The 56,294-nt window shown below is 58.6% G+C and carries 59 protein-coding genes, 1 other RNA gene and 1 pseudogene (2 of these 61 cut by a window edge); 48 read left to right on the top strand and 13 right to left on the bottom strand.

All coding sequences use genetic code 11. The features are described 5' to 3' along the window. From HX801_RS03300 to HX801_RS03265, 8 genes are all read left to right on the top strand, one after another. Positions 1–329: the final stretch of an ATP-binding protein gene (locus HX801_RS03300; protein WP_177021557.1), read on the top strand. Its footprint begins 502 nt before the window's first position; 329 of the gene's 831 nt are visible here — the last part of the coding sequence; the start codon falls outside the window, past its left edge; it ends in the stop codon at positions 327–329. After that, positions 326–1,699, top strand: a complete 1,374-nt coding sequence (locus HX801_RS03295) for a replicative DNA helicase (protein ID WP_177021556.1) — start codon at positions 326–328, stop codon at positions 1,697–1,699. Before HX801_RS03300 ends, HX801_RS03295 begins: the two co-directional genes overlap by 4 nt. Next, positions 1,696–2,094: a hypothetical protein gene (locus tag HX801_RS03290; protein ID WP_177021555.1), complete on the top strand. Its 399-nt coding sequence runs from the start codon at positions 1,696–1,698 to the stop codon at positions 2,092–2,094. The genes HX801_RS03295 and HX801_RS03290 overlap by 4 nt, the downstream gene beginning before the upstream one ends. Next, a complete protein-coding gene (locus HX801_RS03285) occupies positions 2,091–2,390 on the top strand; it encodes a hypothetical protein (protein ID WP_177021554.1) in 300 nt (99 codons plus the stop codon). Before HX801_RS03290 ends, HX801_RS03285 begins: the two co-directional genes overlap by 4 nt. Then, positions 2,387–2,932: a hypothetical protein gene (locus HX801_RS03280; protein ID WP_177021553.1), complete on the top strand. Its 546-nt coding sequence runs from the start codon at positions 2,387–2,389 to the stop codon at positions 2,930–2,932. The genes HX801_RS03285 and HX801_RS03280 overlap by 4 nt, the downstream gene beginning before the upstream one ends. 192 nt (positions 2,933–3,124) lie before the next feature. After that, positions 3,125–3,442 (top strand): FxLYD domain-containing protein, encoded by a 318-nt coding sequence (locus tag HX801_RS03275; protein WP_177021552.1) that lies wholly within the window; start codon positions 3,125–3,127, stop codon positions 3,440–3,442. Between the two features lie 118 nt (positions 3,443–3,560). After that, a complete protein-coding gene (locus HX801_RS03270) occupies positions 3,561–4,115 on the top strand; it encodes a YfbU family protein (RefSeq protein WP_177021551.1) in 555 nt (184 codons plus the stop codon). A 627-nt stretch (positions 4,116–4,742) separates the two neighbouring features. Beyond that, a complete protein-coding gene (locus HX801_RS03265; protein WP_054919610.1) occupies positions 4,743–4,958 on the top strand; it encodes a hypothetical protein in 216 nt (71 codons plus the stop codon). Between the two features lie 96 nt (positions 4,959–5,054). Here HX801_RS03265 and HX801_RS03260 read toward each other — a convergent pair whose 3' ends face one another. Together HX801_RS03260 and HX801_RS03255 are read right to left on the bottom strand one after the other, a co-directional pair. Continuing rightward, the gene (locus tag HX801_RS03260; protein WP_054919609.1) at positions 5,055–5,483 is read right to left on the bottom strand and encodes a type II toxin-antitoxin system HicB family antitoxin; all 429 of its coding nucleotides are present in this window, start codon (positions 5,481–5,483) and stop codon (positions 5,055–5,057) included. A gap of 53 nt (positions 5,484–5,536) precedes the next feature. After that, positions 5,537–5,716 (bottom strand): type II toxin-antitoxin system HicA family toxin, encoded by a 180-nt coding sequence (locus HX801_RS03255; protein ID WP_054919606.1) that lies wholly within the window; start codon positions 5,714–5,716, stop codon positions 5,537–5,539. A gap of 88 nt (positions 5,717–5,804) precedes the next feature. Between HX801_RS03255 and HX801_RS03250 the strand changes: the two genes are divergently transcribed. From HX801_RS03250 to HX801_RS03240, 3 genes are read left to right on the top strand one after another with little or no spacing between them, the layout of a single operon-like run. Continuing rightward, positions 5,805–6,176 carry a hypothetical protein gene (locus HX801_RS03250; protein ID WP_054919604.1) on the top strand — a complete coding sequence of 124 codons (372 nt, stop codon included), beginning with the start codon at positions 5,805–5,807 and terminating at the stop codon, positions 6,174–6,176. Continuing rightward, positions 6,176–6,526, top strand: coding sequence for a hypothetical protein (locus tag HX801_RS03245; RefSeq protein ID WP_106118260.1), 351 nt, complete (start codon positions 6,176–6,178; stop codon positions 6,524–6,526). The genes HX801_RS03250 and HX801_RS03245 overlap by 1 nt, the downstream gene beginning before the upstream one ends. Beyond that, positions 6,523–6,714 carry a hypothetical protein gene (locus tag HX801_RS03240; protein ID WP_054919598.1) on the top strand — a complete coding sequence of 64 codons (192 nt, stop codon included), beginning with the start codon at positions 6,523–6,525 and terminating at the stop codon, positions 6,712–6,714. The genes HX801_RS03245 and HX801_RS03240 overlap by 4 nt, the downstream gene beginning before the upstream one ends. Positions 6,715–6,759: 45 nt before the next feature. On the opposite strand, the gene HX801_RS03235 is transcribed toward HX801_RS03240, so the two are convergent. After that, positions 6,760–7,140: a hypothetical protein gene (locus HX801_RS03235; protein ID WP_106118259.1), complete on the bottom strand. Its 381-nt coding sequence runs from the start codon at positions 7,138–7,140 to the stop codon at positions 6,760–6,762. 79 nt (positions 7,141–7,219) lie between these two features. Between HX801_RS03235 and HX801_RS03230 the strand changes: the two genes are divergently transcribed. From HX801_RS03230 to HX801_RS03110, 25 genes are all read left to right on the top strand, one after another. Beyond that, on the top strand, positions 7,220–7,669 hold the full coding sequence (locus HX801_RS03230) for a proteasome subunit beta (protein ID WP_106118258.1): 450 nt from the start codon (positions 7,220–7,222) through the stop codon (positions 7,667–7,669). A gap of 5 nt (positions 7,670–7,674) precedes the next feature. Further along, the gene (locus HX801_RS03225) at positions 7,675–8,121 is read left to right on the top strand and encodes a structural protein P5 (RefSeq protein WP_177021617.1); all 447 of its coding nucleotides are present in this window, start codon (positions 7,675–7,677) and stop codon (positions 8,119–8,121) included. Continuing rightward, the gene (locus HX801_RS03220) at positions 8,118–8,573 is read left to right on the top strand and encodes a lysis protein (RefSeq protein WP_054919591.1); all 456 of its coding nucleotides are present in this window, start codon (positions 8,118–8,120) and stop codon (positions 8,571–8,573) included. Before HX801_RS03225 ends, HX801_RS03220 begins: the two co-directional genes overlap by 4 nt. A 126-nt stretch (positions 8,574–8,699) precedes the next feature. Next, a complete protein-coding gene (locus HX801_RS03215; RefSeq protein ID WP_177021550.1) occupies positions 8,700–9,176 on the top strand; it encodes a hypothetical protein in 477 nt (158 codons plus the stop codon). Continuing rightward, positions 9,166–10,848 carry a terminase gene (locus tag HX801_RS03210; RefSeq protein WP_177021549.1) on the top strand — a complete coding sequence of 561 codons (1,683 nt, stop codon included), beginning with the start codon at positions 9,166–9,168 and terminating at the stop codon, positions 10,846–10,848. The genes HX801_RS03215 and HX801_RS03210 overlap by 11 nt, the downstream gene beginning before the upstream one ends. After that, entirely contained in the window at positions 10,845–11,198 is a 354-nt protein-coding gene (locus tag HX801_RS03205; protein ID WP_177021548.1) for a hypothetical protein, read from the top strand. The genes HX801_RS03210 and HX801_RS03205 overlap by 4 nt, the downstream gene beginning before the upstream one ends. After that, entirely contained in the window at positions 11,191–13,524 is a 2,334-nt protein-coding gene (locus tag HX801_RS03200; RefSeq protein WP_177021547.1) for a hypothetical protein, read from the top strand. The genes HX801_RS03205 and HX801_RS03200 overlap by 8 nt, the downstream gene beginning before the upstream one ends. Before the next feature lie 189 nt (positions 13,525–13,713). After that, entirely contained in the window at positions 13,714–14,655 is a 942-nt protein-coding gene (locus tag HX801_RS03195; RefSeq protein ID WP_177021546.1) for a hypothetical protein, read from the top strand. Positions 14,656–14,702: 47 nt separating this feature from the next. Next, positions 14,703–15,641: a hypothetical protein gene (locus HX801_RS03190; protein WP_177021545.1), complete on the top strand. Its 939-nt coding sequence runs from the start codon at positions 14,703–14,705 to the stop codon at positions 15,639–15,641. 63 nt (positions 15,642–15,704) lie between these two features. Beyond that, a complete protein-coding gene (locus HX801_RS03185) occupies positions 15,705–16,385 on the top strand; it encodes a hypothetical protein (protein WP_177021544.1) in 681 nt (226 codons plus the stop codon). 3 nt (positions 16,386–16,388) lie between these two features. Further along, positions 16,389–17,087 carry a DUF6682 family protein gene (locus HX801_RS03180; RefSeq protein WP_078826842.1) on the top strand — a complete coding sequence of 233 codons (699 nt, stop codon included), beginning with the start codon at positions 16,389–16,391 and terminating at the stop codon, positions 17,085–17,087. Next, positions 17,084–17,629, top strand: a complete 546-nt coding sequence (locus HX801_RS03175) for a hypothetical protein (protein ID WP_177021543.1) — start codon at positions 17,084–17,086, stop codon at positions 17,627–17,629. The genes HX801_RS03180 and HX801_RS03175 overlap by 4 nt, the downstream gene beginning before the upstream one ends. Continuing rightward, the gene (locus HX801_RS03170; RefSeq protein ID WP_177021542.1) at positions 17,626–19,242 is read left to right on the top strand and encodes a hypothetical protein; all 1,617 of its coding nucleotides are present in this window, start codon (positions 17,626–17,628) and stop codon (positions 19,240–19,242) included. Before HX801_RS03175 ends, HX801_RS03170 begins: the two co-directional genes overlap by 4 nt. Then, on the top strand, positions 19,242–21,005 hold the full coding sequence (locus HX801_RS03165) for a DUF1983 domain-containing protein (RefSeq protein ID WP_177021541.1): 1,764 nt from the start codon (positions 19,242–19,244) through the stop codon (positions 21,003–21,005). Before HX801_RS03170 ends, HX801_RS03165 begins: the two co-directional genes overlap by 1 nt. After that, a complete protein-coding gene (locus tag HX801_RS03160) occupies positions 21,002–21,283 on the top strand; it encodes a hypothetical protein (RefSeq protein WP_177021540.1) in 282 nt (93 codons plus the stop codon). Before HX801_RS03165 ends, HX801_RS03160 begins: the two co-directional genes overlap by 4 nt. Continuing rightward, complete coding sequence (locus HX801_RS03155) at positions 21,280–22,116, top strand: hypothetical protein (RefSeq protein ID WP_177021539.1); 837 nt, start codon at positions 21,280–21,282, stop codon at positions 22,114–22,116. Before HX801_RS03160 ends, HX801_RS03155 begins: the two co-directional genes overlap by 4 nt. 17 nt (positions 22,117–22,133) lie before the next feature. Then, the gene (locus tag HX801_RS03150; protein WP_177021538.1) at positions 22,134–23,951 is read left to right on the top strand and encodes a GDSL-type esterase/lipase family protein; all 1,818 of its coding nucleotides are present in this window, start codon (positions 22,134–22,136) and stop codon (positions 23,949–23,951) included. Between the two features lie 10 nt (positions 23,952–23,961). Then, a complete protein-coding gene (locus HX801_RS03145; protein WP_177021537.1) occupies positions 23,962–24,426 on the top strand; it encodes a hypothetical protein in 465 nt (154 codons plus the stop codon). Next, the gene (locus HX801_RS03140) at positions 24,423–25,115 is read left to right on the top strand and encodes a hypothetical protein (RefSeq protein WP_177021536.1); all 693 of its coding nucleotides are present in this window, start codon (positions 24,423–24,425) and stop codon (positions 25,113–25,115) included. Before HX801_RS03145 ends, HX801_RS03140 begins: the two co-directional genes overlap by 4 nt. After that, the gene (locus tag HX801_RS03135; RefSeq protein ID WP_177021535.1) at positions 25,115–25,531 is read left to right on the top strand and encodes a hypothetical protein; all 417 of its coding nucleotides are present in this window, start codon (positions 25,115–25,117) and stop codon (positions 25,529–25,531) included. The genes HX801_RS03140 and HX801_RS03135 overlap by 1 nt, the downstream gene beginning before the upstream one ends. Before the next feature lie 3 nt (positions 25,532–25,534). Then, positions 25,535–25,783: a bacteriocin gene (locus HX801_RS03130; RefSeq protein ID WP_177021534.1), complete on the top strand. Its 249-nt coding sequence runs from the start codon at positions 25,535–25,537 to the stop codon at positions 25,781–25,783. A gap of 44 nt (positions 25,784–25,827) precedes the next feature. Next, positions 25,828–26,046 carry a hypothetical protein gene (locus HX801_RS03125; protein WP_177021533.1) on the top strand — a complete coding sequence of 73 codons (219 nt, stop codon included), beginning with the start codon at positions 25,828–25,830 and terminating at the stop codon, positions 26,044–26,046. A gap of 81 nt (positions 26,047–26,127) precedes the next feature. After that, complete coding sequence (locus tag HX801_RS03120; protein ID WP_177021532.1) at positions 26,128–27,675, top strand: hypothetical protein; 1,548 nt, start codon at positions 26,128–26,130, stop codon at positions 27,673–27,675. A gap of 10 nt (positions 27,676–27,685) precedes the next feature. Beyond that, entirely contained in the window at positions 27,686–30,880 is a 3,195-nt protein-coding gene (locus HX801_RS31920) for a hypothetical protein (protein ID WP_256344196.1), read from the top strand. Between the two features lie 76 nt (positions 30,881–30,956). Further along, entirely contained in the window at positions 30,957–31,709 is a 753-nt protein-coding gene (locus tag HX801_RS03110; RefSeq protein WP_177021531.1) for a hypothetical protein, read from the top strand. A gap of 90 nt (positions 31,710–31,799) precedes the next feature. On the opposite strand, the gene HX801_RS03105 is transcribed toward HX801_RS03110, so the two are convergent. Then, positions 31,800–32,399: a hypothetical protein gene (locus HX801_RS03105; RefSeq protein WP_177021530.1), complete on the bottom strand. Its 600-nt coding sequence runs from the start codon at positions 32,397–32,399 to the stop codon at positions 31,800–31,802. Positions 32,400–33,108: 709 nt separating this feature from the next. On the opposite strand from HX801_RS03105, the gene HX801_RS03100 reads away from it, so the two are divergent. Further along, positions 33,109–34,896 carry a DUF4209 domain-containing protein gene (locus HX801_RS03100; RefSeq protein ID WP_256344195.1) on the top strand — a complete coding sequence of 596 codons (1,788 nt, stop codon included), beginning with the start codon at positions 33,109–33,111 and terminating at the stop codon, positions 34,894–34,896. Between the two features lie 72 nt (positions 34,897–34,968). Here HX801_RS03100 and HX801_RS31915 read toward each other — a convergent pair. Then, positions 34,969–35,229: pseudogene (locus HX801_RS31915) on the bottom strand (integrase); the annotation flags it as partial. Positions 35,230–35,409: 180 nt separating this feature from the next. On the opposite strand from HX801_RS31915, the gene HX801_RS03095 reads away from it, so the two are divergent. Beyond that, positions 35,410–36,393 carry a DUF4113 domain-containing protein gene (locus HX801_RS03095; RefSeq protein WP_256344194.1) on the top strand — a complete coding sequence of 328 codons (984 nt, stop codon included), beginning with the start codon at positions 35,410–35,412 and terminating at the stop codon, positions 36,391–36,393. A 108-nt stretch (positions 36,394–36,501) separates the two neighbouring features. Here the strand turns inward: HX801_RS03095 and HX801_RS03090 are convergent, their stop codons facing one another. From HX801_RS03090 to HX801_RS03070, 5 genes are all read right to left on the bottom strand, one after another. After that, the gene (locus HX801_RS03090; protein WP_177021529.1) at positions 36,502–37,359 is read right to left on the bottom strand and encodes a hypothetical protein; all 858 of its coding nucleotides are present in this window, start codon (positions 37,357–37,359) and stop codon (positions 36,502–36,504) included. A gap of 122 nt (positions 37,360–37,481) precedes the next feature. After that, positions 37,482–37,875, bottom strand: a transfer-messenger RNA (tmRNA) gene (gene ssrA / locus HX801_RS03085). Between the two features lie 103 nt (positions 37,876–37,978). Further along, on the bottom strand, positions 37,979–38,263 hold the full coding sequence (locus tag HX801_RS03080) for a hypothetical protein (RefSeq protein ID WP_008436825.1): 285 nt from the start codon (positions 38,261–38,263) through the stop codon (positions 37,979–37,981). A 186-nt stretch (positions 38,264–38,449) separates the two neighbouring features. Then, positions 38,450–41,260: an FAD-binding and (Fe-S)-binding domain-containing protein gene (locus HX801_RS03075; protein WP_177021528.1), complete on the bottom strand. Its 2,811-nt coding sequence runs from the start codon at positions 41,258–41,260 to the stop codon at positions 38,450–38,452. A gap of 70 nt (positions 41,261–41,330) precedes the next feature. Next, positions 41,331–43,025, bottom strand: coding sequence for a lactate permease LctP family transporter (locus HX801_RS03070; protein WP_134325713.1), 1,695 nt, complete (start codon positions 43,023–43,025; stop codon positions 41,331–41,333). A gap of 261 nt (positions 43,026–43,286) precedes the next feature. Here HX801_RS03070 and HX801_RS03065 point away from each other — a divergent pair, with 261 nt between their 5' ends. Continuing rightward, the gene (locus HX801_RS03065) at positions 43,287–44,054 is read left to right on the top strand and encodes an FCD domain-containing protein (RefSeq protein ID WP_003212240.1); all 768 of its coding nucleotides are present in this window, start codon (positions 43,287–43,289) and stop codon (positions 44,052–44,054) included. A gap of 55 nt (positions 44,055–44,109) precedes the next feature. On the opposite strand, the gene smpB is transcribed toward HX801_RS03065, so the two are convergent. Next, positions 44,110–44,592 (bottom strand): SsrA-binding protein SmpB, encoded by a 483-nt coding sequence (smpB, locus tag HX801_RS03060; protein WP_003212238.1) that lies wholly within the window; start codon positions 44,590–44,592, stop codon positions 44,110–44,112. A 168-nt stretch (positions 44,593–44,760) separates the two neighbouring features. Here smpB and HX801_RS03055 point away from each other — a divergent pair, with 168 nt between their 5' ends. Together HX801_RS03055 and HX801_RS03050 are read left to right on the top strand one after the other, a co-directional pair. After that, positions 44,761–45,195 (top strand): type II toxin-antitoxin system RatA family toxin, encoded by a 435-nt coding sequence (locus HX801_RS03055; protein WP_003212236.1) that lies wholly within the window; start codon positions 44,761–44,763, stop codon positions 45,193–45,195. Next, positions 45,188–45,502, top strand: coding sequence for an RnfH family protein (locus HX801_RS03050; RefSeq protein ID WP_177009217.1), 315 nt, complete (start codon positions 45,188–45,190; stop codon positions 45,500–45,502). Before HX801_RS03055 ends, HX801_RS03050 begins: the two co-directional genes overlap by 8 nt. 62 nt (positions 45,503–45,564) lie before the next feature. On the opposite strand, the gene HX801_RS03045 is transcribed toward HX801_RS03050, so the two are convergent. Then, positions 45,565–46,092, bottom strand: a complete 528-nt coding sequence (locus HX801_RS03045) for an outer membrane protein assembly factor BamE (protein ID WP_003212232.1) — start codon at positions 46,090–46,092, stop codon at positions 45,565–45,567. Between the two features lie 98 nt (positions 46,093–46,190). On the opposite strand from HX801_RS03045, the gene fur reads away from it, so the two are divergent. Then, entirely contained in the window at positions 46,191–46,595 is a 405-nt protein-coding gene (gene fur / locus HX801_RS03040) for a ferric iron uptake transcriptional regulator (RefSeq protein ID WP_003212228.1), read from the top strand. Between the two features lie 96 nt (positions 46,596–46,691). Here the strand turns inward: fur and recN are convergent, their stop codons facing one another. After that, positions 46,692–48,365, bottom strand: coding sequence for a DNA repair protein RecN (gene recN, locus HX801_RS03035; protein ID WP_177021527.1), 1,674 nt, complete (start codon positions 48,363–48,365; stop codon positions 46,692–46,694). A gap of 253 nt (positions 48,366–48,618) precedes the next feature. Between recN and grpE the strand changes: the two genes are divergently transcribed. The 6 genes from grpE to carB form a co-directional block, all read left to right on the top strand. Then, positions 48,619–49,179 carry a nucleotide exchange factor GrpE gene (grpE, locus tag HX801_RS03030; RefSeq protein ID WP_003212224.1) on the top strand — a complete coding sequence of 187 codons (561 nt, stop codon included), beginning with the start codon at positions 48,619–48,621 and terminating at the stop codon, positions 49,177–49,179. Positions 49,180–49,281: 102 nt separating this feature from the next. Beyond that, entirely contained in the window at positions 49,282–51,198 is a 1,917-nt protein-coding gene (dnaK, locus tag HX801_RS03025; protein ID WP_003212222.1) for a molecular chaperone DnaK, read from the top strand. A gap of 316 nt (positions 51,199–51,514) precedes the next feature. Further along, entirely contained in the window at positions 51,515–52,639 is a 1,125-nt protein-coding gene (gene dnaJ / locus HX801_RS03020) for a molecular chaperone DnaJ (protein ID WP_177021526.1), read from the top strand. A 10-nt stretch (positions 52,640–52,649) separates the two neighbouring features. Beyond that, positions 52,650–53,456: a 4-hydroxy-tetrahydrodipicolinate reductase gene (dapB, locus tag HX801_RS03015; RefSeq protein ID WP_134325716.1), complete on the top strand. Its 807-nt coding sequence runs from the start codon at positions 52,650–52,652 to the stop codon at positions 53,454–53,456. A 259-nt stretch (positions 53,457–53,715) separates the two neighbouring features. Further along, complete coding sequence (gene carA / locus HX801_RS03010; RefSeq protein ID WP_003212214.1) at positions 53,716–54,852, top strand: glutamine-hydrolyzing carbamoyl-phosphate synthase small subunit; 1,137 nt, start codon at positions 53,716–53,718, stop codon at positions 54,850–54,852. 105 nt (positions 54,853–54,957) lie between these two features. Beyond that, a protein-coding gene (gene carB, locus HX801_RS03005) for a carbamoyl-phosphate synthase large subunit (RefSeq protein WP_177021525.1) crosses the window boundary here: on the top strand, positions 54,958–56,294 show its 5' end (the start). It continues 1,885 nt past the right edge of the window; only the first 1,337 of its 3,222 coding nucleotides appear in the window; the start codon lies at positions 54,958–54,960; its stop codon lies off the right edge, out of view.

The following is a 56,294-nucleotide window of genomic DNA, read 5'->3' as shown; positions in this document are numbered from 1 at the left end:
GCTCCATGGCCCGCGACTCAGGCTATACCGAAGGCGATGTGATTGATGAGCTGGCGAGCTTCGACCTGCTGGTCATTGATGAGGTCGGCGCCCAGGCGGGCACCCAATACGAATTGGCGGTGCTACATGAGGTGATCGACAAACGCTACAACCTGATTCGTCCTACCGTGGTGGTCTCCAACCTGCATCCGACTTCTAAGCCGGACGGGGAAGGGCGCTGCGCCCCCAGCCTAGAGCAATACATCGGCGCTCGGGCACTGGATCGGCTGCGCGAAAACGGCGCATTGCTGGCCGGTTTCACCTGGGCTTCGGCACGGGGGCGCACATGAACGACTTTCGCGAGCTGTATAGCGACGAAGCGGAGCACGCGCTGCTGGGCTCCCTGATGCTGAATGGCGACCTGTTTGATTCGATCACGGCCAGCGTGACCACTGCCGACTTCCACGATCCGGAAAACGCAGCACTGTTCCAGGTAATGCTCGACCTGCACGCAACTGGTGCACCGGTTGACCCGGTCACTCTTCACGACTTCAGGCCATATCTTCCCAGTGGTGGGGCGACCATCGCCTACGCCGGCGAACTGGCCAAAAATACGCCCAGCACGGCCAACTGGAAGGCTTACGCGCGGACAGTCACGGAACGAGCAGTACTTCGTCGCCTGGTGCAGGCGGCTGATGCCGTGCGCGAATCGGCCAACGAGAACAGGCCAGTGGCTGAGATCATCGCAGGCGCGCAACAGGCGATGGCAGATCTTCGCGACCTGGACACCGGCGAGCCGGATTACAAACGCATGGACGAAGTGGTGACGCGAAACATTGACATCATCGATGCCAAGTTCAACGGCGCCGTTCAGTCGGGGCTCACCACTGGCCTGGTAGATCTGGACAAGTTAATCCGCGGCCTACGCAAAAAAACCGTGACCATCGTCGCCGGCCTGCCCGGGAGCGGTAAGACCACGCTCGGCCTGCAGATCGCCCAGCACATTGCCTGCTCTGGGCTTGGCGTTGGCATGGTGTTCTCATTGGAGATGCCCGAGGAAGAGCTGGCCAACCGCGCACTGGCTTCCCTGGGCAGCGTAGATCTGCAGGTTCTCGATAACGGCCAACTGCAGGATGACGACTGGCCGCGCCTGACCTCGGCAGTCAACAAGATCATCAATAGGCCTCTGTACGTCAGCGATAAGTCGGGCCTTACCGTCGCGCGGATCAGGAGTATCTGCCGCCAGGTCAAGCGCAAACACGGCCTCGACGTGGTGGTGATCGACTACATCGGCCTGATCGGATCAGATGGCAAGGCGTTCAACCGTACCGCCGAGCTCGGCAAGATATCGACCGGGATCGTCAACATCGCCAAGGAACTGGAGGTTCCGGTGATCCTGTTGGCCCAGCTAAACCGTGACTCGACCAAGCGGCCGGGCAAGAAACCGATCGCTTCCGACCTGCGCGACTCCGGACAGATCGAGGCTGATGCCCACTGCATCATCCTTGTCCATCGGGACATGGACGACGAGCAGGGCCAGAACGGTGTCACCGAGCTGATCATGCCCAAGTGCAGGCACGCGCCTGTTGGATCGTGTGTTGTTCAGCAGCAGGGCAAGTTCGCCCGTTTCGTAAATTTCGCGGGCCGCGAGCCCAGCCAGGAAGAGGTTGAAATCAGTCGCCCCTTCGCCAGCCAGTACAGGGGGAGAAAGAACGCATGAGTACCACCAACGCAAGGCCGAGTCTTAACGGGCCGCGTGAAATGCCGTCCACCCTCGCCGAGTGCGAGATTCTCGACGAGGAATTGAGCCGCGACTCAATCCGACTTGAATGCCAGCTGGGAGTTGTGAAAGGAAAGTCTCAAGCCGATGGCGAATACGCTGATCCGGTTTGGTACCACAGGGCCAATGCCGCGCTGAAGCACATCAGGCGCGATCGCCAGCGGCTACTGGTGCACATGAAGCAACTCAGGACGGAGGTGCGTCGCACCGATCCGTACTGGCAGAGCCGCGACCAGATGCTGATCCGGGCTCTACGAAACGAATTGCCAGAAGGCCGTTTTGACCAAATCGTCGAAGAGGTCGAACAGATTATTGAAGCGGGGATACCTCAATGAGTAACGTCACTGCGGCATCGCCGCGTAAGAGCCTTTTCGAACACGAGCGCAAATTCCTCAAGATCGCCGGCGAGAGCCTGGCAAAGGAGAAACTCGGCGGTGCCGCCGCTATGGCTTGCCTCTTGGATATGGTCGCCAGCTGGCACGCCACCAGGGTCAACATTGAGTTCGGCGATTACTGCAAACGCTGGGTAGCCGAGGGCAATGCCAAGAGCAATACCGCCGACCTCCTGCTGCGCAACCTGCTCGGTCTGGATGACAACCCACCACCTCGCCGCATTCGGAGGGCAGCATGAGCATTTACAAGGACGCAGGACATTGCATCAGTCGAGTGATGTCGATCGAGATTCACGACGGCACCTCCAAGCCGGCATGGCAGAACCGATTCAAGGCATCCGCCGATGATGAATTGCTGACCAGCAGGATTGATGACGGGCTATCGCCGGAGGAGCGCACAACGCAGGATGCGATGACACGGGCAATGCTCAAGCGCACCTTGGCAGACGCACAGTGGCACGCGCTGGCCGGCAAGTACTCGGTGAACGAGGGGGAGGTCCAGGAGGCCGCCCGCTACCTGATCCCCCGAGTGGTCAGCCCGGCGCACCATCTGTTTAAGACCAAGTGCGTTATGGCCTGGATGGTGCCGGAGCGCCGCCGGGGGCTGCCGGCCAGCTTCTACGAGATCCACACTTGGGACGCGGACGGAACGCCAGACCGTACGCTACGTAGATGGAGGGCAACGACCATGCGCTGGCTCGATGACCAGGTGAACGCAGCGCACATCGTCGTTGAGTCATTGCTCGAGGAGAATGGCCTGCTGTTGCAAAGCGCAGCTTGACAGTGACCGAGTGACCGTTTAGATTCTTAACCTGCGGTTCGGTGCGTGCTTAGGTAGGCCCGCGCCGAACATAAAGCCCGGTCCTTGAACCGGGTTTTTTTATGCCTATCGAACGGACTTCATCTGTGCCGAAGTTGACAGCGCTCAAGGGTTGGGCAAAGGTTGAGCTCTATTCAAAATGGAGCAGTACCGATGCGGAAGATCCTCGCCATAGCAGCACTTCTTATGTCCACGGCTGTAATTGCAGATGACCGGGTAACGTTGTCCGATATTCATGCAGGCCAGGCGCCGGAAGGATTCACCGCAGTAATGGGCACGGCTCACAACAATACCAATGCGCCGCTGGGTGCTGTATTTGTGAAGTTCAAACTCTATGACGCGGGCGGAAATGTCATCGGCAACACAGTGGCTCACGCAACGGACATTGGCGCTGGGGAGAACTGGAAATTTTCGGCACCAACCACCGCGCCTTTTGCCCAAGCCAAACTGAGCGGCATCGATATTTACTGATTTGATACCCTAAACCCGGCTACCGCGCCGGGTTTTATTTTTTTCCAAAAGCCCAGTTTCGGCTAGGATGGTCTCTGGCTATGGCATATCGCCAACTAGTCCTAATTGGGTGATGGAAATGGATTTTACAAACGAGCAGAGATTGATCGTTGCGTTGCTTACTGATATCCATGCAGCGTTAAAAATTGAGGATGGACTCGATCCATTGTTCGTACAGGATAAGGTGCTATCCGGGCGAACTTGGGCGCTCAACTGGCGATATCCTGGCTTGTTTGATGACAGTGAAGAGACGCCGAAGGACGTGAAGTTCGTAGCTAACGTTTTAGATTTATGGCAGCGCTTAGAGCACTCATTTGACGCACTTTCAGATGAAAAAAAGTCAGAGTTAGCATCGTTGTCTCCCATATATGGGACCGAAGTGCGTTTTCGAGGTTTCGACGGAAACGGTGGTGATAGGGACGGGATGTCGACAACGCACATCCTCGTCGAAGAAATGGGACGCTGGAGCAGTTTCAAAGGCCGCGATTTCAATGCGCATATGCAGATGTCTGGGGTCTATGAGCGCATGCTTGATGCCAGTGAGTCGCTCGGTAAAGGCCACGACGACTACGCGTTTTCTATAGAAGAAATGGCAGAGATCCTTAACGCGGCTATCCACCCAGATAATCGCTAATTAACTTCTGCGAAAGCCCGGCCAAGCGCCGGGTTTTTTTATGCCAAAAAATCATGCGAAAGACATAGTCAGAGTGCGCAGTTCTGCGCAGTCAGTGCGCACCTGCGCACCTGCGCACCTGCGCAGTTTGCGCAAGAGCAGACACTGCGCGGGCTGTGTGTAGTTTGATGGGGATTGGAATTGCGCATATTGCGCAGCTGATGCCTGATTGTTTTATGCAGGTTATCGTCCAGGCAGCTGGGCTAAGTCGGTAGAGGCGTCGTCTAATCCCGTGCGGACAATGGGCGGCTACGCGATGAGAGGGCAGGGTACGTGACCCGGCGATCTGCCCCACCAGAGCTGGAGAGTTGCGCCAGCCACCTGCACCCATTCAAGAGCCCCGCCATCGTGCGGGGTTTTGCGTTTCTGGAAGGCGGCGCCAAGTGGTAGGCAAGCCGGTTTGAACCCGGTGTTGCTGGAAACGGTAGGGGTTCGACTCCTCCGCATTCCGCCAATCAACGAGTTTTATGTGGGTGAATGCTCAAGGATGAGCAGAGGCCGGATCAGCAGCATGGATCGCGTCCGGTTGCCCGCGCCTATTCGCTTTATTCGGGATAGTCCCCGTCAGCAAACTCAGTAGGTGAAACCATGCCATATGTAGTGATCCCTCAGCCTTTTCCCAACTCGCCGCTGCAGACCCAGTTCGCGACCGAGGATGAGGCGAACGCCCGTGCTGAACAGATGGTCCAGCAGGCGCCCAAGCAGCCCGTGTATGTCGCGGAGCTGAAAACGATGTACCAAGGCTCAGTGACCGTCACCACCGCGGCGGCAGTTGCTCAGCCACTGAATCCCGAACAGGGGTGATTGCACCGCCACGCCGTGAGGCGTTGCAGCGACGTGCCGTATCGTCGAGATGACGACACACAAGCACAAACCGCCAGGGTTCGCCCTGGCACCTATTCAGGCTGCCTCAACAGACACCGACAGGCGTTTACCGAGTGCGGCCAAGGCGTTTTCCAGCTGCTCCATCTTCGATGTGTGCAGGAAGTCGACCAGGCGATCGCCCTGGGCCTGGTGAACGCCCAGCAACCGGCACAAGTCGGCCTTGCGCATATCCCGATCCATCATCGAATTCCACAGGGCGATCTTTGCCACGGTCACCGCTGGTAAGTGGATGACGTGTTCGCCGGCCTGGGGTGCTGATGCCGCTGGAATCGCTCGGCGCTCGTCGACGTAGATGGATAGCGCACTCTCAATCGCGTCCTGCGCTTCACGGATCGCGTGTTCTTTGTCGTCGCCGTAGCTGTTCAGCTCTGGCAGGTCACGGCAGAACACGGCCAGGCCGGGAGCGCTGTCGTCCTGCTCAAAGCGGATTGCGTAGTTGTACATGGTCACTCCTTTGGAGGTGATCGCTCAGCGTGCAGATGTGGTGAAGGGGCTCATCAGAGCCCCAGTTGTTTAATGATCGCCTTGCGGGTCGGTTCGGGCATTTCCTTGCTTCCGTGATCCGCGAAGGTGGTCCTGTTGCCGTTTGGGGCGATTACTTTGAAGTGGCTTCCCTTGCCAGCTTCGAAGGTCACCCCTTGGGCCTTCAACCATCGTCTGAACTCGCTGAACTTCATCACCTCGCCTCGTTGTTGGGGTGAGTTTATTCTACAACACTTTTGTTGTAACACAACACTTATGTTGTATTTTCATTTGGAGAGACGGATGGACCCAAACGACCTCGGCCCAGGGACGCTCGCGTGGCTGAGTGGTACGGGCACCGTAGTGCTTGGTGGCTTGCTCTGGCTGAGGAAGTTCCTCTCCAAAGACGCGACCGACCGGGCAATGGATAACGCCGACATCGGCACCGTGCGCCGGCTGAATGAGCTGCTCGACACCGAGCGCGCCCGGGCCAACGCCGCCGAGGCCAGAGCCGACCAGTTCGCGAAAGAGCGCAACGAGCTCGCCGCAGCAGTAGGGCGCATGGAAGGCAAAATCGAGGCGCTCACCAGCCAAGTCGGCCAACTTACCGAGCGCGTCACGCTGCAGAGCGAAGAGATCCACCGCCTGCGCACGAAGCTGGGAGATGACAACTAATGGACAGATGCGCAATGGAGTTCATCGCCCGTCACTGGTGGCGTCGGGTTGAAGGTTGGCTGATTGCCCTCGTGCTGGTAGCCGGAGGCGCGACCCTGGGCTGGCAAGCCGGCGTGTGGTCATCCACTGCCGAACACACCAAGCAACTCACCGAGGTGCGCGAGGCCTACGTGGCGGCCCTCGGCAAGCGTGACCTCCGGCTGACCAACCTTGCCGAGAAGACCCAAGACGCAGCAGTGAAGGTGCAAGAGGCATCCCACACCGCCGTTCAGGCAGCTGACACGGCCAGCAAAGCAGCCGACAAAGCAGGTGAGGCGCTGACGCGGGCACAGACTGAGGAGCGACCATGATCGAGCTGACTGACCACAACGGGTACAGCCACTACTTTGCCCCCAGCGCCATCGCTCATGTGCAAGAGACCTCAACCAGCACGCAATACCGGGGCATCCACGCAATTGTCCGCACCTTTGACGGTCGCGAGACAGAGGTGCGGGAATCTGCCCAATCCATCGTCAGCAAGATCAGGCAGCCAAGCTGAAATCCGCGCCACGTTTTCGTATGCGCCAAATCGTGGCGCGGATATTTATTCAAATGGCGGTACTGATTCCCAGTGGATGACGATCTCCGAATAACCGTTCTTCAAGAGAGCCGCACGCTTTTCTTCTGTAGTGGTGAGGCCTCTGTCCGACGTTGGAAGTTTGTCTTCCTCGAAGAAGTAGATGACATCTTCGTTCTCGGCAAAGTGAGCAGGAGCCTCGCTCTTGTGCGATGTGCCATTCAGCTTGTAGTTGATGTCCGCCAACAGCGCACGACCATTTTCCAAGTCATCGAGAACAGCTATAGCGGTGGGCTCGTAATCCCACCGTAGATGACGAATGGGGCCGGTTTCATCGTGGATTTGGTAGAGAGGCCCTAAGCCCTTGTACCAGTCGGGGCGCGATTCTTCGATTCTGTATTTCGACACGCTGCGTGCTCCTTGCTTTGAATGATCCTCATGAATACCGGCACCGAGCCAGCATTACAACCCCGGAGCGTTACTGACTATGACGACCATTGCCTACAAAGACGGCGTAATCGCCTATGACGGCCGCCAGGTCCGTAACGATCGAATCGTCTCCGACAGCGCATCGAAGTGCCTGGTTGTGGATGGCGTCAGCTTCTTTCTGTCGGGAGCCGTATGTGACGAGAAGGCTTTGATCGCCGCCTACTTCGGCACCCCGTCGAAGGTGCCCGTGGAGTGCTCAGGTTATGCCGTTGAAAGCGGCAAGTTGATGATGATCGGTCACGACGACACCACCGGGATCTGGAAACAGGATCTCGATCCAGAGAACCCGGACGCCATGGGCAGTGGCGCGCCATACGCCTTGGCTGCCATGGATATGGGGGCAAGCGCGGAGGAGGCGGTGCGTGCCGCGATGAAGCGGGATATCTACACGGGCGGCATGGTCCGCACCGTCACCATTGCTCCAGTGGAGCCGAGGGCTACGCCATGACAACGATCACAACGCCTCGCGGCGTACGCAACAACAACCCCGGTAACATCGACTACAACCCGCGCAATGCTTGGCAAGGGCAGCTTGGTCTGGAAGTCGGCGTGCCATCCCCACGGTTTGCACGCTTTGACACACCAGAGAACGGCATCCGCGCCCTGGGCAGGCTGCTGATCAACTACCGCGGCAAAGACGGTATGCCTGGCGTGGGCGGCCCAGGCATCGACACCGTGCGAGAAACCATCACCAGGTGGGCACCAGGCAATGAGAACAACACCGAGGCCTATATTGCGGCCGTGGCTCGACGTATGGGCGTGAGTGCCAATGACGTGATCGACGTCCGGAAGCCGGCAACGCTGGGCGTAATGGTGTCCAGCATCATCGCCCATGAATGCGCAGGGTTCGCTTATCCAGAGGCCGTTTTAGCGGAAGGGCTCCGCCGAGCGTTGTCATGATCCGCTATCTGATCGCAGCCCTGATCGGCTGCCTGATCATCATTTACGGCGGCTATCAGCGCATCCAGTCTCAGTCTGAGGACTTGGCCACCGCCGAATCCCTGGTCACGACCCTGAACAAAGCAGCCGATTCTCGCCGGAATACTCAGCGACTGCTGGCCCAGCTCGACACCGACCACACAAAGGAGTTGGAGAATGCCCAAGCCGATAATCAGCGTCTTCGCACTGCTGTTGGTACTGGCGCTCGCCGGTTGTCAGTCGAAGCCACCTGTCCCGCAGTGGGAGCCACCACCGCCACCTCCGGCCTGGGTCATGAAAAAGCGCGAGCCGAACTTGACCCAGCGGCTGGAGAAAGAATTGTCGCCATCGCCAACGACGGTGACGAAGGATTGATCGCCCTGCGCGCGGCACAGGACTACATCAACACCTTCTGCCAGGCACCAAGGCAGTAAGCGCAGCACACCCCCGATACTCACGCTAAGGAAGCGCTCATGGCTGCTAAATGTGATTGGGCAGCCGTCGAGAGGGATTATCGGACGGGCTGCTATACGAACCGCGAGCTGGGCCGGCGGCACAATGTGTCGGAAAGCTCAATCCGTAACCGTGCCGACAAGTATGAATGGCAGAAAGATCTGTCTGAGATGATCCGTCAGCGCGTCAGGGAGAAGACCGGGCGCGCCGCCGCTGCTGCTGTGGCAGAGGCAACCAACGACGCCGAGATCGTCGAGCAGGCCGCCGAGGCCGGTGCCCAACTGGTACGCGGCCACCAGGTGGTGATTGCCAGAACCCGCGATATCACTCAGCAGTATGTCGAGCGCATTCATGAGCAGGTCTCCGCCGGCAAGATCACTGTCATGACCCAGAAGGGTGAGCCGGTCGAGATCGACATCCCGCTGGACTACGTCGGCAAGAGCATCGGCCACGCCACGCAGTCCTTGGAGCGGCTGATCAAGCTCGAACGCCAGGCCCACGGCCTGGACACCGACAAAGAACGGGAAAGCACAGGCAAATCCCTTGAGGATCTGCTGGCTGAGGCAGCTGGTGATGGGGAATGAAACTGACCGCCAGCGCCTGGTGCGTGAGGGTAACGAGCTAATCGCCCTACACCTCGCCAAGCAGCTCAAGGGCAAGGCTTTACTGTTGAAGGCCCTGAGCAACAAGTGGTACAGGCTCAACGCGCTGTACAAGATCAAGGATAAGAACGGCAAGGTTCAGCGCTTCAAGCCGAACCAACAGCAGCGCGAGCGGTTCCTCAACGAGCATAACCGCGACATCATCCTCAAGGCCCGGCAGCTGGGCTTTACCACCTTTGAGATGATCGACGCGCTCGACGATTGCCTATTCACCAGGAACTACAGCGCCGGCTGCATCTGCCACACGCTGCCGGATGCCAAGGAGATCTACCGCAACAAGATCAGGTTTGCCTACGAAAAGCTGTCAGGCGACCCGGCCTGGTCGGCGATCTTCAAGCTGATCGGCATGCGCCTGCCAGTACCGCGCAGTGACAAGGACCAAGGCTACATCTTCGATAATGGCTCAAGCATCCAGGTGTCGACCTCGTTCCGGGGCGGCACGCTCCAGCGCCTGCATGTGTCGGAGTTCGGCAAGATCTGCAAGCTGAGCCCGGACAAGGCCCAGGAAATCGTCACCGGTGCGTTTGAGGCCGTGGGCCTGGGCAACCGGGTCACCATTGAAAGCACCGCCGAGGGCCGCGAAGGCTACTTCTTCACCTACTGCGAGTTGGCCAGGGCCATTAAAGACGCCGGCCGCACGCCGACGGTGATGGATTGGCAGTTCCACTTCTTCCCCTGGTTCAAAGACCCCACGTATCGCCTGGAGGCATTCGACCAGGTGGTGGTGCCGCAGTGGTTGCAGGAGTACTTCGCCGAGCTGGCAGCCAAACACGGAATCCGCCTCGACCTCGCCCAGCAAGCCTGGTACGCCAAAAAGGCCGAAGCGCTCCACGACGACATGAAGCGCGAATACCCAGCCACGCCTGACGAAGCTTTCGACCAAGGCATCAAGGGTGCTTACTACCTCACGCAGATGCGTTTCCTGCGGCAACAGGGCCGGATCACCAAGGCGGTGACCCGAAACCCTACGTTGCCGGTTTTCACTGCCTGGGACTTGGGCATGGGGGACGCTATGTCCATCGTGCTGTTCCAGGTGGTGGGCCGCCAGGTGCACATCATCGATTACATCGAGCATTCCGGCGAGGGCATGGAGTACTACGGCGATCTGCTCAAAAAGCTGGGTTATTCCTACGGTGCCCACTACGCCCCGCACGACATCGTTGTGCGCGAGATCGGTACAGGGAAGTCCCGGATCGACGTGGCAAAGCAATACGGGATTACGTTTCAGATCGTCCCACGCGTCTCCCGCAACAGCGAGGGCGTGCAGGCGGTGCGTAACTTCCTGCCGCTGTGCTGGTTCGCCGAGGACGAGCAAGACACCCGCGCGTCGACTGGCGATGCCGATACAGGCAAGCCAAGAACCGCAGGCGTATCAAGGCTGATCGACTGCATCGACAACTACCGGAAAGAGTGGGATCTGAGGTTGGGCGTGTACAAGGATCAGCCACGTCACGACTGGGCGAGCCACGGGGCCAAGGCATTCGAAACCCTGGCACGCTGCGGAGTCTTCGAGGCAACGGCAGGGGCAATCCCCGCAGCGCCAACAACATCAAACACGGATCGAGCCCGACGCAACTGGAGCGCGCACACATGACCACTATGTTTATTGAATGGAAGCAGGTCGCCGACGTCATAGCCCGCCTGGTTGCCCCGCTCACCGTCCAGAGCTTTCAGCTACGTCGAGACATTGGCTTGGTCCAAGTCGACGCGGTAGAGATCAAGGAGCCAGATGGCGGGCACCCTGCAGTTCGGGTGCAGTTCGAGATGGCTCACGATCTGGGCGTGACACTCAACGTCAAGTTGGCCGAGTTTGCGGTCGACCCCGTGAACTACATGCAGGATCTGCTGGCCAACCTGCGGAAACTGGAGCACGGCGCGAAACTGCGCCGCTCCGGCCGGCAGGCTGAAATCATCAACGTTCATGAGGCAATGATCCATGGCTGAATTAGGTTTGCTGCAATTCAGGAGCGCCGCAGACCTGCATGCTGATGACGTCGCCGCTGAGGAGCAGGCGCTGCAGAACCGGCGCGCTCTACAGGTGCAGTCGTCTTTGGCGGCGCACATCCGTCGGTGCTTCGATTCTGCCAAAAATGCCAAGCGTGAAATCGATGATCGGCTGCTGGACTGCGCGCGTCGCCAGAAAGGAAAGCATGAGGAGACGAAACTCCAAGCGATCCGGGAAGCTGGCGGCAGCGAGATTTATCCCAAGCTGACCACCACCAAGTGCCGCGCGGGCGCCTCCTGGATTCGTGACATCCTGATCCCGGTCAATGGACACCCATGGGGGCTAGATCCAACGCCGGTGGCGGATATCCCGCCCGAGTTTCTTGCTGCATTTCAGCAGAAGCTCGCCCAGCAGATGATGCAGGCCCAGCAGGCCCAGCAGGGGGAGCAGGGGCAAGATGCGCCGCCACAGACGATGCCTGACCCAGCCGAGCTGGAAGCGAAGCTGCGTGAGCTCATCCAGGAGAAGGCCAAGGAGGCGAGCGAGGCGCATGAAACGCTTATCGCCGACCAATTGGCCGAGGGAGGCTGGGAAACCGCGCTCGAGGAGTTCATCGACGACTTCACCATCTACCCGGCGGCATTTGTTAAAGGGCCATTGCTTCAACGTGTGCCGCAGATTGCCTGGGGCCAAAATTGGCAAATGATCGAAACGGAGGAGATTCAACCCCTTTTTCACCGGGTTTCGCCCTTCGACATGTATCCGTCGCCAGATTCGACGAACACCGATGACGGTGCATTCATCATCGAGCGCGAACGCTACACACGGTCGCGCCTCAACGCGCTCACTGGTGTTCCCGGCTACAGCGACAACGCGGTTCGTGCCGTGCTTGCCGAGCATGGTCAAGGCGGCCTGCGTGAATGGCTCGCAACTGATTCGCAGCGCGCGCGGCTTGAGGACAAGGCCGGCGACTGGATGATCAATAACGGGGAAACCATCGAGGGGCTGCACTATTGGGGCGGAGCCCAGGGGCTGATGCTACTGCAGTGGGGCATTGATCCATCCCAGGTGCCGGACGTGCTTGATGAGTACCAAGTTGATGCGATCCTGATCGGCAATCACGTTATCCGGTGCGTGTTCAACCGCAACCCTCTGGGCGGCCGGCCATATCACAAGGCGTCGTTCCAGATCGTGCCTGGCTCGTTCTGGGGGATGTCGATTCCTGAGTTGATGAGTGATGTGCAGGACTTCTGCGGCTCAACAGCCCGGGCACAGGCCAACAACATGGCTTTTGCCAGCGGCCCGCAGGTGGAAGTTGATGAAGACCGCTTGCAGCCGGGTGAAAACCCAAACGAGATGTATCCGCTGAAACGCTGGCGGGTGAAAAGCGGCCAGACGGCAGGACTGCAGGGAGGGGCGACGTCACCGGTGATTCGCTTTTACCAGCCGGTCAGCATGGCTGGTGAGCTTCAAGCGGTCTATGACTCATGGGAGAAGCGCGCGGACGACGCGACGAATATCCCTCGATACATCTACGGCGCCGAAAAAGTCGGTGGCGCAGGCAACACAGCCAGCGGTCTGTCGATGCTGATGGAGTCGGCCAACAAGGGTATCAAGGACGCGATCCGCCACATCGACCGTGGCGTGGTTCGCCGTGTCATCGAAGCGCTGTGGTTGTTCAACATGCGGTACTCCGATAACAACGCCATCAAGGGCGACTGCAAAGTCGTGGCCCGGGGCGCAAACGCGATGCTCCAGCGTGAGCAGACGCTGAACGCTCGCACGCAGTTCCTGGGCTTCACCAACAACCCGACCGACATGCAGATCCTCGGCCTCGAAGGTAGGGCCGCGATCTTGCGCAAGGTTGCTGAAAGCTTGGATATGCCAGGGCTGATCCCGACGAAAGCCGAGATGAAGGCCCGGGAGGAGCAGCAGCAGGCGCAGCAGGCCCAACAGCAGCAACAGCAAGCCGCTGCGGTGGGGCAGCAGGTCGAAGCGGAAACTGAGAAAACCGCTGCCCAGACAGCTGAACTGACCGCGAAGGCCGAGAAAACCCGTGCTGAGGCCCAGCGCCTCGGTATGAGCAACGGTGCCGTGGTAGCCCAACTTCAACATGCAGGTGGCGGAGCCAATGAAACCCAGCAACCAACAGTGGCAAGCCCTGGTCAATCTGACCAACAGCCCGGAATGGAAGCACCTCAAGGAGATACTGAGCAGTCATTTGATGGAGGCGCAGCAGAGCCTGGAGGGGGTGAACAACCTGGAGGGTTTATTCAGGGCCCAGGGCAGGGCGAGCCTGGCCAGGGAGCTGATCAAGACGTTTGAAGAATCCCGCGAGATGCTTGAGCGAATCCAGGCAAGCACCTCGCGGCCTATCCAGTAGCTACAGAAAAAGCCGCCCAACTTGAGGCGGTTTTTTTGTGGCCACTCTCCGGTCATTCGGCCAAGTGCCCGGAACCAGTAGCACACCCAGAAGCCCGGACCTGCCGGCTCTACCCAAGGAGAATACGATCAATGAGCACGCTACCCCGCAACGTACAGGCGCAAATCGATGAAGCAACGGCTATTCAGGAAGCGCTGAATAAGCCTGCCGAGAACCCCGCACCAGATGCGGCTCCGGCAGCAGATCCAAATGCGCCGGTGATCTCAGACCAACAAGCACCCGTCAAAACGGACCCGGCCCCCGCCGCCCGTAACGATGGTGCTGATTACTGGGAGCAACGCTTCAAGGTCATGCAAGGGAAATACAACGCTGAAGTACCCGCGTTGCAACAGGAAGTGTCCCGACTGACCGCAGAACTGGCGAAAGCGCAGCAGCCCGCAGGCAATGCGGTGCAGCGCGCAGTGTCGGATCTGACCCCCGAGGAAATTGAAAGCTACGGGCCGGACCTCATAGCACTTATCCAGCGAGTGGCTGGTGGCCAGGCTTCTGGCGCCAATCCCACGGAACTGGAGTCGATCAAAACCGAACTCGAGGGGCTGAAGCATAAAACCCAGCAAAGCGAGCAGGAAAAAGCCGAGCAAGCGCAGGAAGAGTTCTTCCGGCAACTGATTCAGCGCATTCCTGACGCTGTTGAGATCAACGGATTGCCCGCGTTCCATGAGTGGCTCAGCCACATGGACACGTTCACCGGCAAAGAGCGGCAGCAGCTTTTGATCGAGGCCCAGACAGCCAACGACGCATACCGCGTCGCCGCGCTGTTCCAGGCCTTCAAAGACGCGCAGCCCGCACCGGCAGCACCGAACCCAGGTCGCACCATCCCACCGGAAAACGTTCAGCCACGCTCCACTCGCACCGATCCTACGCCGCCGGCGGAGGGCAAGTGGTGGAGCAATGCTGAAATCAACGAGTTCTACAAGGATGTGGCGCTGGGCAAGCGGTACACGAAAGCCGAGGCGACTGCGATTGAACAGGACATTTCAGACGCGGTAGCAAACGGTCGCATTTCGCGATAGCACGCGCTCTGTAACGCCGCGAGGCGTCAGGAAATAGGAGCTACACCATGGCAGGTCCAGCACGCGCCCCAGGGCATCCAAACTACAGCTCGACCAGTGCATCGGGTTTCATCCCGGCGCTCTGGTCCGGCAAGTTGGTGCAGAAGCTGTACGCCGCAACCGTATTCGGTGAGATCGCAAACACCGACTATGAGGGCGAAATCAAGAACCAAGGCGACACCATCAACATCCGCACCGTACCGTCGATTGTCATCAAGGACTACGTGATCGGCGGCGGCGTTACTTACGAAAAGCCGGTAAGTGACAAGGTGCAGCTGCAGATTGACCAGGGCAAGTACTTCGCGTTCGAGGTGAACGACGTCGATGCTTACCAGGCCGATATCAAGCTGATGGACGAGTTCAGCACCGACGGCGGTGAGCAGATGAAGGTGGCTATCGACACCCAACTGCTGAACCGCCACTACGCCGACGCTGCAGCGGCCAACCGCGGCGACAACGCCGGCGCCAAGTCTGGCGGCATCAACCTCGGCAAAGCTGGCGCCCCTGTGCAGATCACCAAGGACAACATCCTGGATGTGTTGGTGGACTGCGGCACCGTTCTCGACGAGCAAAACGTTCCCGAGCAAGGCCGCTGGGTCGTTCTGCCTGCTTGGATGAACGGCATGCTGAAAAAGTCCGATTTGCGCGACGCCAGCATTATGGGCGATTCCACTTCGGTCTTCCGCAACGGCAAGGTCGGCATGCTCGATCGTTTCACCGTGTTCATCAGCAACAACACCACAGCAGTGGATGATGTCGCGGCCACCAAGAAGGCCAGCAACGTGATGTTCGGTCACAAGAAAGGCCTCACCTTTGCCAGCCAGATGACCCAAATGGAAACCCTGCCGAACCCGAACGACTTCGGGAAACTCGTTCGTGGTTTGAACGTGTTCGGTTCCGGCGTCATCGACCCGAAAGCGATCGGCAACCTGTACTGCAGCCGCTGATCACCCTCATCTCCACACCATAAGCGGCCGCCTGGCCGCTTTTTGCTTTTCTCGGAGAAAACCATGATTCGCGAATTGATTGAAAAGGCAAAAACAGCCGACAAAGACGGCTTGCTTGAAATGCTCAAAGGCCTGGGATTGAAGGCTGACCAGCGCAAAAGTGAGGACACACTTCGCTCCGAATTGCTCGCAGGGCTCGAGAAGGCCCTGGCTGATGAAGCTGACGACGAAAGCGCGCCGAACCCTGATCTGGAGCCTGGCAATGCCGGCACTGCTGGGCTCGCTGATCCCAAGACCACCGGCGATCCTGGCGTCGACACTGACTCCGCTGCGCGCGGGGTATCGGGTGAGGGTGCTGATCAAGCGTCGGAGGGCGACCAACCAGCCGGCGACGACGCAGCTGCCCAAAGTGCCGCTGTTGAAACTGTGCAGGTCGCTGCCGACCCTGGCCCTGGGCGTCACATCGGGCCGGTCACCTTGAATGGCGAAGACGGCCAGTTGTACATCCCGCAGGCGCTCGTCGACGAGATGAGCATCCCTGGTATCAACATGAAGTTGGTAGCGGGCGACCCGCCAACAGCCTCTGCTTTGGCCGAGGCCCAGGCGCCTGATCTCGACGACGTCGACGAGGAGGAGCGTTCGGTGCCGGTCACCGGCAATCGTCTGTTGCGCAACACCAGGACCGGCTGCGAGTTCGTATGGACTACCGAGCTGGCGAAACTTTCCTACATGCAAGAGGTGTAAACCGTGGCCGTGACGACTGTAGGCAACATCCTGACCCGCGCCAAAAAGATCCTGCAGGAAGTCACATCCAATGGCACGCGGTGGGCAAACACCGAGCTGCTGGATTGGCTGAACGAAGGGTATGCGGCAATTTGCAACATTAAGCCCAATGCCAGTTCTGTCACGGCCGAAATTACTTGCGCCCCGGGCACTAGGCAATCCATCCCCGAGGGCGGCCTGCGCTTGCTGGAGGTGGTGCGCAACATCACCCCCGCGGGCGGTGGGCTGAGTGTGATTCTCACGACCCGAGGCGCTATCGACTCAACCAGGCGCCGGTGGCACGCCGAGCAGCAGGTTGAGGAGATCGAGCAGTACATCTTCGACGAGGCGGCGCCGCGCCAGTTTTATGTTTACCCGCCGGCGATGGCCACCAGCAAGCTGGAGATCATCTACTCGTCGGTGCCAGACCCACACGCCCAGGCGATGGCCACCGACTCGGCCGCTGAAAAGATCCGCCTGGATGATTCGTTTGCGCCGGTGCTGGTGGATTACATCCTCTCCAGGGCTTACGCGAAAGACGCCGAACACGCAGCGAACCTCAACCGCGCAACGATGCACTTCCAGATGTTCCAGGCCGCCCTGGGCATGAAGGTTCAGACAGATCGCATGCTTGGCCCTCTGCCAGTCGCCGCCACATCCCAGCAACAGGTACCGCAGCAATGAATGTGAGCCAGCTGGTCGACCAGATCCTGCCAAACGTGCCGGGGGTGGTAATCGCCTCTATCCGTGACGGTGTGGCCTGGGCGCTGCGTGAGCTGTGCACAGAGGTGCCGGCCTGGAAAGTCAGAATCCAGCTGTCCGATGGTGAGCAGCAGATCACCGCCGGGCCAGGCCTTGAGCCGATCCGCATCCAGGCGCTGTATCAGGATGGTCGGCCTGCATATTGCCAAGTGTTCCAGCCTTCGCCGGACACTGTCATTGTCACCGGTGGACCTTCGGGGCTGACCGCTGATGTGGTCGTGCGGCCCACGTTTGGCTCCACTGTGGCGGTGCCCCCGGACTGGCTGCTGGACCGTTACTGTGAGGCGCTGACCCTGGGCACCCAGTACTGGCTGCGCAAGATGCCCGAGAAGCCATGGTCCGACATGCAGCGCGCCCTGATGGATCAGGCAGCGTTTTATGCCCTCTGCACCAATGCTCGATCTGAGGCGCTCGCCGGCCACCAGTACGGCAGCACAAGGATGAAAACTCCGAGGTTTCCATGACATCGATTGCGATCACGTCTTTCAAGGGCGAACTGCCAGCGCTGACTCCGCGTCTTTTGCAGCCAACCAACGCCCAGGCGGCCCGCAACGTCAATCTGCGCAAGGGGTCGCTGCGGCCTGAAAACGCGCCGCTGCCCGTGCTTGGGATTGGCGGCGTGATCAATCCGTCATCTATCTACCGGTACCCATTCGGTAACAACGGCGCCGGGTTCTGGTTTGCCTGGGGCGATGGCCAGCAGGTCAATGCAGCAAAAAGCCCGCTGGCGAAGGATGCCTGGTCGCGGGTGTACTGGACCGGAGACTCGTTTCCCAAGATGGCCCCCATCGGTGTCGCCACTCAGGGCGCTGGGCCGTACCCATCCGGGTTTTATCGGCTGGGCGTCCCTGCGCCGGTCAGCGCGCCATTGGTGACGGAGCCAGCCGGCGGTGAAGCGCCGCCCACCACCACCGTGGGCGCGACGTATGTGGTGACGTATGTCTCAGCCTATGGCGAAGAGGGGCCGCCCAGCCCTGCGTCGAACATCATCAACCGCTGGGACGGCGCGGGCGACCAGCTGCCTGGGAAAGTCAACGTTCAACTGCCGCCGTCGCCCAACGGACCGTACAACATCGTCACCAAGCGGCTCTACCGGTCGGAAAGCGGCGGTGAATTCCTGTATTTGGCTGACTTCCCTGTGGCCCAGGGCAGTTGGGTGGACGACGTGAACAGCGATGAGCTGGGTATTGCGTGCCCGTCGCTCACCTGGGATATGCCAGATCCGGCGATGGTCGGCCTGGTCGAGATGCCAAATGGCATATTTGCCGGGTTCTTCGACAACACGCTGTGTTTTTGCGAGCCGTATCACCCGCACGCCTGGCCGGTTGATTACCAAATTTCCTTTCCTGACAAAATAGTCGGGATCGGCGTCACCACCGCCGGGCTGGTGGTTGCCACCACCGGACGTCCGCGACTGGTAACCGGCACAACGCCTGCGGCGATGAGCGCTGCTGACCCGGATGCAGACCGTGTATGCGTTTCCAGGGGGTCGGTGGTCGATATGGGCGAGTACGTAGTCTATGCGTCGACTGAGGGGCTGGTGGCGGTGTCCGGCGGGGAGCCTCAGTTGATCACCGACGGGGTGCTGACGCCGGAGCAGTGGCAAGCGCTGAATCCCGCGTCGATCCATGCCTGCCGATACGAAGGCCGGTATCTGGCGTTCTACGACGGCGGGTGCTTTGCCCTGGCACCAGGCGAGGGGATCGAGTTCATCGACGCCCAGGCGGCCAACTCCTACTACGACATCGCGGCCTCCACGCTGTACCTGATCCAGGGCAACACAATAGCGAAGTGGCGTGGCGGCACACCAATGACATACCGGTGGCGTTCGAAAGTATTTGAGTTTCCACCAGGCTCAGCCAATTTCAGCTGCGGAAAGTTGGTGGCAGCGGCGTTTCCGGTCCGGTTCCGGGTTATCGCCGATGGCACTACCGCGCTCGACGCTGAAATTGGCAGCAACCAAATGTTCAGGCTGCCGCCGGGTTTCGCGGATGCGCGCGAATGGCAGGTGGAAGCGTCCGGCTCGACCGAAGTTTTCTCTATCCAAATTGCGAACACACCCTCTGAGTTGACCTAATGACGACAAAACGCTCAAGCCTTCCTGCACCCAGCAGCAAGGTTTCGGCGGAGTTGCGCCCGTTTTTCAGTGCTCTGACTGAGATCATTGAGACGGGCGAGGGGAATCGCGGGAATGGCCTCGACAAGAAGCTGACCTACCGGGATTTGCTGGAAAGCGGTGCGTTCACGCTCCGGCCAGGCTGGAAGCCAGGTGGTAACGGCGGATTGGTTCCAAGCCCTGGCGTGCCAGACCGGGCAATACCGCCTGCCCCTGTGGGGTTCCAAGGTGCTGGTGTGTTCGGCATGAACACCCTGACCTGGGATAACCCCTACAAGCTCTATCGAAACCACTCGCTGACCAACATTTACCGCAGTGAAACCGATAACTTCGGTCAGGCGACTCAGATCAGTCGCGCCACGGGCATGATGTACAGCGACCCAATTCGAGGCGATGCGGTAGACCCCAACGATCCCAAGAAAGGGAAAGTGTATTTCTACTGGATCACCTGGGTCTCCACCTCGGGCATTGAGGGACCTCCTAACAGTCCGGCCGGCACCGCAATCGAGGCGCAACTCGATATCGAGTATCTGCTCAAGCTGATTACCAGCCAGACCAGTCAGAGCGAGCTTGCGAAAGCGCTGGCGAAAGCCATCGACCTGGAAGGGCTGAATCAGACGATAGCAATGCTGGATGCGGCCGCGCAGTCGGCGAGGCTTCTGACGTCCGCTGAGCGATTCCTGCGCGATGACGACAACGTCCAGATCCGCCGGCAAATCACCGATATACGGGTGCAGACCGGCGAGGATGTGAAGGCGGCTATCACGCAGTTGCAGGAAGTCATTACCTCCGATCAGCAGGCAATCGCCCATCAAATCGATCTGATGCAGGTCAGCGTCGGTAAGGCCCAGGCCGATATCGTCGGCGAGCGCTCGGCGCGTATCACCCTGCAAGACGCTGCAACCCAGGCACTGAACGGCATGTCGTCCCGCCTTGAGACAGCTGAGGCGGTGCTGACCGGTTACAGCGAGACCTTTGCAAGTGCTTTGGAAACCCAGGTTCGCAACATGATGAGCCTGGTCGCGCGGATGGATAACACCGACGCGATATACGTCCAGGATCAGCAGGCCATCGTCAATGAGTTCGAGGCAACAACCCGGGCGATCACCACCTTACAAAGCAACTTGAACGATCAGTCAGCGGCGATCGAGCAGACCCTCAGCACGCATTCCTCGGCGCTTGAGGGGCTGTCGGCTCAATACACGCTCCGGCTCGACGTGAACGGACTTATCAGTGGTTTCGGCGCTTATAACAATGGGCAGGTGGCTGACTTCTCAATCTTGGCCAACCGCTTCTGGATCGCCACACCAGGTGCTCACGGGCCGAACTACGTGAACCCCTTCACCTTGGATAACGAGCGGGTCTACATCAACACGCTGCTGGTGAAAGAGGCATCCATCCAGCAAGCGCAGATCGGCCCCATCAGCATTGGCAAGCTGACAGCCAATGATGGATTCACGCCTATCACCACGATAGGCGGCCAGCTGCGCGCCGAGGCCATTGACGTGGCGAGCATCACTATCGGTTTCGGCCAGATTTACGGGCAGTTGGTGAGCTCGCAGATAGGTGCGGGCGGGCTGCCACGGTTCGTTATCGACCCGCAGGCTGGGATTTTCATGAATGGCCTCGTGGGCGGGACGCGCATGGTCATGACGGACCAGTACCAACACTGGTACGACGCCGCCGGCGGTCTGCGCATTGAAATCGGGGAGATGATGGTATGACGTCGATCATTCGCTGCCGTGATGCGAACCAGCAGGTCACGTTCGATAGCACGGTTCGAACAATTCGAAAAATGGAATCGATCCGAACGCAGAGCAACGTCGGCGGCAGTCTGGACCTGACGCAGTATGCGGGCTTCAAACTGGACATAAGCCTGATGCCTGCGGAAAACGTGGGGTTCTCACCTGTGCCCCTTGTGGTGATCAGTGCGGACGGCAATACGCTGACTTGGTCCTCAGCACCCGTATCCTGTTTTCTGATCCTTGGGATTTCTTCATGAGCATCGGTTTCAGGATCAAAAACGACTGGGGTAACCTCGCCGTCGACGAGAACAATCCAATATTCATCGCGGTCGGTGAGACTGCTGGGCACGTCGATAACGCCGGTTGGACCGATATCCGCCTTTACAAGGACAGGGACGGCATCCCGCCGGTGGCGATCTTCTTGGAATATACCTTCTACGGTGTATCAACCAGCCCGACGCCGCCCCTAGTGTTCGCCAGGCCTCGCAACGTCGCCTCGCAGGTGAACACCGTCATTGGCTACGTCGCCGCCAAGGGCGCTCCAGGCGCATGGACCGGAATGGTGGTGGTGTTCACTATCACGAACCTTCCAGGCAACCCCCAGAACACCGCCCAGCTTTATCCGCTCATGCGGGCTTATATGTGCGAGTTCCTGGTTGTCTTCTCCGGCGGGTATATCAGCGGCGAAACCCACGGCGTGCGTGTTTGGGCGCCGGGGTCATCGACGGTGGTGTTCGACTCCGGAAACAATGCCGTCAGCTACAAGCGATCCAATGGCGTCTGGAACTACAGTCACCGCGACCAGGTGCTCAGCGACCAATACCTCGAGGCCTGGAACGGTTCGGATACGTTCGGCGCTCGGAATGAATGGATGCTGATCAGTTCTATCGGGACTGGCTATTTCATGCGGTACAACGGTGAGGTGGCGGGCAGCAGGATGATTATTCCAGGCCTGGTCGGTGAGACCGTTCAGCGACTCATCCTCACCGGGCGGTCTGGCACGCTGATTCACATGCCATTTCTGTTCATCGAAACCCGCAGGCCAGTGCCTGAAGGTGTCGTACTGCCCACCGGCCCCGGCCCCGCGTAAATTCTTCAGGAAAAATCATGGCTACGACTCATATCTACCGCGCTGGCACGGTCAGCATCGCCGCGGGCGCTGTAATTGCGACCGGCGCGGGCACCGCCTGGCTGTCGAATGCGGCCAGGGGCGACGTGTTGTTGGTTCCAAGCGGGCAATGCTTTGAGCTGGTTACGGTTGAGACCGACAGCCGGCTGACGCTCGATGCGGCCCCGGCGGCGGCGATAAATGGCGCACCCTACGTCCTGCTTCGCTTTGCCACCGCCCAAAATGTGCGCGATCTCCTTGAGAAAGTAGAGGAGTTCTTGAAGGACAGGCAGGTCAGCCTGGCCGAGTTTGCCGACTGGGCTTCGGGTTCAGCCAACGGCGGGCCGAACAAAGACGGCAAATATCCGCTTACTGACCGGTATGGCACGGTCACCATGGCCGCATGCCCGGCCAGGCTCGCAGTTATCGCAGGTTCCGGCGGCGGAGTTGGTGGCGGGGCGGGAACGGTCAAGAGGCTCAATGACGTTGTACCGGATGAGAACGGTAAACTTACAGTTACCCCCGGCGATATCGGGGCGGCGACAGCGGACCAGGGCAATTTGGCGGATGGTGCCGTGCAAAAGACGCTGGCTCGCCTCTACAAGCCCTTGCTCACCGATGTGCTGGTGCTGGGTGACAGCCGCGCGTTTCAGTGCACCAAGGGCAACGTAGGCTTTGCCGACTGGGCTGTTTCTGAAACGGGCGGCCTTGCCGCGTTTCCGCTGGCCCTGAATAAAGGGATCGATGGCAACACCACTTCGCAAATGCTGGCACGGCTGCAAACCGATGTAATCGCCAACAGCAATGCCTTTGACGTGATGGTGCATTTTGGTACCGGAAACGACCGGATCAAAGGCATGACTCTGGAACAGACGATTCGAAATCTGGAGTACTTGTATTCGGCGTTGATCAAGCGGGCCAAGATAGTCATTGCCATTGCTGAAACGCCAGTAATGGGCGCTAACGTTGGGCTCCCTGCGCAGCAGACCGCGAACCATTTTGCAGTCCACAACTGGTATTTGAACGTTGCACCCAGCCTGGGCGTGGTGGTGGTGAACCCTTGGGACGAAATGGTTGACCCAGCATCCGGTTCGAATTTTTGGCCTTTGGGCGGACTGACAGGTGATGGTCTCCATCCCACTGCGGCAGGCGCGCGAATCATCGGCCGCAAGGTCGCTGAGGCATTGAGACGCCTACTCACCTTTCCGGCAGTGCTCCCAACCGCGAACGTTGCTTACGACGCGGCGCTGGTTCCTGGCGGCAGCTTGATTCCTAACTCGCTGCTCACCGGTACCAACGGTGTGCTGGGTGGCGGCAGCAATGCCACCGGCCAGTTGGCTTCATCCTGCACGTTGCTGGGTTCGGATCTCAACGGCCTGGCCGTGGCCGCTTCAAAGGAGGCTGCTGATTTTGGATTCAAACAGGTTCTGCGGATTACCGGTATGCCGAGCGGCACCACGCCGACGCTGACTCTAGAACAGTCGGTGGACGTCTCGAAAGTCGCAGTGGGCCAACGCCTGCGTGCGGTGGCTGGTTGGGAGTTCATCAGCGTGAATACCAGTGTGCTGCAGGTGGCCCTACAAATCGTGGCTGTGGGAGCGAGCGGAACCACCGTTGCCCAGATCGGGCAGAACCAGGAGCTAAATCACGCAATGCCAATCGGGACCATTGCCGGCACGCTTGTCACGCAGACGCTGACCCTCTCGGAAGTGCCCACCAGCCTCAAGCTTCGGCTGTCCATCATTTTCAAATCCGGCACCGGCCAGGACGCAACGATCAAACTGCGTCAGGCGGATCTGACACGACTTTTCGCGTGAGGGCTTATCAATGATCGAAACACAAGAGCAATTGCTCGCCCGGGTATTCAAGGGCAACCCCGATGCAATCTCATTTTGCGAGACGCTGTTCTCTATCTCGCAGACACTGGATGACATCGTGGACGGTGATAAGCCGCTGACCCCCAACGACGTCTACCAGGCGTTCTGGCTCGCGCTGATCGAGTTGCCCATCAATCCGTTCTACCGCCACTTCGAACACTTCGTTCGCCCGCTGATGGCCGGGGCACTCCAAGACTGGCGCGACAGCGTCACCCTGGAGAGAGAAGGGGACCACCACGGTCGTAGTCTGGCCTTTGTCTTGCGGGATCAGCTCACCGGCCTAGTGGTGCAATGCGCCTACCTCATCGGCGGGAGCGCCTGGATGGCCGAAGTTTCCGCCGGCATACGTCGGTTTTTCCACGACGAGACCTTTTCCGCCTACAACCAGGAATTGATCAAGGGAGGTGCACAATGAGTGGCGGTGGTGGAAAAACCGATAATTCGATACAGGACACGCCCGAACAGAAGTATGCCGCTCAAGTGGCTGCGGAAAAATGGAACTACGCCCAGGAAAGGTTGGCGCCGGTTGAAAACGCGTACATGAAGCGCGTGGATGACATGGATTCGGCCGGCAGCATGGCCTACGTCCGCGGCAAGGCGAACGCGGGAACTCAACAAGCACTGGCGTCGGGCCTGAAGCAGGTCGACCAAGGCATGGCCCAGCAGTACGGCCTGAATCCAAACAGCGGCCGCTCCGTCGGTGCCCAGGCCGATCTGGCCGCAAGTGTGGGGGCGGCGGGCGGCGATACCATGGCCCGTGCACAGTTCGAACAGAAAGGGCAGAAAATCGCCGGGCTCAGCAGTGTGGCAGCCATCGGCCAAGGGCAATCGTCCCAAGCACAGGCGGGCCTCAACACCGTCGCCAACCAAGCTGCTCAAGACGCCCAGTCCGCAGCGTTTACGAATTTCAATCGCAAGTCTGCAAACCTGCAACTTGCAGGTGCCGCTATGGGAGCTGTTGCTGGCGGAGCAGCCTACGGACTTAACAACATGGCCCCAGCCAAAACAAATGTGGCCAACTCAACCGTCCTCAATCCTAAAGGGCTGAGCGGGAATATTTACGACAGCGCCAACGGCGCCGCCAATTTTGGGGGGTATGCCTAATGCCTTACTACGTCGATCCGAATGCAGCGTTCGCTGGAAAACAAGGTGCTTCCACGGTGCTGGGCCAACTGAGTCGCTCCCAATGGGACGATTGGAAATCTCGTTTTCAGCCCTACGTCGACAAGCTGGCCAACATCGCCACCAGCGAATCTTTCGCAGGCGAGCAGGCTGCAACCGCCACCGATTCGGTAAATAAAAGCTTTGATAGCGCGGCCCAGGGTTTGCAAATGCAGCAGCAGGGAATGGGCTTGATGCTGTCACCCGCACAGCAGGCCGCCCAGGACCGGAAGATGCAACTTGGCCGAGCATCTGCAACTGTGGATGCGAGCAACAACGCCCGCGTTTCGGCGCGCGACCTGCAAGAGCAAATCATGGCCGGCGGGATGGGCCTCAGCGGATTGAAGCCGGGGAGTTAAATTATGGGATATGGACTGATTGGTCTTAAGCAGGAAATGCAGGGAGAAGCCATGCAAGGCCTCTCGCAGGTGTCTCAACAGCAACAGCAAGCCAAGATTGCCGAGGACCAGATGAATCAGCAGGCCAAGGCCAATACTCAATCCAGCAAGGTAGGCATGGCTACAACAGGCGCCATGGTGGGCTCAGCTTTTGGCCCTGTTGGTACGGCAATCGGAGCGGGGATTGGCTACATCGCTGGGTCGTTTATGTAGATAGCTGCGCTACACTCAAATTTTTATTTCTTTGAGAATCGCTAATGGAACTTGCGCTTTGGTTTATCGCCATCTTGCTTCTGCTCATTTACTTGCTGCTCCGTCAGGCGGTACAGCTGCTGAGGAAAGATATACCTAAGCTGATCAGGGTTGCCTCAGACTTGAATGTAGAGCGATTAGATCAGGTTACGGAGCGGGTTGAGGATGTGCGCGGAAGCATCGATTCAATCGCTTTAAACCGCTTGCATGAACTGGAGCGGTGAACACAAACAACCTTTTTCATTGGACTACAGCAGTCATCCTGCCGAGTGATGTCCGGGAAATACTATTGTCGGGAGACAACAATGGCAGGCGGATTCGATACCCGTGGCGGAATGGATGGCTTCACCCAAGGCTTTGGCCTGGTAAGCAATCTCCTCGCGCAGAAGGACCAGCGAGCACTCCAGCAGGCTCAACTCGCTCAACAGGCAGAGGACCGGCAATACGGTCGCGAGATCCAGCAGCAGGAGATGGGCCTGCGCAAAGACGACTTGGCGTATCGCCGGGAAACTGATCAGCGAAACTACACTGACACTCAGGCCCAGCGTCAATACCTCCACCAGCGCGATTCCGATAACGCTGCGCGCCAGGATCGCCAATTCCAGGCAACCTACGGCCTTCAGGTGGCCGGTCAACGGCAGGCGGCGGCGAGGATGCAGCGCGAGGATCAGCGCTTTGACCTTCAGCAACAGCAGCTGACCCGCCAGATCGGCCGGCAGGACAAAGCGGAGATGCAACAGCAGGATGCGCTCACAGCGAAATCGGCTTATGCCAAAATCGCCGCCGGCGGTGACCTGGATGACAACGATCTCGAAGTCTTCAAGCGCAACCCATGGATGGACCCCCGGCACGTACTTTCTCCCGCGATGCAAGGCGATGTGGCCACCGCCGGCAAAGTATTCACCGGAGAGCTCAACTCCAATGCCCCGGAAGCCTTGGATGCTGTAAATCGGGTGTTCGGTCCTGACATTCAGAAGGGGGGCGGCGGCAAAAAGCGCATTGTTCAGGTGATGCCCGGCCAGACCGAGGGCACGGTGGTGTTTGAGCTGGAAGTCACCGGTGATGACGGGAAGAAATACACCGCGCCCATGACCAAGAATCGTGGCACAGCGAACGATGCTGACGACGAAGTGCTCGAGGTGCCCATTGAGAAGTTGGTTGACCGTGTGTCCGGCTACAAACTGCTGAGCGGAGTTTTCAACACCCCTGAAAACAGGCAGGCCGCGCTGCGGTATGGTCAGCAAATGGGGCTGGCCCCGAAAGATCAACTGAGCAAGCCGCTTGCGGCGCCGGTTCAAAAAGCCGAGGACAAGGATCTGGAGGCGATCGCTGCCGCGTCAACCATGAACGATCAGTTGTCGAAAATCGGTGAGCAGATCACATCCGGGAAGCTAAACCTCGGCCCGGTCAATAACAAACTCGCAGCGGCGCGCAACGCGATGGGCATGAGTACCGAGGAGTCGAGGAACTACGGCTCGCTCAACTCGACACTCGAGCAATTACGTAACGCCAGTCTGCGACTCAATGCTGGTGTGCAGACGGACGGTGACGCACAGCGGGCCTGGAATGAGCTCATCACCAACATCAACGATCCGGCGCTGGTGCAGCAGCGCCTGACTGAAATCCGTGCCCTGAACGAAAAGGCAATGGAGCTCAAGACCAACATGATCCAGCAGCGCCGGCACAACGCCCGCGCGGAGCCTTTGGACATTGGCACGGTCATTCCGCAGGTCGATCAGAAGCGTGGTCTCAGCATGCCTTCGACTGGAGCACAGCCTCGTCAGCCAGCAACATCCTCGAAAACGCCAACCACTGAGCTGCCGCACGGCGCCAAATTCCTCGGCTTCGAATAAGGAGCAAGTCATGCCAATCGCAAAGTTTGAGATGCCGGACGGCCGTATTGCTCGTTTCGAGATGCCCGATGGAGCCACCCCGGAGCAGGCTCAAGAAGTGTTCTCCCAGATGGCCAAGATGAGCGCGCCCGCCGCGGACGCACCAAAGAAGCCAGCAGCACCAGAGGTCGGCGCTTTTCGGGCGGGCTTGCGAGGCCTGAATGACGGCCTGACCTTCGGTTTTGCTGACGAAATTTCCGGCGGCCTTGCGGCAACGCTGGAGCCATTGATCGGTACCGGCAACCCAGGCAAGACCTGGCGGGAGCGATATGACCAGAACGTCGCGGGCGAGCGCAACCTTGATGCGGCCTCACGCGACCAGCATCCGGTTGCAAATATCGGCGGCGGATTAGTCGGTGGTGTTGTTCCAATGCTTGCCAGCGGCGGTACCACTGCTTTGCCAGGCCTGGCGGCTCGCGCTTCGGCAGCGGCAGCTCCCACGACCGCGCAAGTTATTGGTCGGTCGGCAGCCACCGGTTCGGCTTACGGCGGGTTGTATGGCCTGGGATCAGGCCAGGGGGATCTCGCTGACCGCATTCCTAGCGCAGTGGAAGGGGCGGCACTCGGGGGTGTTGTAGGCGGTGCTTTACCTGTGGCAGCAGTAGCCGCCGGCGCCGTCAAGCGTGCGCTGACTTCATCAGAGAACTCGGCAAACCGTCAACTTCAGCGCGCGCTTGAGCGAGACGGCATTAGCCTTGAGGAGTGGCAGCGTCGGGTTCAGGCCATGCGTGAAGAAAACCCGGCCGCTCTGCCCGTCGACGCTGGGGGCGAGAACGTAGCAGGCCTTCTGGAGCGTGTAACGAATACGCCAGGTGCTGGGCGCACCAAGATCATTCCTGCGCTGAATGAACGCCAGGCAGTTCAACCTGATCGCGTAGCTGAGCAACTCTACAGGCTGACCGGCGCAGGTCGTGGCCGTGACAAACCGGTGGCTATGTCCGATTCCAAGGAGATGACTATTTGGCAGCCGCCTGCACCGGGCTCGCGTGAGGGCGATGCGATGTCGAAGGTCGCCGACGATATGGCCGCCGGCGGCACACCAGAACAGCGCCGGAGTGCCTACCGTGCCCTTGAAGATACGATGAAAGAGCGCGCCAAAGCGGCCGCGCCCTTATACGAGCAGGCTTACAAAGAACCGGTGCCCTGGACCAAGGAGCTTGAGGAGTTAATGGCCCGCCCGGCTATGCAGACGGCATTCCGTGATGCTAAGACGCGCGCTGGAAACCAAGGCCGCCCGTTCTACGGGAAGTTTGTAGAATTGGCCGACGATGGAACGTTCACCGTCAAGGATGTGCCCAGCACCGGCGACCTGGACATCATGAAGAAAAACCTCGATGACCAGATTGGCGCGTTCATGAGGTCGGGGGAGAAGGGCCGGGCAGGCGACATCATCAACATCAAAAACAAGCTGCTCGGCATCATGGATGAGCACAGCCCCACCTATTCCAAAGCGCGGAAAGTCTGGTCTGACGACTCCAGCTATATGGGGGCAACGGAGAAAGGGCGCGATCTGATCTTCAATCAAAAAATGAGTCCCGAGGAGTTCGCAGACACGTTCCGTAGAATGTCGCCTGCCGACCGAGAAGGCTTCGCGACCGGCGCGGTTTCGTCTGTGATCGGCAAAATGGGCAGCAAGACCAGCACCTATTCGGATGTTGTTCGAGATCTCAACTCACGGAACATGCGCGAGAAAATCGGCGCAATGTTGCCGAATAAGGCTGCGCGGGACCGCTGGAACACCTTGCTCGATCAGGAAGTGGCGTCGACTGCTCTCCGCCAGCGAGCAACCGGTAATAGCGCTACCGCTCGGCGAATGGCCGAAGTTGATGATGAAAGCGGAGCGGTGGAAAGGGCGGGCGGAGCGCTTGCTGATCTTATGGGCGGGCGGTTCTTGGCGTTGACCGGCAAGACTATCGCGGCTGGCTACAAAGGCACCCGTGATCGATTGCACGCTCGTTCGGATGACGCTGTAGCTGAGCGCCTGCTCAAGCCCGAAGTTGCTGCGAAGGCTCAAGACGTTCAGCCGATGCCCGCGATCGAGGCACCGTCGCAAATAGCTGCACCGGGTGCTGTTATTTCAGCCCTGGGAGGCGATGAGTCGGAACAACAACCAACCCCGCCCGAGGCGTCGCGCGCGTCAGTCGCTGCTGGTATTCAAGGGGCTGATCGCACCTCCCCAGCACCTGTGCCAGGGCAAATCACTGCGGGCAACATTGATTTGAACGCCAGGCCCACGGTCAGGAACGCAGACGGCTCGATCAGCACCGTTCGATCAATGTCGATCGGCATCGATGGCAAGGAAGTGCTCATTCCCACAGTAAGCGATGACGGCAGGATCATGTCGGACGACGAGGCGATCCAGACTTATCAGCGCACCGGCAAGCACCTCGGTATGTTCAAGAACCCCGAGAGCGCTAATGCGTACGCTGAAAAGCTGCACGAGGACCAGGCGGAGCAATATGGCGACAAGGATGGCGCCAAGCCCGGTGACGTTCTGCCGGAGGCTGGTGACGATCAAGCCGCCTTGCCCCCTGCCAAAGCGCTGGACCTCGCTGCTCGAAGTGCCGCTACCTCTCCGGATAACGATCTGCCTGAACCGAGTACTGCCCAGAAGGAAGCGGGCAACTATCGCAAGGGGCATATCAAGCTGCAGGGGCTGAACATCGCCATCGAAAACCCACGCGGTTCTGAGCGGAAAGGCGTCGATGCGAACGGCAAGGAGTGGTCGCATTCCATGTCCGACCATTACGGCTACATCAAGCGCACCACCGGTGCTGATGGCGACCAGGTTGACGTGTACGTCGGTCCTGAGCCTTTCAGTCAGCGTGTGTTCGTCGTGGACCAGAAAGACCAAGGCTCAGGCAAGTTTGATGAGCACAAGGTCATGCTGGGTTACACCAGCCAGACGGCGGCGATCAAAGCCTACAAGTCAAACTTCGACAAGGACTGGAGCGTGGGCGACGTCACCGAGATGAAAATGCCGGAGTTCAAGGCCTGGCTCAAGGCTGGCGACACCGCCAAGCCGCTGGCAGCCGCGGCTTCGAAGCCAACTGTGAAGTCCATCAATGCCAAAATGGCAGCGGTACGCCTCGGAGGAATGAGCGCCGAACGCAAGAAGCAGGAGCTGGCCAAGCTGGCCCAGGACCGGGACCAGCTCGCCAGTTGATCGAAAGCGGCCCGCTGGCAAAGGGGCCGCACCCCACTTAATCCGGCCGTGAGGCCCCACCCAGTAGGTACTCCAGATGCCTGGAAAATCTCCAGATCCGACACTTTTCACTGATTCAGACCGCCTGAAACCAGGTGAGCGAGAGCCAATCCGCGCGCTGAACCCGCTGCCGTTGGACGGCCAGGTGCTCTGTTCATGCGGTTGTGGCTGGTTCGGCCCCGCCGGGCAGCGCCAGGACGGCGAGTGTCCCGCGTGTCGCTCTACTGCGGCAAAAGCGCCCAGCAAGGCGGTGATCCATGTTTACGAGACCCTGGTCAAGTTGCTGAGCGACAGCAGTGAACGACTCAAGGGCGCCCAGATTGACTGCATATCGCTGCGCGCGATGGTGGATCAGTCGGTCCAAAATTGCCGAACGCTGCAGGACGTCCAGACGCCACTCACCGCAAAGGCAGCTGCATTTGACGCCTCAATGAAGCTGATCGGCCTGCCGAAGGATGCTGCTCCTGATGTGTTTCCTGGCGTTGTTCAGTCCATTCTGCACGACCAGCTCCGCTACACCATGCACCGCGACGTGCTACGGCTCGACCAGGCCGCATGGGATGCCGTACAGGACTTCCCACAGCACAAGATGTCTGCGGCTGATTACGACCAGGCGGTTGACCGGCAGATCTCGCGCTGGCGCCAAATTCAACACCAGGCAGAGATGCAACGTCAGGCACAGGAAATAGCCGAGGCCGAGCAGCTTGATGCGGCGGGCGAGCAGCCGGTCGAACCTGAGCAAGTTGAAGGGGAACTGCTGGAAACTGAGCAACCCGAAGCTGCTGGCTAGCGGGCGAACCACCAATCGGTGAAGTTTGATTCTGATCAGTGTTAACGCCCGAGGTACGAATGGGCGTGATCAAACCACCAAAACTGTTAATTATTCAATATCAGCCAATAACTCTAAGTCGTAATCAGGGGCGCTAGCCTTAAGTCCGAATTCCAATCCGGCCAAGCCACTACTTAGGGAGCCACACAAAAAGCGAAATAGCTCTTTCGCGCCGAGTTGATCACGCATGGTCTTGATAGAGGCTTTGCCTGCTTCGTCAGCAGCATTCATCAGTTCATCGAATGTCTCACCCATGGCATCGATGATGCTGTGATTCAGCTGGAAAAGATTCTCAATCTTGCTCTTTACGCTAGGCGTTTGGAATGATAACTCGCTCGCAAGGTGAGCAAATTCGTTGCGCAATTTTCTACATATTGAAAGAGAATCTTCGATGTGACTGTTTATTAGATTCAACTTTGCCGCAATCTTTATCTTTGTTCCAAAATCACCAATGGCTTGGCCTGGTGAAAAAATGCTGTTCTTCTCGGACGGAGAGGTATTGAAATAAACACGTAATATCTTTGTCAGTGAGTCATCTAGCCAAGCAGCAGCCAAAACTATCGTTCCTCTATCTGACTCACCCTTTAAGGATTGGACTATCGCCGTAAATGCGTCTGCCATCGCGATGCTTCTGGGATCTGGGGTGCTCATTGGGCCAACTCTTTAAACGGTGTATCCCTCCAAACTAACACAGCTGAATGGGAGCTCCCTTTGGATTTTCTACGTTACTCGCGGGCCCAGGCGTCGATGAACCCCTGGCGCTGGCGTCGCATATGCAGACGACCCGGGGCAACCTGCCCCGCTTGTCAGATATCTCTTACACGAAATTGATCGCGCGCCCGGCCCGATGTTAACTGTACATTCATACAGCTTTTGTAAAGGGCGCGCGGCATGGGCTTCAATATTTTGGGCCCGATAGGTGCCGGTGGCGTCAAATTGCCCCTGTGCTCGTTCCAGGTGCCAGCGGGCTTTTGAGCGGGTCATGACGGTGATCGAGCGCCTGGTGCCCGCCGTCGAGATCTACAGCATTGATAAGAATAAGTTGCATACTATGGACGCCCAAAGCTAGATAGGGCGCCCATGGACATTGACGCTTGCTCTTACAGAGATATCCCTTGGCTACCGTTGAACATATTCATTTCAGTCCGCATGCCTGCGTCAAATATAATTTCATTGGATCCGCGCGGGTCGAGGAAGCTTTGAGGTGGCAGTCGTGGGTGTACACGACTGGCCCTTCTCCAGGAAGGAAAGGCCCAAGGCTACATGAGATATTTTTACGAGACTACCAGCGCATCAAGCAACTTCAGTTCGGTTAGTTTTGAGCAAATGGCCGAGATATCGTTCTTGCCTAGGAGGAAATATGGATTTGAAGCAACAGGAAGTAACTTCGGAGGAGTTCGAGCGGTTCTTCACAGGATTCGAGGCAGAGAACATCCTCGAATGCCATGATCTGGCTGTCAAGCTGGCTGATTTCGCAGGTGAGCCTGCCGCGTTCGTCTTACAGTGCGCGGCAACGATGATGCTGCACCCTAGTGACAAGAGGGTCCCCTTCAGGCCCCTATGGCGTACCGAGCGAGAGACAAGCGCGCGTATCGGCGACTTCAATAGCAAGGCAATGCAAGCGCTCGCTAATGCCACTCCTCTTATCAAAAACCATGAGTTGCGGGCTCGACTCAGCGATTTGGTATGGCTGGAAGTGCGTGACAAGGAACAGCCAAAGATTGCTGTCAGCGCATACATACAGTCTGCCAAGCGACTGTTTGAGGCCGGACGAAACTTTCCCGCATTTGCCAGGGTTGAGCGCGCGCTAATGCTCGTTGCTTCGCTACGACAATTGACAGACCGTAGCGCTGTATATGATTACATGAATGAGCTTTTAGCTTCGGACGAACTGTTGCGCTCTGACGTCAATCTGCTGAGGCTTTGCTGGGAATACCGTATAAAAGATGATGATTTCCTCTATGCCAAGGCGCTCGAAACACATCGACATTTCTTTGATAGTAAACAGTATCGGATTGCAGTTTCAGTTCTCGAGACATCACTCAAAAGCTGTCATGGGGACAAACCACGCTCCCATCAAATCCTCCAGCTAATTGCCGAGTGCCACGAAGCGGAAGCGCGGGTGCATAAAGGTTCTATCGCCGCGTCCTGCTACATGCAGGCCATCGAAGCCCTAGAGCGCATACCGGGTACGCGGTCTAAGCGAGACGAACTCTACAAGGAATTGAGAGAGGCACAACGTGATATCCAACATGAGATGGGGCTTTTCTCTCATTCATTCGGAAGTCTGCGTGAATATGCCGAGCATGCAGAAAAGGTTACTGAAGGGACAGACGTGTATGACTCGATCTTCCGACTCGCTTTTGCCATATCAAAACCTTCTGATCTTGAAACCTTAAAAGATACTGTCGGATCGAGCTTGGATCCATTGTTGGCTGATTTCGGTGGGATTCATATCGACCATGAGGGGATGACAGTCGCGGTTACGCCAAGTGCTGCCGAAGGCGAGGACGCGCAAGCAGATACCGCCCATGACTGGGCTATGCAGAGCCTACGGAACGATCATACATTAGAGGTCAATGCCAGAATCCTGCCCGCCTTGGACGGTATTGCGAGCAAATATTATTTTCATGAGGAGATCTTGGACTCTTTCTTGGCGAGAAACCCGCTAGTACCGGATGGTCATCAGGAGTTCTTTTCGCGTGGTCTGGTGGCGGGACTAAATGGCGATTACCTTTCGGCAGTCCATTATCTCATCCCCCAGTTAGAGAACTCCCTGCGTTATCGCTTAAAGCAGTTCGAGAAGGAGCCTTCAAAGCGATACCCGGACAACTCTCAGGAGCGAGACGGCCTAAAGGCCCTGCTCGATGAAGAGTTGCTGATTGCTGATCTGGGGGCGCCGCTACTCGGAAATTTACGGGCTATTCTATTGGATAAAGTGTATGGGGACATGCGCAACCACCTGTCCCATGGATACGTGCCTGCCCACGTCTTCAAGGGTGATGCAGCGGTCATGCTGTGGTGGCTGGTGTTGCGAATGGTTCTGACGCCCTACATCAAGTTTTGGGAACAGAAATACGGCGACAATTTTCGAGATGAAATCAGATCAGGACGCTTCGACTTTACCACATCCATTAACGAGAATTAATTTGACAGTACGTGTACTGCCTGCGGGAGTTTCGCAAGACTTTCTATCTCGATCAGGCATCACCATGCGGTCCTTGCCCTGGACCGTTAGGTGCCGGATGCCTCTGCGTTCTACCATGTGATTGACGTGCTGTTGAGCAGCTTCTTCGCGGCGCAGGCCTAGCAACACGGCTAGAATCGCCCCATCACGTAGCCCTCTCACCGACGTATTATCCAGCGCATCAAGCATCGCCTAGGCCTAGTGACCATCTAGGGCCCGGGTCTTGCCTTGGATAGTTTGAATCCTAGCTCGCTTCACGCCATGCACCGAGTTGCCACCGGCCACCGCGCGGCTGGCTCATAGCTGCCTGTCATGAATGATTCCATCAGGCCAGAAGAGTTGCTGTTCGCAGTCGACCGCAGATTTCGGTATGGACAAATTAGACTCTGAAAGCACTCCATAGGTGGATATCTATGGACACGGTTTATTCAGCGAAAAACTAGAGTTAGCGCCGCTTCCACTCATGTCCATGGGTTGACATCTTTTCTTTACATTTATGAGGCCTTCGCCGACCTGACCGGTATTGCCGGCCTGGATGTGCTCGGGCGCCAGATCCGCGCACGGGTCTTTCAGTGCACCGGAATCCCGGTGGGCGTCGGAATGGCCCACACGAAGACCCTGGCCAAGCTGGCCAACCATACAGCGAAGCGCTTGCAGGCCCAGACCGGTGGTGTAGTGAATATCACCGACCCGGTAAAGCGTGACTGGGTATTGCGCAACACCGACGTTTCGGAGGTGTGGGGTGTTGGCAGAAAGATGAAACTTCACCTGGACACGATGGGCATCAAGACAGCGATGGATTTGGCCAAGGCCGACCCCTGGACGCTCCGCAAGAAATTCAGCGTGGTGATCGAGAAGACTGCGCGGGAGCTGGCCGGCACGTCATGCCTCGAGCTGGACGAGCCCGACCCACCGAAGCAAGAGATCTGCTGTAGTCGGATGTTCGGCAAGCGCCTGACTGAACTGGCGCCGATCAAGGAGGCGGTGGCCACCTACATGATGAGGGCATCCGAAAAGCTTCGCGCTCAAAACTCGCTCTGCAAAAAGGTCCGCGTCTGCATCCGCACTGGGATGTTCAATCCGGAGGAGGCGAAGTATGCCAACGGCGTGGTGGTCGATATGCCGTACCCCACCGATGACGTGCGCCTGCTCACGAAAGCCGCTGTCGAAGCGCTCGACAGGATCTTCAGCCCAGGTTTCAAATACAGCAAAGCCGAAGTGATGCTGCTCAACCTTTGCCAGCCAGGAGAATACACCGACGATCTGTTCGCGATATCGCAGCCGGCCGAGGCAACCCGAGTGATGACGGTTCTTGACCAGATAAACGAGCGCTGGGGGCGCGGCACGCTTCGCGCCGCCAGTGTGCCGTCGAACCCGGACTGGGGAATGCGCCGCGAGATGATGAGCCAGAGCTATACAACGCGGCTTGATCAGCTATGGACGATCAGCTGCAAATAGGCACCACCACCGAAACCCATTGCAAAGGATTGCAAATGACAAACCCAATCGTTCCATGGATGGGCGTCAGGCGACCGATTTCGGATTTTGCCTTGACATTAGTCCACTTTACGCTGGTATCAGCTCGCTGAGGCGGATCGCCAACGCTGATCTAAGTAATTCGAGACCGTGGGAGTCATTGCTATACTCGAGGTATCTGATGTGTCGCAGATCAAATGGGATATCTGCGTTGTTGTTTGTGATAATGATCACCTCTTTGCCCCAAGCGTGCGCCAGCCCGAGCTCGTAAAACACGTTAGGATTTTTGCCTGAGCAGTCAAACACCACCACAGCAGACCGATCTATAAGATTTACGACATCATCAATGACTGCGGCGTTCTGCCAGATATTATCCGCACGATCGCACGCTAGACCGGCACTAATGCAGGCCTGTTGAATTACCTTCCAGACTGGCATGAATGACGGGCCGAAAGGCATCATTGCGGACACAAGCTTTGGGTTTACTTGGGGATGAGCTGGCAACCGGAAAACGGAGGGTGCCCTTGCTGGCTGGCGTATTTCGATGTGGAGAATACGAAATAGATCAGCGCTTTTGATTGCCCAATGCGATCTGTTGAACTCTGTCAGCCCCCTCCCGGATGTGGAAATTTGAAAATTCCTCGCCAACCTAATCAGCTCGCCATGCGGTATCGGAGCGATATTTCTTTCAAAAATCACTTCAAACTGAATTTCTCGACCAACAATTTTAGCGCTCGTGATTCTACCTACATGAGCGAATTGGTCGTCTATGCCTCTAGATTCCTCGGCGAATAGGCACGGCATTTCCTGCAAAGCGGACAGATCCAAACCGGCTTTCGGTTTGAACTGAGCTTCAAGATGTGGCTCCGTGAATTCAAAGACGCGATCTAATGAGAAGCTGTTAAAGCCTTCCGTCCATGGTCCATACCGCATGAGTAGGTTGTACATCAGCCTCATCCCCTAAGCCTGAAAGCTGTCATTAAGCTGGCATAACCGAGCCAAAACCAGCCCTATAAGTACAAAAAAGGCACTTGCGAGAAACGCTAAGTGCCTGATTTGTATAGCTTGTTTGGTGGAGCCGGGGGGATTTGAACCCCCGTCCGCCAGTACTCCGCTGTCGGTACTACATGCGTAGCCGTTTCTATTAAGTTAACCCTCAGCGACCCGAAGGGCAGGGTGCTTTGGGCGAGTTGTGTAAGTTTTAGCCGCTTCGTCCACAACGTACTGCACGGCGATTCTGTTCTATATGACAATCACTTTGGGTTTACAGACATCCCCTGATGATTGCTGGACCCGAAGGTACCAGGAGGGAAGGGCTAAGGCTGCTTACGCAGCGAGAGCGTATTCCCCGTAGGTTTCGTCATTGGCAACTATAAGAAGTTGCAACAGTGGATTTACGAGTTCTGTTACCAACTCGGCATGCACCTAAAGTTTCGCAACCGGCGTCGAATCCTAAACGGCCCCGTGCTTGTAACTCGTTGTTTCTTAGTGAGTGACAAGCCTGTGCAGTGTACGTCAATCGGTCACAGAAGGCCAACCCGAAGGTTGGCCTCGGGCAATCAGCGAGTTACTGATTGCCGCCTTTGTCCGAGTCTTGCAGGCTTTGCAGGGCCTTGGAGGTGATCTCGATGCATTTCTTGTCATCGCCTGCCGCATGGGCTGCTTTGGCTTGGGAAACGGCGGTGTCGATTTCGCCAGATTTGCCGCTGGTGTCGGTGGCGAGCAACGCTTTCCCGTTGTTGATTTTGTCCAGGTTGATTTGGCACAGATCGTCTTTTGTTCCGGCCGCAAACGCGGGGGACGCCAGCATCGCAGCGGTAATGAACAAACCAGCAAGAGCGGAACGCTTCATGGGTATCTCCTTGTGCAAATAGGGCTCGATGCTGCCGGTTTTCCGTGCAGCCAGCGAGGTCACTGATGAGCCTCGTTTGTCGAGGCCTATGCAGATGACTACACCGGCGCGCAGGGGTTCTGTTTTGTCGCTGGATTAGTCGAAAAACCCCGAAATCATTAGGTTTTGCACCCAAAGAGGGCGGCCCTAGTGGGCGCGCGCCTGGGTTACTCGATCCACCAGGTACACCAGGCCGTGGTAATCAATTCCACCGTGTTGTGTCAGGCCAATCTCACACGTACGGCTGGTGGAGATGCCTTCGCTGCAATATTGCACGGCGTCTTTGAGGCTGCGCAGTGAGTGCGCATTCAGCTCCGGCGTGGTGAAGCCTTTGTCGCCGGCAAACCCACAGCAGTGAATGCCTTCAGGGATCACCACGTTTTTGCTGCAACGCCTGGCCAGGTCGATCAGCGCCTGGCTCTCTCCCAGGTGTTGGGTGCTGCAGGTGACGTGCACGGCGATCGGAGCTTCCTGGGGGGTGAAGTCGAGGCGGTCCATCAGGTGCGTGCGGATAAAGCGTACCGGGTCGTAGAGGTCGAGGCGGGTTTCAGCCATGTCCTGGACCAGGCGCAGGGTGCACGGGCTGGTGTCGCAGTAGATCGGGTCGAGGCCGCCACGGCTGGCGTGGAGCAGGGCGCCGATCAGTTCCTGGCGTTTGTGTTCGGCTTGTTCGGCGTAGCCCTTGGATGCGAATGGTTGGCCGCAGCAGAGGTTGTCCTGATTGTCGGGGAAGACTACCTGGTAACCGGCTTTTTCCAGCAGGCCGCGGGTTTTGTCGTACAGCGACATCTGTTCGTGGTCGCCGGCTGCCGGGCCCATCGCGCGTGATACGCAGGCGGCGAGGTACACCACGCGGGGTCGCTCATCGCTCACGGCGGGGCTGAAGCGAATGGCCTTTTCCGGTTGCGGCATGGCGTTGGTCCACTGGGGGATTTGCCCCTTGGACAGGCGGGTCACCGTGGCCGAGAGCTTCGCCAGTCGCGGCGCGCCCAGCAGCATGCGCGCGCCGTTGGCCACGTGCAGGGTGAAGCGCGCACCTTGCAGTGCCGTGGCGAAGTGCGTCGACAGCCATTCGGCGGTTTTCGTACGGTCGGCGTCGCGGCTGCGCAGCTTTTTCACCAGGTCGCCGGTATTGATGCCTACCGGGCAGCGTTGGGCGCAAAGCCCGGTGGCCGCGCAAGTGTCGATGCCCTGGTATTGATAGGCCGCCTCCAGTTCGGTGGTATCGATGCCTGCGCGTTTCCGGGCCTGGATATCGCGCCAGATTACGATGCGTTGGCGTGGGCTCAGGGTCAGTCCTTTCGACGGGCACACCGGTTCGCAGAAACCGCACTCGATGCACTTATCCACAAGCTCGTCGGCGGCGGGCAGTGGCTTGAGGTGCTTGAGGTGGATTTTCGGGTCTTCGCTGAGCACCACGTCCGGGTTGAGAATGCCGTTGGGGTCGAGCAGGCGCTTGAGTTGCCACATCAACTGGTAGGCATCGCTGCCCCATTCCAGTTCGACAAAGGGCGCCATGTTGCGACCGGTACCGTGCTCGGCCTTCAGCGAGCCGCCAAACTCCACGGCCACCAACTGGGCGACGTCGTCCATGAATGCCTGGTAGCGTGCGACTTCTTGCGCGCTGTTGAAGCCTTGGGTGAACACAAAGTGCAGATTGCCTTCCAAGGCGTGTCCGAAAAGGATCGCTTCGTCGTAGTGATGTTTGTCGAACAGCTCGATCAGGCGATTGACGCCAATGGCCAGTTGTTCCACCGGGAAGGTCACGTCTTCGATAATCACGGTGGTGCCGGTTTTGCGCACGGCGCCCACGGCGGGGAAGGTGTCTTTGCGGATCGCCCACAGCCGGGCGTTTTCCACCGGGTCTTCGGTGAAGTCGACTTGTTTCTCCACTGGGAAGCTGGCCAGGGAAGCCATGATCAGCGCCAGTTGCTCATGGAGCAGCGAGGGCGAGGCGGCGCGGGATTCGATCAGCAGGGCGCAGGCATTTTCCGATAGCTGCTGTACGAAAGCCGGCATGCCGGGTTTGTCCTGCACCGAACGCATGCTACGGCGGTCCAGTAGTTCAACCGCTGAAACAGGTTGGGTTTTGAGTACGGTCACCGCGTTGCAGCAGGTTTCCACATCGGGGAACACGATCAGGGCCGAGGCTTTGTTCGGGTGGTCGATCACCGTGTCGTAGGTCACTGCGCTGATAAAGCCCAGGGTGCCTTCGGAGCCGACCAGCAAATGGCTGAGGATATCCAGTGGCTCGTCGAAATCCACCAGGGCGTTGAGTGACAACCCGGTGGTGTTTTTCAGGCGGTATTTGTGGCGGATTTTTGCAGCCAATTCGGCGTTGGCCCGGGTTTCTCGACCGAGTGCCGCCAGGCGGTCAAGCAGGTCGCCGTGACGTTGGCGAAAGGCCGCAACACTGGCCGGATCTTCCGTGTCCAGGCGGCTGCCGTCGGCCAGTACCAAGCGAATGCCCGCCAGGGTGTGATAGGTATTCTGCGCCGTGCCGCAGCACATGCCGCTGGCATTGTTGGCGACGATGCCGCCAATCTTGCAGGCATTGATCGACGCCGGGTCCGGGCCGATCTTGCGCCCGAACGGTGCCAGCCAGGCGTTGGCCTGCGCCCCGATCACGCCGGGCTGCAGACGAATTTGTGTGCCCTGGCCGCGAATCTCGCGCCCGTTCCAATTGTCCCCCAGCACGATCAGTACCGAGTCGCTGATGGCCTGTCCCGAAAGGCTGGTGCCCGCCGCACGAAAGGTCACCGGCACGCGGTCGCGCTGGGCCAGTTGCAGCAGGGCCACCACTTCATCTTCCGATTCAACCCGGATTACCAGTTGTGGGATCAGTCGGTAAAAACTGGCGTCGGTGCCGAAGGCGAGGGTGGAAAGTGGATCGTCGAAACGACGATCTTTCGGGATCAGTTGTGCGGCGTCGCTCAGAAAAGCAGCAGGCAGGCTCATCGGTCCTCCAGAAATAGCAGACGCCGGAATCGCTGCCCGGCGTCGGTTCTTACCCTATCGCGTGCAGGTCTTAGTGCACCAGCATACCGGTGAACCAGTAAGCCTGGGCCAAGGTGATCAGCCCGACGATCGTCGCGAAAAACAGGCTGTGCTTGAGGGTAAAGCGGAACAGGTCGGATTCCTTGCCCACCAGGCCAGTGGCGGCGCATGCCACGGCAATCGACTGCGGCGAGATCATCTTGCCGGTCACGCCGCCGCTGGTGTTTGCCGCTACCAGCAAGGTGTCGTTGACGCCGATCTGGTGCGCGGTGGTGGCTTGCAGCGAGCTGAACAGTGCGTTGGATGAAGTATCAGAACCCGTCAGGAATACCCCGAGCCAGCCAAGGAATGGCGAGAAGAACGGGAATGCCGCGCCGGTAGCCGCCAGCACCAGGGCCATGGTTGATGACATGCCCGAATAGTTGGTGACGAAGGCAAAGGCCAGCACCATGCCGATGGAAAGGATCGGCCAGCGCAGCTCATAAAAAGTTTCTTTCAAGGTGGTCAGACCAGTTTTGAAATCAATCTTCAGCACCAGCATCGATACCAGGGCGGAGAAGAAAATCGCCGTGCCGGTGGCGGAAATCGGATCAAGCTTGAATACCGCCGGGATGGCTGTCGGGGTGGCAACGATGGGCGCGACCTTGATCACCAGTTGATCCAGGTGCGGGATCGCAAAGTTGAATACCGAGCTGTACATCGCGCCGCCGGCGGCGAACATCGCCTTGAAGGGCTTGAGGGTCCAGATGGTGACCAGCACGGTCAGGATCAGGAACGGCGACCAGGCCTTGAAAATTTCCCCCAGGCTGTAAGGCGAAGCCAGGGTGTTGCGCGGCAGGCCAAAGCCACCGGCGCTGGCAGTGACGGCAGTGCCGGACGTTGCGCCAACGATTTGCGCGCCGGCACTGCGCTTGGGCTGCCAGACTTTCAGGAACAGGGTCAGGGAAATCAGGCTGGCCAGGGCCGAGGTGATGTCCGGCAGTTCCGGGCCGATGAAGTTCGAGGTGAAGAACTGGGTTACGGCGAAGCTCAGGCCCGCAACCAGCGCGGCAGGCCAGGTTTCCTTGACGCCGCGCAGGCCGTCCATCATGAACACCAGCCAGAACGGCACGAACAACGACAGCAGCGGCAATTGGCGACCGGCCATGGCGCCGATCTTGAACGCGTCGATCCCGGTCACTTGCCCGGCCACGATGATCGGAATCCCCAGTGCGCCGAACGCAACGGGGGCGGTGTTGGCAATCAGGCACAGGCCGGCGGCATACAGCGGGTTGAAACCCAGGCCTACCAGCAGTGCGGCAGTAATCGCCACCGGTGCGCCGAAACCGGCGGCGCCTTCCAGGAACGCGCCGAAGCAGAAGCCGATCAGCAGCACTTGCAGGCGCTGGTCGTCGGTAATCGACAGCACGGAGCTGCGGATGATTTCGAACTGGCCGCTCTTGACCGTCAGTTTGTACAGGAATACGGCGGCGACGATGATCCAGGCGATTGGCCACAGGCCGTAGGCGAAGCCATAACCGGCGGCGGCGAGCGCCATGTCGACCGGCATCTGGAAGGCAAATATCGCCACCAGGATCGACAGTGCCAGGGTGATGCTGCCCGCAACGTGGCCTTTGAGGCGAAACACCGCCAGGGCCAGGAAGAAAAATACGATGGGAATGACGGCGGCCAGTGCGGACAGGCCGAGGCTGCCGAGCGGGCTGTAGAGCTGTTGCCAGGTTTGCATATGGGGTGGCCCCTAATTGTTGTTGGTCAGGCACTGCTTGGATGATTTGGGTAATTGGTATTACCAATTTACAATCACCGTTGGCTAGGTTAAAAGCCTTCTGGGGGATGTGTCAATTTGCCGCTTGTGAATCTTTGGTCGTAGGTCGGGGTTGGTGGGTGCTGATTGGCTTAAACGAGGGCGTTCTGATAGGTGCCGGATACGCGGCGATAGGCCAGAATAGGGGCCCCGGCGAGTGGTCGGGATGGTGGAGAGTGAGCTATGGGGTTTGATCAGGTGCGTCAGCGCCGTTTGTCTGACGACATCGTCGAGCAGCTTGAGGGCATGATCCTTGAGGGCACGCTGAAGTCGGGCGAGCGCTTGCCGGCCGAGCGCGCACTGGCCGAGCAGTTCGGGGTGTCGCGGCCGTCGTTGCGTGAGGCGATCCAGAAGCTGGTGGCAAAAGGTTTGCTGATCAGTCGCCAAGGTGGTGGCAATTATGTGGTGGAGTCGCTGGGTTCAACCTTCAGTGATCCGCTGCTGCATCTGCTGGAAAATAATCCGGAGGCTCAGCGTGATCTTCTGGAGTTTCGTCAGACCCTGGAGGCCTCGTGCGCGTATTACGCAGCGTTGCGTGCCACTGAGGTGGACCGCGAGCGGCTGACCGCGGCGTTCGAGGAGTTGCAGGATTGCTACACGCGGTCGGATGAAGTGAGCCGGGCGGAAGAGGGCGCGGCGGATGCGAGGTTTCACCTGGCCATCGCCGAGGCCAGCCATAACGCGGTATTGCTGCACACCATTCGCGGCCTGTTCGACCTGCTCAAGCGCAACGTGGTGACCAACATTGGTGGCATGTATCAGCAGCGTACGGAGACCCGCGACATGCTGATCAATCAGCACCGGGACCTGTATCTGGCGATTATCGAGGGGCGTGCCGAGCAGGCACGGGAAGTATCAACACGTCACCTGCTGTATGTGCAGGAAGTGCTGGAGGAAGTGCGGCAGGAGGTTCAGCGCATGGCCCGGGCGGAACGGCGCAAAGGGATGTAGCAAATGCTGTGGATGAGGGAGCGGGCTCCGTCATCCACATCAAGTCACAAGAAAGTCAGTCTTCCTTGCCCTTGTTGCGCACGGCACGCTGCAATTCCCGGTTGGAATCGCGCTCGCGCTCGGTATCACGCTTGTCGTATTCCTTCTTGCCCTTGCCCAGTGCGATCTCGCATTTGACCAGGTGCTTGCTCCAGTACCACGACAGGCAGACACAGGCGTAGCCCTTTTGCTGCACGGCCGCGTGGAGCTTTTCCAGCTCGCGGGCATTGAGCAACAGCTTGCGCGTGCGCACCGGGTCGGCGATCACGTGGGTGCTGGCGGTCATCAGCGGCGTGATATGACTGCCGAGCAGCCATGCCTCGCCGTCTTTGAGCAGCACATAACTGTCGACCAGCTGCAGCTTGCTGGCACGCAGACTTTTTACTTCCCAGCCGGCCAGGACCAGACCAGCCTCGAAACGATGTTCGATGAAGTAATCGTGTCGCGCCTTTTTATTTTGCGCGATGGTCCCTGTTGGGTGTTTCTTTTGTTTAGCCATAGGGGCGGCATTATAGGGAGTTGCGAGCGCGTCGGCTACGGTCAACCTGCGTGCTTGAGCGTGTTGAATGAATCCCGGACAATGCAGGCTGGTTTTTGATTTTTTTCTTTCGCGAATCCTGTTGTCCTTTCGCGATGTTTGCCGCTCAGCTGTGGAAATAACGCTCACATGACGACGCATATTCAACGTTCGGCCCTGCTGCCTTATCCGGCACAGGCGCTCTATGACCTGGTCAACGACGTGGCGCGTTACCCGGAGTTCCTTCCTTGGTGTTCGACTGCCGAGGTGTTGGAGAGCAGTGATGAGCACATGGTTGCCAGCGTGGGGGTGGCAAAGGGCGGCTTGAGCCAGCACTTTGTCACGCGCAACACGCTGGTGCCCGGGCAGTCCATCGAGATGAATCTCGAAGAAGGTCCATTCACTCAGTTGCACGGTGTGTGGGTGTTCAAGGCGTTGAACGAGAAAGCCTGCAAGATCAGCCTGGACCTGTCGTTCGACTATGCCGGCCCTATCGTGCGTGCCACGCTGGGGCCACTGTTCAATCAGGCGGCCAATACTCTGGTGGACGCGTTTTGCCAGCGCGCCAAGCAAATGCATGGCTGAGCCATTGGTTGAAATCGAGGTGGTGTACGCCGCGGTGGATCGCCAGGTGTTGATGAGCCTGGCAGTAGCGCCGGGCTCAACCCTCAGGGCTGCAGTCTTGGGCTCGGGAATGGCTGCGCAATTTCCGGAGCTGAATCTGCAGGATTGCCCCTTGGGGATTTTCGGCAAGGTGGTAGCGGACGCTGACGTGCGTGTGGTGCAGGCTGGAGACCGAATCGAGATCTATCGGCCATTGCTGGCAGATCCGATGGAGATACGTCGCTTGCGTGCGGCGAAGGCTGCCAAGGCAAAACAGCAGAATTCATAGCTTGAGAAACGGCAGACAACAAAAAGCCCGGCATGCCGGGCTTTTTATCGAGCGTTACAAAATTACTGCGGGCTGGCGTCCAGAGGTTCTGGAGTTGGCACCGGAACGGTTTGCACGCCGTCGACGCCTTTCTGGATCTCGTCCAACAACGAGCCAGGCTTGGCCGGTACTTCGGACTTCGGCTTCTCCTCGTTCTGCGCGGGCGCAGGAGCGGTGGTGCCGTTGTCCTTGCCCAGCAAGGCTTCATCGCGGCTTACGCCCGGTTTGAAGTCCCCCGACAGGCTGACGAGCTGGTCATTGCCATTGAAGATGACACTGACCCGCTCCTGCTGGCGTTCACCGCCACCAGGTTGGATGCTATAGAGATAATCCCAGCGATCGGCATGGAATGTGTCGGTCAGCAGGGGATTGCCCATGATAAACCGTACTTGCCGTCGGGTCATTCCCGGGCGTAACTGGTCTATCATGTCCTGCGTGACGACATTGCCCTGCTGGATGTCGATTTTGTAAACCCCGGGGAATGAACAACCGGCGAGTGCGAGCAGTCCCACAAAGGTGAAACTGGTTAGCAAGAGCTTGGTGTTTTGCATCGGTGGGCGACTTCCACTATCTTGGCTGGGACAACGTAAACGCCGATCATACCCGTATTAAGAGAAGCTGCGAAGCAGCATCCGCGAGAAAGCTAACCATGGTTGAAAATAGCGAACTACGCAAAGCCGGTCTTAAAGTGACTCTGCCACGAGTCAAGATTCTACAAATGCTCGATTCTGCTGAGCAGCGCCACATGAGTGCCGAGGATGTATACAAGGCGCTGATGGAGTCTAACGAGGACGTCGGCCTGGCCACGGTTTACCGTGTTCTGACCCAGTTTGAAGCAGCAGGACTGGTGGTTCGTCATAATTTCGACGGCGGTCATGCAGTGTTCGAACTGGCCGACGGCGGTCATCACGACCACATGGTTGACCTGGATACCAATGAGGTTATCGAGTTCACCAGTCCGGAAATCGAGAAGCTCCAGCACATGATCGCTGAGCAGCATGGATTCGATTTGGTGGACCACAATCTGGTTCTCTACATACGTAAGAAAAAGTAAGAAAGCTACGCAGATTCGCTCTGCGAAACGATCGAAGGCGACCCTAGGGTCGCCTTCGTGCTTTCTATAGAAAGAAAATACTCAGTAAGCCAGGCTTCAGGCCTTCGCGGTTACCACCATTTTCTTCGCGTGAGCCAAGGACTCCTTGGTCAAGTCGATGCCGCCGAGCATCCGCGCCACTTCTTCTACCCGTTCGGTCTTGTTCAGCTTGGACACGGCGGTATGGGTCGCATCGCTGCCTCGCACCTTGTGCACGAACAAGTGCTGATGCCCTTGGGCGGCTACTTGTGGCAAGTGGGTAACGGTCAGTACCTGGCCGCGATCGCCCAGCCGGCGCAGCAACTGGCCCACGATCTCGGCCGTCGGGCCGCCGATCCCTACGTCCACTTCATCGAATACCAGTGTTGGCACGCGAGAGGTCTGGGCGGTGATCACCTGAATCGCCAGGCTGATCCGCGACAGCTCGCCGCCGGAAGCTACCTTTGCCAGTGCCTTGAGTGGCTGGCCCGGGTTCGCGCTGACCAGCAGTTCTACCTGTTCAAGGCCGTTGGGCAGCAGCTCATTGCTGGTGTTGGTGTGCAACTCGATGGTGAAGCGCCCGCCGGGCATGCCCAGGCGCTGGATTTCCTGCTCTACCGCACTGGCCAGGCCGGTCGCTGCCTGATGGCGCAGGTCGCTGAGTTCTCGGGCTTTCTCGTGATAATGGCGAGCGAAGGACGCCAGCTCTTCACCCAGTCGCTCGATGGATTCGTCGTTGGCGTTCAGGGTTTCAATTTCATCCAGCAGCTTTTGCTGCATGGTTGCGACTTCGGTCGGCTGGATCCGGTGTTTGCGCGCCAGGGTGTAGATGGTGTCCAGGCGCTCTTCTATATCCTGCAGGCGGGCTGGGTCGGCATCGAAGTGATCGAGGAAGCGGTTCAGCTCGCCCACGGCTTCTTCTACCTGGATTTGCGCGCTGGTCAGCAAGGTGGTGGCTTCGTTCAGCGAGCCTGATGCGTTATTCACGCTGGATAGCCGGTTCAGGCTGGCAGTCAGGGCGTTGAGCACATTGCCGGAGTCACTTTCGCTGCACTGCTCCACTACTTGCCGACAGATACCCAGCAGGGTTTCGGCGTTGGTCAGGTTCTTGTGTTCCTGTTCCAGTTGCTCCAGTTCCGTCTCGCCGAGCCCCAGGCTTTCCAGTTCTTCCAGTTGGTAGCTGAGCAACTGGTGACGGGCGCGCTGCTCGTCGCCGGAGTTGGAGAGGCGCTCCAGCTCCTGGCGGGTCTGGCGCCAGCGTTGCGCGGCCAGTTGCACTTGGCGCGCCAGGTCCGTGGCGCCGGCGTACTCGTCGAGGAGTCGGCGATGGGTGTCGGTTTTCAGCAGGGACTGGTGTTCATGCTGGCTGTGGATATCGATCAGCAGTTCGCCCAGGGCTTTCAAATCGCCGAGCGGGCAGGGCGTGCCATTTATATAGCCGCGGGAGCGCCCTTCGGCCGTGATCACCCGGCGCAGGATGCACGGGCCTTCATTGTTAAGGTCGCGCTCGGCAAGCCAGGCCTCGGCTTCCGGGATATCGGCCAGGTCAAAGGTGGCGAGGATGTCGGCCTTGTCGGCGCCCGGGCGTACCACCCCGCTGTCGGCGCGATCACCCAGGGTCAGGCCCAGAGCGTCGAGCATGATCGACTTGCCGGCGCCGGTTTCGCCTGTGATTACGCTCATCCCGCGATCCAGTTCAAGATCCAGATGTTCAACGATGGCGTAGTGATGTACGGACAGGTGCACCAGCATGACGGCCGCTCCCAGGCTTTAGGTCTGGTTATTTATACAGTGTTTTGTTTGGAGGTGACAATCCTGATGCTTAGTCCGATTTGCTTGAATAAATCGCTTTTTAAGCGCAACAGGGAATGATTGATAAGAATTGATCCAGGACAAGTGAAAGACTTTTGGTAACGCCTCGACCCTTGAACCTGAAAATTGTGGCCCCATATACCGGAACAGAAGCGCGAGTCGAGTTCGCGCATGATTTTGAAAGGAGAAATCTATGGCTGACGAACAGACGCAGGATACGCAAAATCCAGACGCCAACCAGGCCGCAGGTGAAGACCTGGCCGCTCGTGTGCAAGTGCTCGAAGAGCAATTGGCAGGCGCACAGGATCAATCGTTGCGTGTTGCCGCCGATCTGCAGAACGTCCGCCGCCGCGCCGAGCAGGATGTAGAAAAAGCTCACAAATTCGCCCTGGAAAAATTTGCCGGTGATCTTTTGCCGATCATCGACAGCCTGGAGCGTGGCCTTGAGCTGTCCAATCCGGACGACGAAAACATCCGCCCAATGCGCGAAGGGATCGAACTGACCCTGAAAATGTTCCAGGACACCCTGAAGCGTTATCAGCTGGAAGCCATCGATCCGCAAGGCGGCGAGCCGTTCAATGCCGAGCATCACCAGGCAATGGCGATGCAGGAAAACGCTGATCTTGAACCGAACAGCGTATTGAAGGTGTTCCAGAAGGGTTACCAGCTCAACGGTCGCTTGCTGCGCCCGGCAATGGTTGTGGTGAGCAAGGCTCCTGCACCGGTTGCACCTTCTATTGATGAGCAGGCTTGAAATAAGTCGTAACGGCCCCATCTATAAGTCAAGCGTTTAAGTACTGCCGCAGTTAGCCACCACTGCTGCGGCAAAAAAATCTAAGTTTCGGGAGAGTAAATCATGGGCAAAATTATCGGTATCGACCTGGGGACTACCAACTCCTGCGTCTCCGTGCTGGAAAACGGCGTATCCAAAGTTATTGAAAACGCTGAAGGCGCACGCACCACTCCGTCCATCGTGGCTTATGCCAACGACGGCGAAATCCTGGTGGGCCAGTCCGCCAAGCGTCAAGCTGTGACCAATCCGCATAACACCCTGTACGCGGTGAAGCGTCTGATCGGTCGTAAGTTCGACGAAGAAGTCGTACAGAAAGACATCAAGATGGTCCCGTACAAAATCGCCAAGGCTGACAACGGTGACGCCTGGGTTGAAGTGAACGGCCAGAAAATGTCGCCGCCACAAATCTCGGCTGAAATCTTGAAAAAGATGAAGAAAACCGCCGAAGACTACCTCGGTGAAGCCGTGACTGAAGCGGTGATCACCGTTCCGGCCTACTTCAACGACAGCCAGCGCCAGGCGACCAAAGACGCCGGCCGTATTGCTGGCCTGGACGTGAAACGTATCATCAACGAACCAACCGCAGCCGCTCTGGCCTACGGTATGGACAAGGCCAAGGGCGACCACACTGTGATCGTTTACGACCTGGGTGGCGGTACCTTCGACGTTTCCGTGATCGAAATCGCTGAAGTCGATGGCGAGCACCAGTTCGAAGTGTTGGCCACCAACGGTGACACGTTCCTGGGCGGTGAAGACTTTGACATTCGTCTGATCGACTACCTCGTTGACGAATTCAAGAAAGAAAGCGGCATGAACCTCAAGGGTGACCCGCTGGCCATGCAGCGCCTGAAAGAAGCCGCTGAGAAAGCCAAGATCGAACTGTCTTCGAGCAATTCGACCGACGTGAACCTGCCGTACATCACTGCAGACGCTACCGGTCCTAAGCACTTGAACGTGAAAATCTCCCGCGCCAAGCTGGAAGCGCTGGTAGAAGACCTGGTTCAACGCACCATCGAGCCTTGCCGCATTGCGCTGAAAGACTCGGGTATCGACGTTGGCGCGATCAACGACGTGATCCTGGTGGGCGGTCAGACCCGTATGCCACTGGTTCAGAAGCTGGTTACCGAGTTCTTCGGTAAAGAAGCGCGTAAAGACGTGAACCCGGACGAAGCAGTTGCCATGGGTGCTGCCATCCAGGGTGCGGTATTGGCCGGCGACGTGAAAGACGTTCTGCTGCTGGACGTAAGCCCGCTGACCCTGGGTATCGAAACCATGGGTGGCGTGATGACTGCGCTGATCGAGAAAAACACCACGATTCCTACCAAGAAATCGCAAGTGTTCTCGACTGCCGACGACAACCAGGGCGCCGTGACCATTCACGTGCTGCAAGGTGAGCGTAAGCAAGCCGGTCAGAACAAGTCCCTGGGCAAGTTCGACCTGGCCGAGATTCCACCAGCACCACGTGGCGTGCCGCAAATTGAAGTGACCTTCGACATCGACGCCAACGGCATTCTGCACGTAGGCGCCAAAGACAAGGCCACCGGCAAGACTCAGTCGATCGTGATCAAGGCTAACTCGGGTCTGTCCGAGGAAGAAATCCAGCAGATGATCCGTGACGCTGAAGCCAACGCTGACGAAGACCGCAAGTTCGAAGAGCTGGCCGCTGCCCGTAACCAGGGTGATGCACTGGTTCACTCGACTCGCAAAATGATCGCTGACGCTGGCGACAAAGTGACTGCCGAAGAGAAAACTGCAATCGAAGCCGCAGTAGTTGCCCTGGAAGCCGCCGTTAAAGGCGACGACAAGGCTGCCATCGAAGCCAAGGTTGAAGAGCTGTCGAAAGTCTCTGCGCCAGTGGCTCAGAAAATGTACGCCGAACAAGGCCAGCCGGCTGACGGTGCTGCACACCAGGCAGAACCTGAAGCCAAGCACGACGACGTTGTCGATGCCGAGTTCGAAGAAGTCAAAGACCAGAAGTAACTTGGTCGCCCGGTTGACCGCTCACAAGCGGTGACTGGTAGGATGTCGCCGCGCGGGAGCTTGCTCCCGCGTTGGCGTGTCTGGGGTACGCGAATTTTTACAGCATGCGACAACGCTCGGATGCTGGCGGTGTGATCGGGAATGCTCCTGCTTTCCGGACGACAGTCACCGCGTTTTTGGCCGGTTTCCGGTTGAAAGCAGTAACGACCAGGATCGTTGAATTGACGTGAGTTGGGTCCGGGCCTGTATTGGGGCTCAACGAGTTTGGCAAGGCTCAGGAGGGTTTTGCCGGACGTCCTTAAGAGTGCAAAGACTTATGGCAAAGCGTGACTATTACGAAGTGTTGGGTGTGGAGCGCGGCTCCAGCGAGGCGGACCTGAAAAAGGCTTACCGTCGCCTGGCAATGAAGCACCACCCGGACCGTAATCCGGATAGCAAAGAATCCGAAGAGCTGTTCAAAGAGGCCAATGAAGCCTACGAATGCCTGTGTGATCCGAACAAGCGCGCCGCTTACGATCAGTATGGCCATGCCGGTGTCGACCCAAGCATGGGTGGCGGCGGTGCCGGTTTCGGCGGGCAGAACTTCTCCGATATTTTCGGCGACGTGTTCAGCGACTTCTTTGGCGGCGGCCGTAGTGGCCAGCGTGGCGGTGCCCAGCGTGGCAGCGACCTGCGCTACACCCTGGAGCTGAACCTGGAAGAAGCGGTGCGCGGTACCAGCGTCAATATCCGTGTTCCGACGCTGGTCAATTGCAAGCCGTGCGACGGTTCGGGCGCCAAGAAAGGCTCCTCGCCGATCACTTGCCCGACTTGCGGCGGTATCGGCCAGGTACGCATGCAGCAAGGCTTCTTCTCGGTGCAGCAAACCTGCCCGCGCTGCCACGGCCAGGGCAAGATCATTTCCGATCCGTGCGACTCGTGCCACGGCGAGGGGCGTGTCGAAGAGTACAAGACCCTCTCGGTGAAAGTGCCGGCGGGTGTTGATACCGGCGACCGCATTCGTCTGTCGGGCGAAGGCGAGGCGGGCACTCAGGGCGGCCCGACGGGCGACCTGTACGTGGTGATCAATGTGCGCGAGCACTCGATCTTCCAGCGCGACGGCAAGCATCTGTTCTGTGAAGTGCCGATCAGCTTTGTCGATGCGGCCCTGGGTGGCGAGCTTGAGATTCCGACGCTGGACGGTCGGGTCAAGCTGAAGATCCCTGAGGGTACGCAGACCGGCAAGCAGTTCCGTATCCGTGGCAAAGGCGTTGCGCCGGTGCGCGGTGGCGGTGCTGGTGACCTGATGTGCCGTGTGGCGGTAGAGACGCCGGTGAACCTGGGGCGTCGTCAGCGCGAACTGCTGGAAGAGTTCCGCAGCTCCCTGGCCGGCGATGACACTCATTCGCCAAAGACCACCGGCTGGTTCGAAGGCGTGAAGCGCTTCTTCGGCGACCTGTAAGGAAGTGAGTATGCGACGTATCGCGGTGATGGGTGCTGCCGGGCGCATGGGCAAGACCCTGGTCGAGGCCGTGCAGGCGCGCTCGCCGGCCTCCGGGCTGACGGCGGCGATTGTTCGTCCCGGCAGCACCTTGATTGGTGCGGACGCCGGTGAGTTGGCGTCCCTGGGGCGGATCGGCGTTTCGTTGTCCGGCAATCTGGAGCAGGTTGCCGACGAGTTCGACGTGCTGATCGATTTCACCCTGCCGGACGTGATGCTGAAAAACCTGGCGTTCTGCCGCAAGGCGGGCAAGGCCATGGTGATCGGCACAACGGGCCTGAGCGCCGAGCAAAAGCAGCTGCTGGTGGAGGCGGGCAAGGATATTCCAATCGTGTTCGCGGCCAATTTCAGCGTCGGCGTCAATCTGTCGCTGAAGCTGCTCGACATGGCGGCGCGGGTGATGGGTGATGAGGCTGACATCGAGATCATCGAGACTCATCACCGGCACAAGATCGATGCGCCGTCCGGTACGGCATTGCGTATGGGCGAGGCGATTGCCGATGCCCTGGGTCGTGACCTGTCGAAGGTGGCGGTGTATGGCCGCGAAGGCCATACCGGTGCCCGCGCCCACGACACCATCGGTTTTGCCACCGTTCGCGGCGGTGATGTGGTGGGCGATCACACCGTGCTGTTCGCAACCGAGGGTGAGCGTCTTGAGATCACCCACAAGGCGTCTAGCCGCATGACGTTCGCCAAGGGTGCTGTACGTGCGGCGCTGTGGCTGGAGGGTCGTACGCCGGCCCTGTACGACATGCGTGACGTGCTGGACCTGCATTAAGAAGTAGCTAAAACGGGGTCTCAGGAATATGCTGAGGCCCCGTTTTTACCCGCTAGGCGACGTCCTGTCGCATTCCCCTGCCTTTAAGGCTCATTAGCGGTGGACCAAAAAAGCCTTTTTCTGTAAGCTACAGCTTTAGTGTGTCCACTAAAAGCGCGCAGAATAATTCAGTGAAGAAGCGGGGTGACGTGTCCATACGTCACTCCGCTTTTTTACAACCTGCGATCGCCCTTTCAGGCTTTATTTACGGGAGGTCTTCTTGACTAAGCCAGCCATACTCGCCCTTGCTGATGGCAGCATTTTTCGCGGCGAAGCCATTGGAGCCGACGGTCAGACCGTTGGAGAGGTGGTGTTCAACACCGCCATGACCGGCTATCAGGAAATCCTTACTGATCCTTCCTACGCCCAACAGATCGTTACCCTGACCTATCCGCACATCGGCAACACCGGTACTACACCGGAAGACGCCGAGTCTGATCGTGTCTGGTCGGCTGGCCTGGTCATTCGTGACCTGCCACTGGTAGCGAGCAACTGGCGTAACACGATGTCCCTGTCCGATTACCTGAAAGCCAACAACGTTGTGGCGATCGCCGGTATCGATACGCGTCGCCTGACACGTATCCTGCGTGAAAAAGGCTCGCAGAACGGCTGCATCATGGCCGGTGACAACATCTCCGAAGAAGCAGCGATTGCAGCGGCCCAAGGTTTCCCTGGCCTGAAAGGCATGGATCTGGCGAAAGTCGTCAGCACCAAGGAAACGTACGAGTGGCGCTCCACCGTCTGGGACTTGAAGACCGACAGCCACGCGACCATCGAAGCTTCCGAACTGCCGTACCACGTCGTGGCCTACGACTACGGTATCAAGCACAACATCCTGCGCATGCTGGTCGAGCGCGGTTGCCGCGTGACCGTGGTGCCTGCGCAGACCCCGGCCAACGACGTACTGGCCCTGCAGCCGGACGGCGTGTTCCTGTCCAACGGCCCGGGTGACCCGGAGCCTTGCGACTACGCCATCAAGGCGATCAAGGAAGTGCTGGAAACCGAGATCCCGGTGTTCGGCATCTGCCTCGGCCACCAACTGCTGGCCCTGGCTTCCGGCGCCAAGACCCTGAAAATGGGTCACGGCCACCACGGTGCCAACCACCCGGTGCAAGATCTGGACACCGGCGTCGTGATGATCACCAGCCAGAACCACGGTTTTGCGGTGGATGAAGCGACGCTGCCGGGCAACGTCCGGGCGATTCACAAGTCGCTGTTCGACGGTTCCCTGCAAGGTATTGAGCGCACCGACAAGAGCGCGTTCAGCTTCCAGGGCCACCCTGAAGCAAGCCCGGGCCCGAACGACGTAGCGCCGCTGTTCGACCGTTTCATCAATGAGATGGCCAAGCGACGCTAACTGAGCGGCCTGAGGGCGGCCCGGGAAACCGGCGGCCCCCTCGGGCTCTTCAAAGATTGTTCAAGACGGCTTGCCGACTGACCTGCGGATTTGAGTGACAAACCCATGCCAAAACGTACAGACATAAAAAGCATCCTGATTCTCGGCGCTGGCCCGATCGTGATCGGCCAGGCCTGCGAATTCGACTACTCCGGCGCCCAGGCCTGTAAGGCCCTGCGCGAAGAGGGCTACCGCGTCATCCTGGTGAACTCCAACCCGGCCACCATCATGACCGACCCGGACATGGCCGACGCCACCTACATCGAGCCGATCAAGTGGCAGACCGTTGCCAAGATCATCGAGAAAGAGCGTCCGGACGCCCTGCTGCCAACCATGGGTGGCCAGACCGCCCTGAACTGCGCACTGGACCTGGAGCGCGAAGGCGTCCTGGAGAAGTTCGGCGTAGAGATGATCGGCGCCAATGCCGACACCATCGACAAGGCTGAAGACCGTTCGCGTTTCGACAAGGCCATGAAGTCCATCGGCCTTGATTGCCCGCGTTCCGGTATCGCCCACAGCATGGAAGAGGCCAGCGCGGTCCTGGAGCGCCTGGGCTTCCCGTGCATCATCCGTCCGTCCTTCACCATGGGCGGCACCGGCGGCGGTATCGCTTACAACCGTGAAGAGTTCGAAGAAATCTGCGCCCGCGGCCTGGACCTGTCTCCGACCAAAGAGCTGCTGATCGACGAATCCCTGATCGGCTGGAAAGAATATGAGATGGAGGTTGTCCGCGATAAGAAGGACAACTGCATCATCGTCTGCTCGATCGAAAACTTCGACCCGATGGGCGTGCACACCGGTGACTCGATCACCGTTGCGCCGGCACAGACCCTGACGGACAAGGAATACCAGATCATGCGTAACGCCTCTTTGGCGGTGCTGCGTGAGATCGGTGTGGAAACCGGTGGCTCCAACGTCCAGTTCGGCATCTGCCCGGACACTGGCCGCATGGTTGTGATCGAGATGAACCCGCGTGTATCGCGTTCTTCGGCGCTGGCATCGAAAGCTACCGGCTTCCCGATTGCGCGCATCGCCGCCAAGCTGGCGATCGGTTACACCCTGGACGAGCTGCAGAACGAAATTACCGGCGGCGCAACGCCGGCTTCCTTCGAGCCGTCGATCGATTACGTCGTCACCAAGCTGCCACGCTTCGCTTTCGAGAAATTCCCGAAAGCCGACGCCCGCCTGACCACTCAGATGAAGTCGGTCGGTGAAGTCATGGCCATCGGCCGGACCTTCCAGGAGTCCCTGCAGAAAGCCCTGCGCGGCCTGGAAGTGGGCGTTTGCGGTCTGGACGAGAAGCTCGACCTGAGCAACCCGGAAAGCATGAGCGTGCTCAAGCGCGAGCTGACCGTGCCGGGTGCCGAGCGTATCTGGTACGTGGCCGATGCTTTCCGCGCCGG

Origin of the sequence: Pseudomonas sp. G1002 (genome assembly GCF_013385455.1) — a bacterium.
In the GTDB taxonomy this organism is placed as follows: domain Bacteria; phylum Pseudomonadota; class Gammaproteobacteria; order Pseudomonadales; family Pseudomonadaceae; genus Aquipseudomonas.
Note: the sequence above shows the minus strand (reverse complement) of the source record. Positions and strands in the feature narration are given on the sequence as shown.

Bases quoted from the DNA above. Each gene is read 5' to 3' on its own strand.
- fur (WP_003212228.1), top strand. From the start codon at position 46,191: ATGGTTGAAAATAGCGAACTACGCAAAGCCGGTCTTAAAGTGACTCTG.
- HX801_RS03175 (WP_177021543.1), top strand. From the start codon at position 17,084: ATGAATGTGAGCCAGCTGGTCGACCAGATCCTGCCAAACGTGCCGGGG.
- HX801_RS03065 (WP_003212240.1), top strand. From the start codon at position 43,287: ATGGGGTTTGATCAGGTGCGTCAGCGCCGTTTGTCTGACGACATCGTC.
- HX801_RS03125 (WP_177021533.1), top strand. From the start codon at position 25,828: ATGGAACTTGCGCTTTGGTTTATCGCCATCTTGCTTCTGCTCATTTAC.
- HX801_RS03155 (WP_177021539.1), top strand. From the start codon at position 21,280: ATGAGCATCGGTTTCAGGATCAAAAACGACTGGGGTAACCTCGCCGTC.
- HX801_RS03190 (WP_177021545.1), top strand. From the start codon at position 14,703: ATGGCAGGTCCAGCACGCGCCCCAGGGCATCCAAACTACAGCTCGACC.
- HX801_RS03090 (WP_177021529.1), bottom strand. From the start codon at position 37,359: ATGTACAACCTACTCATGCGGTATGGACCATGGACGGAAGGCTTTAAC.
- HX801_RS03275 (WP_177021552.1), top strand. From the start codon at position 3,125: ATGCGGAAGATCCTCGCCATAGCAGCACTTCTTATGTCCACGGCTGTA.
- dnaK (WP_003212222.1), top strand. From the start codon at position 49,282: ATGGGCAAAATTATCGGTATCGACCTGGGGACTACCAACTCCTGCGTC.
- HX801_RS03150 (WP_177021538.1), top strand. From the start codon at position 22,134: ATGGCTACGACTCATATCTACCGCGCTGGCACGGTCAGCATCGCCGCG.
- HX801_RS03205 (WP_177021548.1), top strand. From the start codon at position 10,845: ATGACCACTATGTTTATTGAATGGAAGCAGGTCGCCGACGTCATAGCC.
- HX801_RS03105 (WP_177021530.1), bottom strand. From the start codon at position 32,399: ATGAGCACCCCAGATCCCAGAAGCATCGCGATGGCAGACGCATTTACG.
- HX801_RS03245 (WP_106118260.1), top strand. From the start codon at position 6,176: ATGGACAGATGCGCAATGGAGTTCATCGCCCGTCACTGGTGGCGTCGG.
- HX801_RS03240 (WP_054919598.1), top strand. From the start codon at position 6,523: ATGATCGAGCTGACTGACCACAACGGGTACAGCCACTACTTTGCCCCC.
- dapB (WP_134325716.1), top strand. From the start codon at position 52,650: ATGCGACGTATCGCGGTGATGGGTGCTGCCGGGCGCATGGGCAAGACC.
- HX801_RS03185 (WP_177021544.1), top strand. From the start codon at position 15,705: ATGATTCGCGAATTGATTGAAAAGGCAAAAACAGCCGACAAAGACGGC.
- recN (WP_177021527.1), bottom strand. From the start codon at position 48,365: ATGCTGGTGCACCTGTCCGTACATCACTACGCCATCGTTGAACATCTG.
- HX801_RS03165 (WP_177021541.1), top strand. From the start codon at position 19,242: ATGACGACAAAACGCTCAAGCCTTCCTGCACCCAGCAGCAAGGTTTCG.
- HX801_RS03195 (WP_177021546.1), top strand. From the start codon at position 13,714: ATGAGCACGCTACCCCGCAACGTACAGGCGCAAATCGATGAAGCAACG.
- HX801_RS03100 (WP_256344195.1), top strand. From the start codon at position 33,109: ATGGATTTGAAGCAACAGGAAGTAACTTCGGAGGAGTTCGAGCGGTTC.
- HX801_RS03080 (WP_008436825.1), bottom strand. From the start codon at position 38,263: ATGAAGCGTTCCGCTCTTGCTGGTTTGTTCATTACCGCTGCGATGCTG.
- HX801_RS03170 (WP_177021542.1), top strand. From the start codon at position 17,626: ATGACATCGATTGCGATCACGTCTTTCAAGGGCGAACTGCCAGCGCTG.
- HX801_RS03260 (WP_054919609.1), bottom strand. From the start codon at position 5,483: ATGTACAACTACGCAATCCGCTTTGAGCAGGACGACAGCGCTCCCGGC.
- HX801_RS03120 (WP_177021532.1), top strand. From the start codon at position 26,128: ATGGCAGGCGGATTCGATACCCGTGGCGGAATGGATGGCTTCACCCAA.
- HX801_RS03230 (WP_106118258.1), top strand. From the start codon at position 7,220: ATGACGACCATTGCCTACAAAGACGGCGTAATCGCCTATGACGGCCGC.
- HX801_RS03220 (WP_054919591.1), top strand. From the start codon at position 8,118: ATGATCCGCTATCTGATCGCAGCCCTGATCGGCTGCCTGATCATCATT.
- HX801_RS03075 (WP_177021528.1), bottom strand. From the start codon at position 41,260: ATGAGCCTGCCTGCTGCTTTTCTGAGCGACGCCGCACAACTGATCCCG.
- HX801_RS31920 (WP_256344196.1), top strand. From the start codon at position 27,686: ATGCCAATCGCAAAGTTTGAGATGCCGGACGGCCGTATTGCTCGTTTC.
- HX801_RS03135 (WP_177021535.1), top strand. From the start codon at position 25,115: ATGCCTTACTACGTCGATCCGAATGCAGCGTTCGCTGGAAAACAAGGT.
- HX801_RS03295 (WP_177021556.1), top strand. From the start codon at position 326: ATGAACGACTTTCGCGAGCTGTATAGCGACGAAGCGGAGCACGCGCTG.
- HX801_RS03265 (WP_054919610.1), top strand. From the start codon at position 4,743: ATGCCATATGTAGTGATCCCTCAGCCTTTTCCCAACTCGCCGCTGCAG.
- HX801_RS03145 (WP_177021537.1), top strand. From the start codon at position 23,962: ATGATCGAAACACAAGAGCAATTGCTCGCCCGGGTATTCAAGGGCAAC.
- HX801_RS03290 (WP_177021555.1), top strand. From the start codon at position 1,696: ATGAGTACCACCAACGCAAGGCCGAGTCTTAACGGGCCGCGTGAAATG.
- HX801_RS03050 (WP_177009217.1), top strand. From the start codon at position 45,188: ATGGCTGAGCCATTGGTTGAAATCGAGGTGGTGTACGCCGCGGTGGAT.
- HX801_RS03280 (WP_177021553.1), top strand. From the start codon at position 2,387: ATGAGCATTTACAAGGACGCAGGACATTGCATCAGTCGAGTGATGTCG.
- HX801_RS03130 (WP_177021534.1), top strand. From the start codon at position 25,535: ATGGGATATGGACTGATTGGTCTTAAGCAGGAAATGCAGGGAGAAGCC.
- HX801_RS03140 (WP_177021536.1), top strand. From the start codon at position 24,423: ATGAGTGGCGGTGGTGGAAAAACCGATAATTCGATACAGGACACGCCC.
- HX801_RS03070 (WP_134325713.1), bottom strand. From the start codon at position 43,025: ATGCAAACCTGGCAACAGCTCTACAGCCCGCTCGGCAGCCTCGGCCTG.
- HX801_RS03200 (WP_177021547.1), top strand. From the start codon at position 11,191: ATGGCTGAATTAGGTTTGCTGCAATTCAGGAGCGCCGCAGACCTGCAT.
- HX801_RS03110 (WP_177021531.1), top strand. From the start codon at position 30,957: ATGCCTGGAAAATCTCCAGATCCGACACTTTTCACTGATTCAGACCGC.
- grpE (WP_003212224.1), top strand. From the start codon at position 48,619: ATGGCTGACGAACAGACGCAGGATACGCAAAATCCAGACGCCAACCAG.
- HX801_RS03255 (WP_054919606.1), bottom strand. From the start codon at position 5,716: ATGAAGTTCAGCGAGTTCAGACGATGGTTGAAGGCCCAAGGGGTGACC.
- dnaJ (WP_177021526.1), top strand. From the start codon at position 51,515: ATGGCAAAGCGTGACTATTACGAAGTGTTGGGTGTGGAGCGCGGCTCC.
- smpB (WP_003212238.1), bottom strand. From the start codon at position 44,592: ATGGCTAAACAAAAGAAACACCCAACAGGGACCATCGCGCAAAATAAA.
- HX801_RS03055 (WP_003212236.1), top strand. From the start codon at position 44,761: ATGACGACGCATATTCAACGTTCGGCCCTGCTGCCTTATCCGGCACAG.
- HX801_RS03045 (WP_003212232.1), bottom strand. From the start codon at position 46,092: ATGCAAAACACCAAGCTCTTGCTAACCAGTTTCACCTTTGTGGGACTG.
- HX801_RS03285 (WP_177021554.1), top strand. From the start codon at position 2,091: ATGAGTAACGTCACTGCGGCATCGCCGCGTAAGAGCCTTTTCGAACAC.
- HX801_RS03160 (WP_177021540.1), top strand. From the start codon at position 21,002: ATGACGTCGATCATTCGCTGCCGTGATGCGAACCAGCAGGTCACGTTC.
- HX801_RS03250 (WP_054919604.1), top strand. From the start codon at position 5,805: ATGGACCCAAACGACCTCGGCCCAGGGACGCTCGCGTGGCTGAGTGGT.
- HX801_RS03210 (WP_177021549.1), top strand. From the start codon at position 9,166: ATGGGGAATGAAACTGACCGCCAGCGCCTGGTGCGTGAGGGTAACGAG.
- HX801_RS03270 (WP_177021551.1), top strand. From the start codon at position 3,561: ATGGATTTTACAAACGAGCAGAGATTGATCGTTGCGTTGCTTACTGAT.